We start from the raw sequence: 57,671 nt of genomic DNA on the forward strand, positions 1-57,671 counted from the left end.
TGCATTCTACACAGAGTAATGCTTTATATCTTAATACTGGTAACATGAAATTTAAAAATGTATCAAGAACATCTAACGCAGGAGGTGGGTATGGTTTCGGAACGGGTGTTACTCTAGTAGATATAAACAATGATGGCTTGATGGATATTTATTATGCTAAGTCAGGAAAAATTAAAGACCCAAATAAACGTAAAAATGAATTATTAGTAAATAAGGGGTGGAATGCTAGTGGGATACCTGTTTTTGAAAATCAGGCTCAAAAATATGGATTAGACATTCCAGATTTTACTACCCAAGCTACCTTTTTTGATTATGACAAAGATGGAGATTTAGATATGTTTTTGTTAAACCATGGTATAGAAGCTTATGATGAAAACAATTTAAAAAATTTACTCAAACAAAAATCGAAACATAGAGGAAATAGATTATATAAAAATGATAATGGGAAATTTGTAGATGTTTCTAAGCAGGCCAAAATAATAAACAACATGATTGGTTATGGTTTAGGGGTGTCTATTGCAGATTTAAATAATGATAATTGGCCAGACATTTATGTTGGCAATGATTTCTCTGAAAAAGATTTTTTATACATAAATAACAAAAATGGCACCTTTCGAGAATCTTCGTTAGAGGCCTTGGGCCACATGTCTAACTTTTCTATGGGAAATGATATTGCCGATATTAATAATGATGGCTATTTGGATATCATGGCTGTAGATATGATGGCAGAAGATAATTTTTCTCAAAAAACAAGTATGAGTGGTATGCGACCTGAAAAGTTTTATAAAAATACAAGTTTAGGGCTACATCATCAATACATGTATAATACTTTACAACTTAATAATGGTGTAAATAAAGAAACAAATATACCTATGTTTTCAGATATAGCTCAAATTTCAGGAGTTTCTAGTACGGACTGGAGTTGGGCACCACTATTTTTTGATATGAATAATGATGGACATAAAGATCTATTTATATCTAATGGTATTAAAGGAGATTTTAGAAATAATGATTTTGTAAATTATAGAAAAACGAAGCAAGCTGAGGTTATTAAGAAGCAAAGGGTCGATTCTAAAAGTTATATTAATGATATTCTTTCTAAAATGCCGAGTAGAAAAAAAGAGAACTATTTTTATGTAAATAATGGTGACCTTACTTTTAAAAAGGAAACTATTAAGCAAAGTGCAACAAATTCTAATGGTGCTGCTTATGCTGATTTTGATAACGACGGAGATATAGATATTGTGGTTAATAATTCAGCAGGCATTTCTTATATCTATAAAAACAATACGACAGCAAATAATTATATAAAACTAAAACTAAAAGGACCAAAAACTAATGTAAATGCCATAGGAGCCAGAGTAGAATTATATTCTAAATCTGCTAACCAGACTATTGAAAATCATTATACCAGAGGTTTTCAATCTGCCATGGCAGATGCCATTCACTTTGGTTTAAACCGAGATAAAATAATTGATAGTATTAAGGTTGTTTGGAATGATCATACAAGTCACATGGTTAAAAATATTAAGCCTAATCAAACCATAACAATTTCACATCAAGATGAAAATACTTCCCCAAATAATACCGTAGAGCCTTATGAAGGTTTGTTTACAGATATCACTAATCAATCAGGAGTAAATTTTAGGCATAAAGAAAATAATTTTGATGATTTTAAAAACGAAACATTATTACCACATCGCATGTCTCAATTGGGGCCTGCTCTTGCTGTGGCTGATATAAACGGAGATGGTTTAGAAGATTTTTTTATAGGGGGCGCTAAAGGGTATTCAAGTGCTTTGTATTTGCAAAATGCATCAGGTAAATTCTCAAAAAGTAGTAAAACATTTATTTCAGATAAGAACTATGAAGATGTAGGCGCTGTATTTTTTGATGCTGATAATGATGGAGATCAGGACCTATATGTTATTAGCGGCGGTAGTGAAAATGAACCAAATAATAATTATTATGCTGATAGATTATACGAAAATAAAGGTTCGGGGAATTTTATAAAAAATACAAAAGCCTTACCAAAAATAACATCAAGTGGTTTGCGAGTATCTCCTGCAGATTTTGATAATGATGGTGATATAGACCTCTTTATAGGAGGGAGAGTAACCCCCGGTTTTTATGGACGCCCAACTAAAAGCTATTTACTTGAAAATACATCTTCCAACGGTTCTATAAGTTTTAATGATGTTACTAAAACCATAATCCCTGAGATGTTAGAGCATACAATGATTACAGCTTCTGTTTGGACAGATATGGATAAAGATGGGAATAGTGATTTACTAATTGCTAACGAATGGGGTTCCATAGAATTGTATATAAACGAGTCTGGGATTTTTAAAAATAAATCAAAAGCTTACGGTTTGTCTGAGCATATTGGTTGGTGGAGTTCTATTGAAGTAAACGATATTGATGATGATGGTGATTTGGATATAATTGCAGGAAATCTAGGTTTAAATTATAAATACAAAGCGACTTTTTATAAACCTTTTTATATGTATATCAATGATTTTGATGAAAATAACACAGACGATATTGTTTTAGGTTATAGTCAGGGAAATACAGTTTTTCCTGTAAGAGGGCGGGAATGTACTTCTGGACAAATGCCCTTTGTTAAAGAGAAGTTTAAAACATATAATGGTTTTGGTTCAGCTAGTATTAATGATATTTATGGCGACAAACTGAATGAAGGAATCGTATACAAAGCGACCTATTTTGCCTCAGCAATATTAAAAAATAAAAAGGGCATATTTCAATTTGAACCTTTTGAAAACAAAGCCCAATTATCTTCAGTAAATAAAATACTTATTGATGATTTTAATAAGGATGAGACAAAGGATATTCTTTTATTAGGAAATCTTTACGGTTCAGAAGTAGAAACACCACGAAATGATGCTAATTATGGTACTTTGCTTATAGGAAATAGTCTTAATGATTATAAGATTCTTGCTAATTCTAAAACAAATTTATGGGCTAATGGTGATATAAAAGACGCAGCTTTTATAACTATTGGGAATACAAAAGCCATTTTATTAGCAAGAAATAATGACAAACTTTCAATAATTAAAATACATTAAAGTTGCCCTAAAAAGAGAACTTTAATGTATTCATGGATAAAATGTATTTTATTCAAAATAACTAAACGTTTCACCGTCTTTTATATTAAGCAGTGTTTCATAAATTAGTTTAATAACATTTTCTACATCATCTTTATGTACCATTTCTACTGTGGTATGCATATAACGGAGTGGAAGTGAAATTAATGCAGAAGCTACACCACCATTGCTATAAGCAAAAGCATCTGTGTCTGTTCCTGTTGCACGAGATAGGGCAGAGCGTTGAAAAGGGATTTTCTTATCCTCTGCAGTTTCAGTAATTAAATCACGTAGTTTTTGCTGTACTGCAGGTGCATAAGCTATAACAGGGCCTTTACCAATTTCAAGATGTCCTTCTTTTTTTCTTTCTATCATGGGGGTCGTCGTATCGTGAGTGACATCGGTAACAATCGCCACATTTGGTTTAATGGTGTGTGTAATCATTTCTGCGCCACGTAAGCCTATTTCTTCTTGTACCGAATTTGTAATATAGAGGCCAAAGGGAAGTTCTTTTTTATTCTCTTTTAATAAACGTGCTACTTCGGCAATCATGAAACCACCCATACGGTTATCTAAAGCACGACAAACAAATTTATCATCATTTAAAATATGAAATTCATCAGGGTAGGTGATAACACATCCCACATGAATTCCCATTTTCTCGACTTCTTCTTTGTCTTTTGCACCAACATCAATAGTAATATTATCTGGTTTTGGAGCTTCTTCTTTGGCTTTATTACGTGTATGGATAGCAGGCCATCCAAAAACACCTTTTATAATACCCTTTTTTGTATGTACATTAACTATTTTACTTGGTGCAATTTGATGATCGCTACCACCATTTCTAATTACATAAATTAATCCGTTGTCCGAAATATAGTTTACATACCATGAAATTTCATCGGCATGTCCTTCAATAACTACTTTATATTTTGCTTTAGGATTTATAACGCCAACGGCAGTACCATAAGTATCCGTTATAAATTCATCTACATACGGTTTTAAATAATCCATCCACAATTTTTGCCCGGTCCACTCATAACCTGTAGGAGCTGCATTGTTTAGGTATTTTTCTAAAAAGTCCATAGACTTCCCATTTAGAATGCTTTTCTTCGTCATTTATAAAAAAATTTGCACTAAAATAGTAATATAAATAGAAAAAAAATGTTTTAAACGGTGTAAATTAGTAAATTTGAAATATCGAAGCTCCGGTATATTGATGAACTGTTTTAAATATTTATTCTTAGTATTCCCAATTTTACTCTTTGCACAGGAGGATCATGTTGTACAAGATTCTCTGGCTGTTAAGTATCTTATCATTGAAGGCGATTCTATTCCAAGAACATCTATCGACTTAAAAGAGGTGAGGCTTTTACATAAGCTTAGTTTTGATACTAAAAAAGAACGTATTGGATATTTAATTCTTAGAAGGAAAACAATGAAAGTATATCCATATGCAAAAATGGCTGCTGAACGTTTAGATTCTATGAATAAACATTTGGTAACACTTAAAAGAAATCGTGAAAAAAAACGGTATACTAAGCGTATTCAAAAATATATAGAAGGTGAGTTTTCTGAGGAATTAAAAAAACTGACTCGTACTGAGGGACAAATACTGATTAAATTAATTCACAGGCAAACAGGTACTACAGCATTCAATTTAATAAAGGAACTGCGTAGTGGTTGGCGGGCATTTTGGTATAATACTACCGCGAGCATGTTCGATATTTCATTAAAGAGGGAATTTGACCCTGTACATGTAAAAGAAGATTATTTAATTGAAGATATCTTACTACGCAACTTTCAAAATGGTCGTTTAGAACGTCAAAAATCTGCTATTGAATTTGATTTTTATGACTTAACCGATAAATGGTTGCCTGTTAAGGATCCATAAATTAATGCGTATTCAAACTCTTTTTGAAGAAAAACTAAATGCTGCCACGCATGCTGTAGGCGTATTATTTGGTATTGTAGCATTAATACTTCTAATTGTTTTTGATAACCAAAAAACCAATTGGAGCCTCTTTAGTATTATCGTTTATGGTATTTCAATTATTATATTATTCTCTGCATCTACACTATATCATGCTGTAAAAAAAAAGCGTCGAAAGCATTATTTTAGAATTATAGACCATATTAGTATCTACTTACTTATTGCAGGTACATATACCCCCGTTTTATTAATTGCGCTACATAAGAGTTTTGGATGGGAGCTCTTTTGGATTGTTTGGGGGATTGCAGCGTTTGGGATTGTTTTAAAATTGTTTTTTACAGGACGTTTCGAGGTTTTTTCTACAGGTCTTTATTTGATAATGGGATGGCTTATTATATTCGATTTTCCAAATTTGTCTGATAATATAGGTAGTGACGGTGTATTATTCCTGTTTTTAGGGGGACTATCCTATACGGTTGGGATTGTTTTCTATGCGATTCAAAAAATACCATTCAATCATGTTATTTGGCACCTATTTGTTTTAGCAGGTGCTGTTTTTCATTTTTTTATGATCTACTTTTATGTGATTTAGTCGAACTTGGGTAGCAGTATTCAGCTGTAGTAAGCAGTTATTTGCTTTTTATAATTTTGAAAGCGCGTTTATTTTTATTTTGCTCCACATTTATAATATACATACCTACAGATAGCGCATTGCCATTTATTGGTAACTCATAAATTTCGGTGTCTTCAATAATAGTTATACTGCCATAGTTTATAGGTCTTCCTAGCATATCATATAATGTATAATTTATGGGATTAGTTTGATCAATAGATGCAATTCTAAGGCTTATCTTATTAACAAAAGGATTAGGGTATGCTAAGGCGTTAAATCCGTTTTCTTCAGCAATGAGATCGAAAGGATCTGTAATATTGATTTTCATTTCACTTAATGCATAACAATCTCCTCCAAAATTGGAAGTGGGGGTAATGAGTACATATCGCGCTTTAGTCGTATCAAAGTCAGGACCTTCGCTGCCTTCATAAGTAGATAAACCAGACCCTTGTTCCATTTTAAAAGCCCCTAAATTTGTCCACGTAACACCATCTAATGAATAATCTAGATTATAATCATCGATCCCGTAATTAAGATTCTTTGGCTCGTTAGCATTCCAGAATTTAGATTCTTTTAATTCGTACTCATATCCAAAATCATACATAATCCAATGTGTTTGTCCGTATATTGAATTTGGATTTTGCGATTTTTCACAAGATACCCAACCGTCAAACCAGCTTGTGCTATGCCTGTCCTGATGGCATTGTGCGCTTATTGTTGGTGAAATAAGTATAAAAATAATTAGTATGTGTATGTATTGTTTTTTCATCATATCATGTTCATAAAGCCAATTGGAGGCGTACCGGAGTTAGTATCGTAAAAATTAGATAAGTTTGGGAAAATAGTTGTAAGATCTGAAGGAGAAACTCCGAACCACAATGCTAATTCTGCCATATAGAGATCTGCCGGAGTTGTTGGTATCATAACCCCACTTTTTCGAAGATCAACATCACTGCCTAATGCTAAAACGGGATAATCTCCATATATTTCTTTTCCTTGTACAGCACCGCCCATCATAAAAGCATTACCTCCCCAGGCATGATCTGTTCCATTTCCATTTGATGTAAGCGTTCTTGCAAAATCTGAGATACTAAATAATGTTACACAATCATTAGCATTTAATTCAGTCATAACACTATTAAAATATTTTAATGCGGCATCTACTTCAGCTAACCTATTTGCTTGATTTACCAGTAATTCATCATGATGGTCCCAACCGCCAGCATCAACAAAAAATGTTTGTCTGGAAAAGCCTAAAAGGTCTCTGCTTGCAATGGTTTTTGCAACCATTCTTAATTTCTCTGCTAAATTGTTATCCTCAGGAATTATGGTGCTAAATTCAGGAACTCCATCTACAGCTTCCTGAAACTGTATACTAGAATCATTAGAAGATTTTATAGTGTTTTTATAGGTGTTTTTAAAAATATCTTGATAATCCCGCTCTAACATAGAATTTAAAGCTTGCGTTTTTAGTTGATCGAAACCGTTTTCTCTTCCATAACCATTAATTCCAATACTTCCACTAGTTCTTATGGCATAAGGTATTATTTCATCACCTCTTTGAAATGTATTGCTTCCTCCTAATGACACATTCATTGATATATTTTCATTGGAGTTCATGGATTGCACTAAATCCGCAATTCGACCACCCCATCCTATATTAGTTCTTTCATGAGGTCTTCCTGTTTGCCACTGTTGAGTTTGATCTGAATGAGAAAATAAACCTAAAGGGGTTGTAACAACCTTGTCCTTAATATCTAATTTCGTTGAAGGTTCTATAAGGGTTCCTACGTTAGAAAGAAATGCCAGATTATTATTATCGAATAATTGCTGCATATTTGGCATTGATGGATGGAGGCCAAAAGCTCTGCCATCTGATGTATTTGGATTGATTGGTAGGATTTGATTTTGTGGTATGGCTAAGTTTGATCGGGTAGTGGTATATTCACTATACTCATTATTTCCTCTTGGAATGAGCATGTTAAAAGAATCGTTACCACCACCTAGGTTTAAACAAACCAAAGCTTTATAATCGCCGCCTACAGAAATAACAGATGAATTATTCATAGCCGTAGCGGCCATGGCTTTTAAATTAATTAATGATGAAAACATGGTTGTGTAACCAAGTGCAGCACATGATTGTCCTAAAAATTTTCGTCTTGATATATTGTTTTTATGTTTTGCCATTTGTGTTATTTTAGTATAACATAATCCGGGCTTGTTAAAATTAAAAACAGTCCCATTCTTACTCGGTTATGCATATAATCGGTATTTTCATTTTGCCCTTTTATAGGTTCAATGGCGTCGACTATTATTCGTTTCGTTTCATCAGAAAGTTGTCCACGAGTAAATAGTTTATCCAACATATTTACAAGTACCTCTCCGTCTTGTGCATAATACTTCAATTTTTCAAAATCTAAAGGCGTGTCTTTAAGACCTAAATTCCGGGTTTGTAGTATTGAGCGATTCGTATTTGTCCAAGAGTTTACTTCGTTTAGATAAGCTAAACTTGAGGCAGAAGTATGTATTTCGAATTCCGGACCTTTTAAATTTGCATTTGTAAATTCAGAGTTGGGAACATATTCTGGTAAATAAAAATTGAAAACACTTGGAGACCCCAGTGGTAATTGACCAGTAGATCTAAAAAAACTTCTTCCTAAATTCCAGTTTAGACCATTTTTGTTATCCAAATCTATTTGCCTGATTACATTAAAATATCTAATCATTGGTGCAATCAATTTGCCATTACTAGGATCGTCAACCCAACTACAACTCCTTGCTTCTTCATCTAATAAAATAGCTTTAATGACAGCCTTCATATCACCTCTAACGCCATTGTAATTGTTAAAAACACTACTAATTCTTGATATATAAGCAGATGATGGATTAGATTTTACAAGTTGTTGAATTAATCGTAAAGCAATAAAAGGCCCTGTATTTTTATGATTAAATAGGTTATCTACAGCATCTTCAATGTCTTTCATTCCAGATTGTCCGCTAGGAACTATTTGCCCATTTAATAACTTCTTCTCTCCGGGTTCATGCCATTCGTCATACATAACCATAGGGATGTTTTTTCTGGCATATTGAAAACCAGCTCCAAAATCTGCAACCACATCATATTCATTTTGCTCAACTTCTGCAGTCCCAAGCCCAGTAAATATTTTGGCGAATTCTTTTATATTGTCATTGTCGTAAGTTGGAATTCTATCACCATTTCCATCCAGCTCATAGCTACCATCCGGATTAAGTTCGTATAACCCAATTGTGAATAATTGCATAATTTCTCTTGCAAAATTCTCGTCCGGATGAATGTTTCTATCTACATCACTTTTTGGGTTGTTGTAATGGCTCAAGTACCCTCCCATCATTGGATGTAAAGTGACTTCTAATAGTAGGTCTCTAAAATTTCCAAAGGCGTTATCTTTTAAAACATCATAATAGTCTCCCAATCCTACACCGTAGTCATTCAGATTAGAATCCCATGAAATTACGAGTATTTCACTTAATGCTAAAGCTATTCTTTGTCTTAATAAATCATTATTTCCAATATTAGATTGCCACCATGCGTAATTAAAATGATGATCATCTGGACCATTGTAATCTTTATGATTGCCACCATTGGCAATAAAAATGACAAGTGCCTGATTATAAATATCAGTGGTCATTTGTCCCATGGATGGACTATTAATGTCAAATTGAGAATCAATCCAGTCTTCAAACGGATTTTTTGCAACAGATTTAATATAATCTAAATTAGTTCCAAAAGTTGCTTGTGCTAAGAATCTGGATGTTTCTAATAAGCGTGCATCTAAACCATGACCGTTAACGGTATTGACGCCGTTGGCAGTTTCTCTCCAATTTGTACGACTTTGTTCGCTGCTGGAAGTTACGGTAATGCCGTTACTATGTCCTGCACCCAAATAGTTTGAATATTGTTGAGAAAAAAAGTAATATGGAAAGCATAGAAAAAAGAAAAGTAAGTGTTTTTTCATATTGGAGGCTGGTGTTTTATTTTTAGTTACGTTAATTTTTAAAAATTAGACTTTAAATATATTCAAATAGATAGATAAAATACTTTATTTTTCGATGAACGGTGTTTTTAAAGCGTATCGAAATGCTATTATCTCATCTTTTATTGTTTAATTTGAATTACTAATTCAAAGATTTATATGGTAGAGATTATTATTGCTAATACAAAGAATCATTATTCGCAAATAGCAAAACTTGCAGATGTTATTTGGAGAGAACATTATATTCCGATAGTAGGGAAACAGCAGATCGATTATATGCTCAGTAAGTATCAATCTGCAATAGCCATTGAAGAGCAGGTAGCAAATGGATTTGAATATTTTTTAATGACTTTTGATAAAACCCCTGTTGGTTACATTTCGGTTAAAAAGGAAGTAGAATCATTATTTTTAAGTAAAATTTATATTTTAAGCGTTTATAGAGGCAAGAAGATAGGTAAAGCTGCTATGGCATTTATTGAAGAAAAAGCAGAAGACTATGAATTAAAAAGTATCAGACTTACTGTAAATATAAATAATACCAATTCTATTAAAGCTTATGAGAAATTGGGATTTGCCAATATAGGCCCTTTAGTTACAGATATTGGTAATGGGTTTGTGATGGATGATTATCAAATGGTAAAAACGATATAATCATCCCTCAATGACATCTTTATATTCTTCAAAAAAGGCTTCAAAAGCGTTCATGTTTTTATTGAAAAATTCCATAACATCACGCCATGTATTTTTATTATGAATAGATACTTTCTGTTCTAAAGGTACATAAATTCTAGAAATTTCTTTTTCATTATCTAAAAAGTACGCCTCGCTAAAAATAGCATTAGGAAGAAATTCGTCTAAAAGAATGGATTTTAAGGCTTGAAGTTTTTCCCAATATTTAATTCGGTTTTCAAGATCGTCTTCTAAATCTAAAGCCACCAAAGCATTTTTGTTGTCAAAATGAAATTTGAAGCTTAAACCTTTTAGTTTTGTATTGTATAAAACCCATTTCCTTGGAAACGATTTTCCAAAACTAGTCCAAAACTCTTGTCGTAATTGTCGTGATTCTTCTTTACTAAACAAATTTGAATAGATAAAAATTAAAAAAATGAATAATTAAAAATGTTGCCATGAATTCACGAATATTTATTTTACCTAACACCTAACACCTAACACCTAACACCTAACACCCAAAACTCATATCAAATAAGCAATACCAACACCTAGAATAATAGCAATAAATTTCGATAAATTAAATTTATGTCCGTCACTACTTTCAAATAGAATCGTTGTAGAAATATGAAAAAAGATACCAATAACAATGGCGTTAATAACATGTGCAAAGCTAGCGACCGTTTCAGAAGTATGAGAAATAACAGTTCCTAAAGGCGTCATACAAGCAAAAATAATTAGAAAGATCCCAATCTGTATTTTACTGTAATTAGACTGAAATAAAAACATACTAATCAAGGTAGCAATTGGTATTTTATGTATTAATACACCATAAACCATATCGTTGTGTTCGTGGATTGCAAAACCTTCTAAAAAACTATGAATACATAAACTAATAAATAGTAACCAGGGAAAAGCTGTTCCGTCCTTATGTATATGTACATGCCCATGTTCGGCACCTTTAGAGAATAATTCTAAAATGATTTGCAGTAAAATACCACACATGATATAAAGACCAGTTAGTTTGGTCTCTAAATGATTATAAACCTCAGGTAACAGTTCGAAAAGTGTCAAGGCTAGTAAAAATGCACCACTGAAAGAGAGTAGAAGCTTAGTATTCCAAGATTTCTTTGTTTTGGTAAGGCTAGCTATTAGTACGCCTAAAATAACAGCATAAAAAGGTAAAAGATAATTATTCATGTATATAAATACTCAAAAAGTGTTTTAATGCCAATTGTAGGCTATTTAAAAATCATTACTAAACGTTCTGATGTTTTCGCATTAAACTTACGCAATTTATAATCACCAAAAACATCTAGCAAATGTACATTAGCTTTTTTAAATAATTTTTCAAAATCATCAAGCGTAAATGCTCTTACACGCTCCTGAAAATTATAATCTTCATTATTAACAGAAAAAGAAATATCTTTTACTATATAACCGTCTTCTACATAACGTTTTAAATTAAAATCAATAGCATCAACCGTTTTAATTTCTTCAGGCACTAAATTATCAATTATAAATTCACTATTCATAAAATCAATCACTCCAAAACCAAAATTATTTAAATCAGCTTTTATCGCTTTAATGGTGTTTAGGTTATCTTCATCTTTATCAAAATACCCAAAGCTTGTAAACAAATTAAAAACCGCATCAAATTGCTTATTGTAAGGCTTACACATATCATGAACCTCAAAATGCAACGTATCGTTTTCAAATTGTTTAGCGTGTCTAATACTATTTTCACTTAAATCTACACCTGTTACATGGTACCCTAAAGTGTTTAAGTAAACCGCGTGTCTCCCTTTTCCACAAGCCAAATCTAAAATAGTTCCGAGCTCAGGAATATTTAAATAACTAGTAAGGGTATCCATAAATGCATGTGCTTCGGTATCATCCCTATCTTTATATAAAATATGGTAAAATGGTGTGTCAAACCAAGAAGTAAACCAATTCGTTGTATTTGTTATCATATTCTTTTTTGGTGGTTGGTTTCCTTGTATTGTTTAGCAACACAAGTTCAGGTTTTTATTTGCGGTTTCATATTTATATCTGAGAACTCATGAATATAAATATTTCGCCTTATCTTTTTCTTTAAAAAGATGTCTCTGTATCCCTTAACCTAATCCATATTAACATTAATTTAACACAAAATTACGCTATTTTTGCAAGCAAATAAATTGAACTCGTTTAAACTTTTATAATTGGCTAAAAAATGGCCCTTTTGCACCCACTTTTTGTTTTTTAGTAGTTCCATAGCGATGCTATGCAACAAATAAAAGCCTTCAATTGGTCACAAAATGTCTAATTTTCGCTTTAACCTTAAAAGTTTAAACCAGTTCAGGTATATAGCAAGTAGTAGGAAAAAATGGAAGAAAATTTCACAATGGTCGCCAAAACTTTATTTGGTTTCGAAGAATTATTAGCAAACGAACTGACACAATTGGGCGCACAAGATGTAAAGAAAGGTGTTCGAAATGTTAGCTTTTCAGGAGATAAGGGGTTTATGTACAAGGCTAATTTAGGTTTACGTACGGCCATTAAAATTTTAAAACCTATTCATTCATTTACCGTAAATAGCGAAAAAGATTTATACGATAAAATTTATGCTATGCAGTGGGATAATTATTTGAAACCCACAGGGACTTTGGCGGTTGATGCCACTATTCATTCCGATTTGTTTTCACATTCTTTGTATATAGCTCAAAAAACGAAGGATGCTATTGTAGATAAGTTTCGCGACACTACAGGGCAACGTCCAAATGTTGATTTAAAATTTCCTGATTTAAAAATTAACGTACATATAGATAGACGTCAATGTACCATATCTTTAGATTCTTCGGGAGATTCCTTACATAAACGAGGTTATAAGACAGCTACTAATATAGCACCAATAAATGAAGTGTTAGCAGCAGGGTTGATTATGTTGTCGGGTTGGGATGGACAAACTGATTTTATGGACCCTATGTGTGGTAGCGGTACGATGCTCATTGAAGCGGCCATGATAGCTTGTAATATTCCACCTAATTTGATGCGTAAAGAATTTGCTTTCGAGCGTTGGCAGGATTGGGATGTGGAATTATTTGAAAAAATAGAAGAATCGCTTCTTAAAAAAACTCGAGACTTTCATCATAAAATAATTGGATATGATAAAGCACCAAGTGCGGTTGCAAAAACTAAGGACAATGTAAAGAACGCGCAATTAGAAGATTTTATAGAAGTTAAACACGAAGATTTCTTTAAAACCCAAAAAGGCGGAGAAGAGAAATTGCATATGGTATTTAATCCACCATATGGTGAGCGTTTAAACATAGACATGCAGGAGTTTTATAGTCATATAGGAGACACGCTTAAACAAAACTATCCAGGTACTGATGCTTGGTTTATTACTTCTAATTTGGATGCTTTAAAGCATGTTGGGTTAAGACCCTCACGAAAAATACAGTTATTTAATGCCAAACTTGAGGCTCGTTTGGTTAAATATGTGATGTATGAAGGTAGTAAGAAAGGGAAATATATGAAATAGTATTCCTGTCTTTCGTTTTCGCTCAAGATAAACTACAGCAGGAATCTTATTTTGTTTTAGTAGGTGTTAGGAATTAGGGGTTAAGAAAAATAGGTATTGAATTTGTAGCAGCATTTTTAATTATCCATTATCTATTGTCCATTATTCATTTTTAATTAAACATCAAGAACGTCCACAATATCTTTGATGAATTTCATTGTTTCGGTTTCGATATGTTGATTCAAAGTACTAAAATTATTGAAATCGGGATTTTCCATTAATATGTGTTCAACAATTGAAAAACCTTCCATATTGGGAGGGATATGATATTTATTCCAATCACTGTCTTTAAATATATTCCAATATTTTTTTTGAATTTGTCTGTTTTGTCCAGCTAAACAAATTTCAAATCGCATTTTCACATGATTAAAAATGATCACGATTTTTAATTTTTGACTTTTCAATGAAAGTGGCGTAAAAGGAAAGTATGAAAAATCCATATGGCCTTGATAAATGCTACCTACTTTATAATCTATAGGATATTCTTTTATAAAATGAGTTCTCAACCTTTTTATATACGATAGTAATTTTTTATAGTCTTTTTGTAGATCCCCCCTTTCAATTTGTTTTCTATAATGTATTAAGTTGTCACTATCGGGTCGGGGGTGTTCTGCTTTTTTATGGGAATGCTTATTGACAGATTGGGGTTTTTTAATAGGGATACAAATGTCAGCTATAAATCTATGTTCGGGGTGTGTTCTATGATCATTGTGATATAACTCAAAATAATGACCATCTTCAAATTCATAGCCATTTTCTACTACCCACACGCACATACTATCCCAAGCCTTTGAAAAAAACTCTGGTGCTATTTCAAAATGACCTACGGCATAATATCCTTTTTTAATGTCAACCTGTTTTATAGGGCTTTCTATATTAACATCTCCATTTGTAGTAAAACAAATGCTCAGTCTCACTTTTGAAGGATCGGTAATTCTAGGATTGTCGTGGTATACGGTTACGGCTTTTAGATTTGGAACATTTAGAATGTCTTTTGTTGCCATCCATTTTGCCAACTTTTCATAAGTATCTCCGATCTTATCAAATTCACCAATATGAGTCATGCCAATAAGCGACATATCAGAAAGCTTTTTTATTTCTATTTGTCCATTCATTTTAATCCAATTTAAGGTATTATCAATTTGACAAATATATTTTTCAATCGACTTTGTATCTACACCAATCTTGCTAATTTTACCTTTAGATATAAACGATAGGGGGCTAACACCATAAAACTTTTTAAATGCTCTAGAAAAAGAATTACCACTACCAAAGCCGTACCTAAAAGCTAATTCGGTTATAGATTCATTGGTTCCGACTAGCAGAATGGCTGCGACTTTTTCAACTCTTTTTCTGCTAATAAATGCATTAATAGTTTCGCCAGTTATAAACTTGAAAAGTCTATGAAAATGAAATGGGGAATAACAAGCCTTTTTTGATAATAGTTCTAGCGATAATTCTTTAGCTAAATTATTTTCAATATACTCAATGGCAATATTTATTCTTTTTATATATGTTTTCTGTGTGTCGTCATTCATTCTCAATTTATTACTGGTAAAACTGAATACAGTCTAAATGCAAAACAACGCCTTAGCGTGGTGTAGGGCTAGCCGCAGGTGGAGATACTCAAAAATATTCCAGAAGGTTTTCACACTAGGGATGAATTAAGTAGTAGAAAATAATTTAAGAAGAAAGTTCTTTATATCAACCCTATTTCTTAAAAAGAGGAATACGGTAAGATAGTGTATAACTGTACCCTGTACCAATACCACTACTGTCATAGGTTTTGTTAAATCCTGGGATGTAAACGTTTTCAAAATTATCTGGAACCGTTTCACTAGCTAATATTTTAAGTTGTGCGTTTAGCCCTAGATATAAATTATTAAATAATTCCACTTTTATTCCTAAAATAATTTCTACCCACAATGCAGTGAGGCCACTAAATTCTTGTTTTTCAACCGAAGAAAATTGCTCTCCCCAATATTGATTTGTACTGTAAACATTGAAACTGTTTAAATCATGACTAAAAGAACTTGCTCCTATGCGAAAACCAGAATAAATCATGTTATCCATATTTAACCAGTTTTGGTACATATTATAGTCTATACCTCCTTTAATATAAGAGCCTTTACTTGTAATGTCTAAATATTCGTTAACAGTATTTTTTTCTTCTATTCCAATTTCACCTGCAATATATAGGCGTTTTTTTAGCCTGTAATCTGCAGAAATTTCAAATCCACTATATTCATCGTCTACAAACGAACGAATTAGTTTCCCAATATCGCCACCTACGCGAAGTCCATATTTCAATTTTACTTTTATGGAGTCGTTAGGTGTGCTAATAATGCTATCGTTTTGTGCGTTTACAGACACACAGAAAAGGAGTATACATACAAAACTACTAATGAGACATTGTAAAGTGCGCTGCTGCTTCATCTTCTACAGATTGGTTATCGGTTACGGGTTGTCTAGATATTATCCAAGGGTCTGTGTCACTTGCGTCCAGATTAAGTGTCACATTTTTAAAAATAGTTTTATAGCCACAAGCTCTTGATACATAAACTTCTTCGCGGCTATAATTGATAGTAATAAGATCATAATTGCCATCAATAAAATCATCACTTGTATCATCAGGTGTACCAGCATCATTTACTGTGGCTTCTTTTATAAGCCTATATTGCGTGGTATTTTCATTTGTTTTTAATGGAAGTACGAGATTGTCTGTGTCGTCAAAATTGTAATCGGCTAAAATGGCATCATCGGCAACACCAACACCAACGACAACTAGATCAAAAACACGCTTTTTATTATCAGCATTATTGACGTCTAGAAGATCAATGATTAATCTTGGAGTAGTAGGCGTACTACTTGGACAGATATCGTCACGCTCACAACTAATATAACATATAGTTATGATGACGAATAGTACTAGGCTTCTTTTTCTCATTAATTTTTTTGTATACGTTTATTTACTTATCCCTTAATTTTAGAGTTAGCGTTCCTCAAGGGATTTAACATATGCATTGTTTTCAATTATATTTCTGACTAATATATAATCATTTTTAGAAATTATTAATCGATTCAACAACATATTTATCGCTTTTCAAGTAGTACCACATTTTCAACATGAAATGTCTGTGGAAACATATCTACTGCTTGCGTTTTTATTACTTTATACGTCGCATCCATTAATGCTAAATCTCTAGCCTGAGTAGCACTATTACAACTTACATAAACTACTTTTTTAGGCGCGATGTTTAATATTTGTTGCACCACATCTTTATGCATCCCATCACGAGGTGGATCGGTTATGATAACATCTGGTTGACCATGTGTTTCTATAAATACATCATTAAAAACCTGTTTCATATCTCCAACATAGAATTCAACGTTATTTATATTATTTAATTGTGCATTTTCTTTTGCTGCAGTTATAGCATCTGGAACAGATTCTACACCAATAACTTTACTTGCTTTTTTTGCAACGAATTGAGCTATAGTGCCAGTACCTGTATATAAATCGTAAACCAGTTCGTTCCCGGTCAATTCAGCAAAATCTCTTGTGATTTTATATAACTCAAAAGCTTGATCTGAATTAGTTTGATAAAATGACTTGGCATTAATTTTAAATTTTAATCCCTCCATTTCTTCAAAAATATGATCCGTACCTTTATAGCAAATCACGTCTTGGTCGTAAATAGTATCGTTTGCCTTTCCATTAATAACATACTGTAATGAGGTTATCTGCGGAAATGTATCAGCAATAAAATCTAATAATAATTTGCGTTTTGCTATGTCTTCTTTAAAAAACTGAACCATTACCATAATATTACCCGTACTGGATGTACGAATCATCATGGTTCTTAACAACCCTGTTTGATTTCGTGTATTGAAGAACTCTAATTCATTTTCAATAGAAAATTGTTTAACCGCATTTCTAATGGCGTTAGAAGGATCTGCTTGTAAATGACACTTGTTTAAATCTAGGATTTTATCCCACATGCCTGGAATATGAAATCCTAGAGCATTTCTATCACCTAAATCTTCATCAGATTGTACTTCTTCTATGGTTAGCCATCGGCTATCACTAAAAGAAAATTCCATTTTATTTCTATAGAAATATTGATTTGAAGCCCCTAAGATAGGTGTAATTTCGGGGAGTTCAATATGCCCTATACGCGTTAAGTTATTAGTAACTTCTTTTTGTTTGTAAAACAATTGATGCTCGTAGGCCATATTTTGCCATTTACATCCGCCACAGGTACCGAAATGTTCGCACTCAGGTTCCGTTCTTTTATCTGATAATTTATGAAACGCAATAGCTTTGCCTTCATAGTAGGCCTTACGTTTTTTAAAAGTTTGTACATCGATGACATCACCAGGAACAGCATTTGGTAGAAAGATTACTTTCCCATCTGGTGCTTTGGCTATCGTTTTTCCTTTAGCTCCAGCATCAATAACTTCTACTTGTTCAAAAACTTGTTTTTTTGCTTTTCTTCTAGACATGCTGCAAAAATAATAATAGCAACAAATAAATGTCGCTTTATTTCTATTAACTTTAAAGGAAATTTATTTCTCCTTAAAATAAAATGAACCTTTTATGATTTTTACTGTCTTTATAGTATGAAGGTTTTAAATATACATAAGCGAATCATTAATCAGTCAAAGCAAGAAGTCTATAAATTACTTGATAGTTTATCAACCAAAGATGATAAAATTTGGCCTTATGAAAAATGGCCAGCTATTCGTTTTAAAAGCGGATTAAAAATGGGATCAAAAGGAGGGCATGGACCTATAAGATATACTGTTGTTAGTGCCAATTATACTGACGGAATTGTATTTAAATTTATTAATAAAGGTTTTAATGGAACTCATGAGTTTAAAATTAATGAATTAAATAATTCAAAGGTTGAGATAATTCATATTATTAAAATGAAAACTTCTGGAGTTGTTACTTATTATTGGTTATTTATAATAAGGTGGTTGCATGATGCTTTAATTGAAGATGCTTTTGATAAATTAGAAAATCAATTTTCAGCAGAAAAAAAAGAAATAACTTATAATTTTTGGGTTAAGTTTCTAAGAATGATTAAGTACAAGAAAAGTAAAAAGCTTCATAAACGATATCTAATTGAGGAAAGATAAAACAATAGATGCGTTGCTGGTAAAGCAATACCTTTCTGGAAATGCTAATGCACTTACAGAGTTGGTTAAAAGGTGGCATAAATCATTTTGCGAAAAAGCTTATTGGTTGGTAAAAGATGCTGATGTAGCTAAAGATATCGCGCAAGATTGTTGGAAAACGATTATAGATAAAATAGATAGTTTGCAAGATCCAGAAAGTTTTGGAGCCTGGAGTTTACGGATTGTATATATTAAATCTGTAGACAGACTTAATGCTAATAAGCGGATAAGAGAGTCTTTAGAAGATTATAAATATGAGCAGGAAACTATAATTGATATTGATGATAGAGATGAATCATTAAAGAAAACACTTTTAAAAGCTATTAAACAATTACCAGAACATCAACAAACGGTTATTCAATTGTTTTATATTTATGACTATTCGTTAAAAGATATTAGTGCCGCTTTAAATATATCTGTTGGAACAGCTAAATCAAGATTATTTCATGCCAGAGAAAAATTAAAAGAAAAATTAAAAGAAAGATTAAAAAGATAAGAATTATAAAGAAGTCAAAATGGATACTAAACTTAGTCATTAAGATTAAGAATGAATAACATTTGACATTAATTAACAATAAAAAACAAATAGATTTCCATCTTCATGGAAATGAAAAAACAAATTATTTATGAAAACAAATATGGAAGACATAGACAAATTAATAAAAGAAACATTAACTCAAGAAGAAGCTAAGTTTTATGATAAATTAGATGAGCAAAACGTGCTTCAAATGTTGGGCGGATTATTTCAAGGAAAAAACAAATGGATTATGTATTTTATGAATATTATAACCTTAATTTTCTTTTTTCTATTCGTGTATTGTACTGTTCAGTTTTTTAACACAGACGCTACAAACGAAATGATTAAATGGGGATTGGGAAGTGTGGTATTTCTACTAGGAGTAAGTATGTTAAAGGTTTTTGCTTGGATGCAAATGGATAAAAATGCTATAATTAGAGAGATTAAACGTTTGGAATTACAGATATCATCACTTTCAAGTAGAATATCTGAATAATACCAATTGAATTTCAAAATTAAAATTATAGAATTGAAACAGCTTTTTTTTATGGTAATTTCAAAATAGAAATGGCTGTAAGGTTTTATAATACAATTAATATTTGCTAACTTGCACCCCTATCCGGGGATGATTTCTCTCCCACGCTGAATTTTCGTTTCTTCGAAAGAATAAAGGTACAGTAGGAATTGCATATTTTTTATATTTAAATTTTTTTAAAATGGCAATTTTAGAACAACAAACATCGCAACAATTAATTGAATTAGAAAACAAGTATGGCGCCCATAATTACCATCCATTACCTGTCGTATTGAACAGAGGAGAAGGTGTGTACGTGTGGGATGTAGATGGAAAACAATATTATGATTTTCTTTCTGCATACTCTGCTGTAAATCAAGGGCACTGTCACCCAAAAATTGTTAATGCTATGGTGCAACAAGCACAAACATTGACTTTAACTTCAAGAGCATTTCATAACGATATGCTTGGTAAATATGAGAAATTTGCTTGCGAATTTTTTGGGTTTGATAAGTTATTACCAATGAACACAGGAGCAGAGGCTGTAGAGACGGCTTTAAAGCTATGTAGAAAATGGGCTTACGAAGTAAAAGGTATTGATGAAGATAAAGCAGAAATTATAGTCTGTGAGAATAATTTCCATGGACGTACAACGACCATCATTTCATTTTCGAACGATCCTGTTGCACGTCAAAACTTTGGGCCATTTACCAATGGATTTATTAAAATTGAATACGATAACCTTAAGGCTTTAGAATCTGCTTTGCAAAATAACCCAAATGTTGGCGGTTTTTTAGTAGAGCCTATACAAGGAGAAGCTGGGGTTTATGTTCCCAGTGAGGGGTATTTAACTAAAGCAAAAGCACTTTGTGAACAATATAATGTTTTGTTTATTGCTGATGAGGTACAAACAGGTATTGCCAGAACAGGAAAGCTATTAGCTGTAAATCATGAAAATGTTACACCTGATATTTTAATTCTGGGTAAAGCTATAAGTGGAGGTGTATATCCTGTATCTGCCGTTTTAGCTAATGATGCTATTATGAATGTTATTAAACCTGGTAGTCACGGAAGTACTTTTGGAGGAAACCCGGTAGCAGCAGCAGTAGCTATAGCTGCTCTTGAAGTGGTAAGAGATGAAGAATTAGCTAAAAATGCCGAGATATTAGGAAATGTATTTAGAAGTGAGCTAAATAAATATATCGAAACCAGTAATATAGTTAGTTTAGTTAGGGGAAAAGGCTTGCTTAACGCTATTCTTATAAATGAAGAAGAAGATAGTGATACCGCTTGGAATATTTGCCTGGCATTAAGGGATAATGGGTTATTGGCAAAACCTACGCATGGGAATATTATACGTTTTGCACCGCCTTTAGTAATGAATGAAGAACAATTACTGGATTGTGCGAATATTATTGTAAAAACACTTAAAGGATTTGAGAAATAGAAATTCTTTATTCAAGAAAACTTATCTATTTAAAAGCGCCCAAAAGGGCGCTTTTTTATATTATAAAAATAGTATGCTACTGATTTTGTTGCCACTGCTCCATCATTTCTTGAGACTGTTGCATAAGTTCATCCCAACCTATAGTATATATTCTATATATTGTCATTATAAAATACAAAAGGTTTATTATTAATATGACTAAAGCTACAATTTTAGCTGTATTCATAGCTTTAATACTGTTTGGATCGTAGTTTTCCGGGTTAAGCTTTACAGCGTTTAATTTACTGGTAGCAATTATAAATGCAATACCTGCAAGAATAAATCCTAATCCACCGATACAGCAGCATAAAAATCCTAAAATAGCTAATACGTAAACAATTGTTGGGTTGAGTTTTTGTTGTTCCATTTGTAAATTTTAATTGATTATTTTAATGATATAACTTATTATAATTGTCGCTACTGTTACTATAGCCAATGCACCAATAATTTTATTGGAATGTTTAAATTTAAAGAAAATATTTAGTCCTATGCATAGAAAGAGGATAATTAAACTATAAACTGCAGGGTACATATAAAAAGCATCTACAAAATGCCCCTTAAAAATTAAAGAAATAGACCTTTGTAAACCGCAACCCATGCATTCAACCCCAAAAAGTTTTTTATTTAAACAAGGTAACATGTAATCGTCTAAAGCCCGCATGTGTCGTTTATAGTTTTATGGAGCTAAAATAGTAAAAGGATATAAATTGATGTTTCTTAATATCCAAAATAAAATAATTATTATTAATATAGTATAAGTGGTTTTTGAGGCATGTAAAAGGTTTATAAAAGCTCTATTAAAAACTATTTTGATGAGTTTAATTGAAGCATCATATAATAAAACAACTACTAATAGAATAATTAAAAAGTTGTGTTTAATACCATCAAGAATATGCCCCTGAAGGAATTGATGTGTTGCTCTTTGACTTCCACAACCCGGACAATATATTCCAGTTAAAGAATAAAGAGGACACTTCGGGAAAATGTTATATATCGAAGGGTTGTAATTATAATATAAATATGGAATAAAGATTAATGCTACTATAATTAATATAATAGTGAAGTACTTTATTTTATTGAGCACTTCCAATCGCTCCTAAAAATGCTACTCCAAAAATAAGTATATAGATTATCCACCCAAAAAGAGCAATTCCAACAGAAATGAGACCCCATATTTTTGCATTTTTTGAAGCTTTATTTGCTTCGTCATATTTTCCATCTTCGTAGGTACTATTAACTTTGGTAGCATAAATAATACTAACAATTCCAGTGGGTAAGCAACATAAAATAGTACTTATAATGGCTAGGGCTAAATAACTGCTAGGTCTTGGTGGTTTGTTTTCCATAATATTTAAAAATTTATAAAATAAAATTAAATATATGAAAAATGATTAGATATATACCAAACAATCAGGTAAGTAAGGTGGTTCTAATTTTTATTAGCAATTATAATCTTTTTGTTAAACACCTGATTATTGTCTAAGTTTATTTGTACAATATACATACCATCGCTAAGTGATTTTGTGGAATGGGTATATGCTTTTTTAGAATCAAGAACTCTTTTGTTGAGGACCTGCTTACCAGCAACATCAAATAAGCTAAAGGCTTTTATGTTTAGGGCATTCGGGTTTGAAATTTTTAATTGAGCAATAGCGTTGTTTTGGAATACCCTTAAGTCCTCCAGATTAGCCTCAGTAGTGCTTAAACTATTTTTCTCAAAAACAATCTTAAACCGATCCGTGTAATTACCGGTATCAAGATTGATATTAAAATCCTGAGATTTTAAATCTACAAATGTGTTGTTTTCTATGTCATGTACATAAATAGCTTGATCACTTTCAAAATTCTGAATATCTGCAATTCTAATTCTAATAGGAGTTTCTTTATTTACTTTAATAGTCAAAGGAATTCTTAGCGTAGGGTCAAAAGGCAATGCCTCAGCCAGATAAGGTTTTCCATCAATTGACCAAAGAGCATCCGAAGCCAAGATCTCTCCTTCATTTATTTTAGATTCCAATCCGTAATCAAAACCATCGGTAGCCGAACCATGAAAAGTTTCGACCAGCTGTCTTGTATAGGTATCATTAAAGTCAACATTTAACCTAAAACGCTTATAATCGCTGGGGACCTTTGAAAAACCATCGGTGGTTTTTTTTGCTTTGTTTTTAGGATCCGAATTTTTAAAGAACTCGCTGTCAACATGTGTTTCCTTTATATATATTCTATGGCTGTTTTTTGCCCTAACCACACCTAAAGCTGTGCCTTCGACCATAAACCCTTGTCCGATGGGTATATAGCGTCTAGGGGTTTTACTACCGGTTCCGGTTCCGGCAACATTAATACTGCCATCATTATTATAGGTATTAAATACAGCAGATATAGAAGTTTCTACAGTACCCGCTGCATTAATGGTATAAGTGGCGTATCCACCCTCATAGTTATTAAGGTGGTGAGAATTCACACTAGGATCTTGTTCCCAATATTGTAAAGTACCAGTAATTACGGCGGCATTTTGTGGATCATGTATATAAGCCAAGGCATCCAAGGCAGAGGGATATGGATTGCCGACCAATGAAAGCTGGTTATTATCAACACTCACACTGATGGTACCATTATTGGGTTTTCCTCTAAAGTCGTATCGTTGTGCATCACCAGATCCAACAGTACCTTTCATGGTAAAGCCTTCCCCAGGATTTAAGCTGGTCGCACCCCGTACATGTTGCCATTCAGAATATTCATCAGAAGCAATATACTTCCAGATCCAGTAATCTTCAATGACCAATGGGCTGGACGTGCCATTATATCCAGGTAAATGGGTAACGGTAGCAGGTGTTGAGGTTATAAGGCCGGTCACATCATTAAGAAACGTCACACCAAAGGGGTTATTTACATTATTACTGGTTTTACTGCCAATAGGAGAGCACCAATAATTGTATTCGTATTCGCCTACATTGCCTTCCTGATAAACACTTAGTTCACCAACACCGGAGTTTCCGGTCACACCGGTACCTTGAATCACTTGTGCCTCATTGCGCAGATACATGCTGCTGTTAGTTTCATTTAGATTAATATCATCTTCAACAAAGACAACTTCATCATTTATAAAAACATAAGCATCATTTCTTACTGATAATTGTGAGAATGAAAAATTGCTTATTAATAGAAGAAAAAAAACAGATCTACTAAACATGGCTTAAATAGGTTATGTACATTTGGGATAGCAAATATATATATTTTTTTATAAAAATTGTTATTTCATCGATATAAAACGCTTTTAAGCGGAATAATCTTTAAATAATCACGATGAAATGATTATTTAAAATCTAATTTTTAATGTAATTTGCAGACTGTAAAAAGACATATTACTAATGAAGTATTTTAATTATATATTAATCATTTTAGGAGCTATTGTTGCCATATATGCAAAATCTGATACGGAGCAAAATGAATATATTTTAATAGGAGGTATTGTTATACTTATGATTGGAGTTTATAGAATATCTAGAGGCATACCAAGTAAGCAGGATAGAGAAGAAGAAGTTGATAATTCTGAAAACGACTAGTTATGTCTTTTAAATTAGGTGACTTTGTTTTGGTTATAGATGAAGATTTGTCTGGGGTTATAAAACAAATTTCAGGGAACACCATCTCAGTTGAAACAACAGACGGTTTTTTATTGGATTTTGAAAGTGATGAACTAGTTACAAATAAAGAAAGTAATACATTTAAAAAAGAACTGTTTTCGCAAAAAACGATTAGTGATATTGTTTCAGAAAAAGAACAGCTCTCAAAAAGGAAGCAAATTAAAACGAGAGCAAAAGATAGATATGAGCCTACTATGGAGGTTGATTTACATATTAATCAATTAGTTAGGTCACCAAAAAGCATGTCTAAATTCGATATATTGACACTGCAATTAGATACGGCTAAGCGTCAATTAGATTTTGCCATAGCTAAGCGTATTCAAAAGATGGTGTTTATTCACGGTGTCGGTGAAGGCGTTTTAAAAGTAGAATTAGAATATTTATTTGGACGCTATAATAATGTGAAATTCTATGAGGCCAATTACCAGAAATATGGATTAGGAGCTACTGAGGTATATATTTACCAGAATGTAGCGCCTAATTAAAAACGGGTGTTCCTTTTCTTGTTTTCTTGTCACTGGGTATTAAGCTACTATCCAAAATGCCAAAATCAAATACATCTAAAGATATTAATGTTAAATCAAAATTAGAAATAGTAAGCGTTACCGTATAAGTTTGAGAAATATTATGATCTCTGTATTCCGTAGCTGTTACAGTACTAGCCACATCTGGATTTAAATAATCAGCACCCACATCACTATTGGTAATATCGTTAGCAGGATTTTTATCTTGAGAGTCATTTTCTTCATCACGGGTATCAACACCATCACCATCATCGTCTTTATCTAAATAATCGGGAGTACCATTCCCATCGGTGTCTTGTGCATCACTTAGATCACCATCATCATTTGGGTCTGGAGCTTCATCCTTTGTTAAAATGTTATCACCATCATCGTCAGCGTCAATATAATTGGGTATACCGTCATTATCTGTATCATCATCTTCTAAATTTCCATTACTATTTATGTCCTCTAATTCGGCAGGAATACCATCATTGTCATCCTCCATTAAGGTCGTTTTAATTAAAGCATTACCACTAGTACTTTCAATATCTTGAATAATAGTTATATCAGAAAGAGGAACGTCGCTACAAAACAAACCGCTATTAGGTAAACTGGTGTTACTATAAGTTCTATAATTGAATGGATTGGTGCTGCTTAGATCGACCTCTTTTTCATAAATTTTAGTGACTTCATCAACTTCAAGAATTTCATTAAGAGTAAGCCCAGCAACTTTTAAAGATAAAGATTCAGACGGATCATCTTTAGTTTTATAAAAGACTAAATCTGTCGTTCCGCAAGCTTTAAAAGTTTCTCCAAAGTCCAATTCAACAGTAATAACATCACCATCGTCACAAGAGAATACATTTAATAAACATATAGATATTAAAACTAAAAATAATTTACGCATTGATTTTGGGTTTTAGGACAAAAATAAACGAATTGTTATTTATAACGTAGCTTATTGATAATAATTTTATTTCAAGTATTTTTGAACCTTGAAAGTTTATTAGTGAAACTCCATTTTGAAAAATTGCGTAGTAATGTCTTCAAAATTGGTAGTTGACTAATCCCGCTTCATGTGCTGAACTTGTTTCAGTATCTAGCGGGATCTTTGGATCTAGTCCCTGAAGCAAGCTTCAGAATTTTAAAAATTATTGGCTAACAGATTTTGTTAAGGCTTTTGTATTGAATTAATAAAATATCTTTATTTATGAAGCATGTATATTTTGATAATGCTGCGACCACTCAAATAAGAGACGAGGTGATAACTTCTATTACAGAAGTTATGAGGGAAAACTATGGAAATGCTTCGTCATCGCATAGTTTTGGAAGATCTTCTAAGTCATTAATTGAACAATCAAGAAAAACAATTGCGAGTTATTTAAATGTGTCTGCTGGAGAAATAGTGTTTACTTCTGGCGGTACTGAAGCAGATAATTTAGTATTGAGAAGTGCCGTTAGAGATTTAGGAGTTAAACATATTGTTACTTCAAAAATTGAGCATCATGCAGTTTTGCATACCATAGAACAACTTAAAAATGAGTATGGTATATCGGTTAGTTATGTTAATCTTGAAACTAATGGTCATATTGATTATTTGCATTTAGAAGCTTTGTTACAAACAGAAAGTAAAACACTTGTCAGTTTGATGCATATAAATAACGAAATAGGTAATATTTTGGATATTGAGCGCGTTGCCAATTTGTGTAAGGCTAATCATGTTTTATTTCATAGCGATGCTGTGCAATCTGTCGGGCATTATAAAATAGATTTACAAGAGGTACAAGTTGATTTTTTAGCAGCAAGTGCTCATAAGTTTCATGGACCAAAGGGAGTGGGGTTTGCATTTATTAGGAAGAACTCGGGTTTGCAACCTCTAATTTTAGGAGGGGAACAGGAGCGAGGACTTAGAGCAGGAACGGAAAGTGTACATAATATTACTGGTATAGAGGTAGCATTAAAAAGCACCCTTAACAATTTAAACAAAGAAGCTGACTATATTAAGAGCTTAAAACAATATTTTATTGATAAGATAGCAAAAGATATACCTAAAGCAATCTTTAACGGTTGCTCCGGGGATTTAGATATGAGCACCTATACACTTGTTAATATTTGCTTACCGATACCCCCAAAAAAGGCTGCTATTTTATTATTTCAATTAGATTTAAAGGGAATAGCATGTTCTAAAGGTAGTGCTTGTCAAAGTGGTAGCTCCCAAAATTCGCATGTCCTGACTGAAATTTTAAGTGATGCAGATTTACTTAAACCCTCCATTCGTTTTTCGTTTAGTATATATAATACAATGGAAGAAGTAGATTACGTGGTTGAAGTTTTAAAAGAATTTGTTGAATAGGACCAATTTGAGTGTAAAATGTCGCATGTCACCTCGTTCTTTTTAAAACTTCATGGTCGTCCTTACATTAAAAACCCTAGGTGTTAAATAATTAGGTATGGCATATTGACGTTTAGTGTATACATCTCTTACCCAGGTATTGGTAATAGAGTTTTGTACATCAAACATATTGTAAATTTCAAATCCGAAAGACAGCTCTTTAAAAGGTTTTTTCCAACCATTGTTAAATTGCTTTTTTGCATCAACAAGTACAAACTGTAAACCTAAATCGGCACGTTTGTATGCAGGTAATCTGTTTTGGTATTCGTAAGGATCTGCATAACTGGGAGATCCTCCTGGTAAACCCGTATTATAAACCAGGTTCAAATACATTTTCATGCTTGGCACGTTTGGTACATAATCTTGAAATAAGGCAGCAAATTTTAAACGTTGGTCTGTTGGTCTCGATATATATCCTCTATTATCTATATTTTCTTCTGTTTTTAAATATCCAAAACTAAACCATGATTCAGTGCCTGGAACAAACTCACCATTTAATCGCATATCCAATCCATAAGCATAAGCTTTGGCATTGTTACTTGCTCTATAGCGGATACGCACATTTTCTACAGTATAAGGGTTTACATCTGTCAAATTTTTATAATAAGCCTCAGTAGTTAGTTTAAAGGGTCTATCCCACATTTTAAAACTATAGTCGTTACCTAATACTAAATGAAATGATTGCTGTGCCTTTACATTAGACTGTACATTACCACTAGCATCACGAAGCTCTCTATAAAAAGGTGGTTGATAATACAAACCACCTGCAACTCTAAAAAGCATATCTTTTTCCCAATATGGTTTGATAGCAAATTGTGCTCTAGGGCTAAATACTGTTTGATTTGATGATGAAACACCATGATCTTTAACACGCCAGTTGTGCACTCTAACTCCTGCATTGTACCAAACGTCATTTGTTCCTATTTTTGAACGTTTGCTCCATTGCGCGTAAGCCTGTAATCTATTTATCTGTGTGTTGTTAGTAGTTCTTACGTTTTGAAATGCTTCTAGTGGACCATTATAAGGTATATATGGTTGTTCGTTTGTAGGGATTGTTTTAGGGGGTCTAATTGAGAATCCTGCAGAATCAATAATCTCCCATTCAATTAAGCGATCACGAATATCTTCATTTGTATATTTTACAGACCATTCAATTCTATGATCATTAATATTAAAATCACCTTTATGTTCTATGTTTGTTATTAGAGCATCTAAATCATTCCGTCCATGATTAAGCTGACCGCCAATACCTTGACTAAATTCAACTTCGCCTAGGTTTTCGTCACCGATATTTGTGTTTACTTCTCCTAATCTGTATTGTGCTAAAATATCAAAATACTCTTCTTCTGTGGTATGATAAGTAGAGGCAATTAGCTTAAGAGTTACATGGTCATTTGCAAAATAAGTTCCTTTAAAAGCACCAAAATAAGTTTGGTAGCGATCTTTTTCCTGGCCTTCGTAAAATACTAATAGGGCAATGGGATCACTTAAGGTTCCAAAATTAGTTTGTCTTGTTTGTGGCTCATAATTGTATTTGTTTATTGAAGCATTTCCTAAAAAACTTAAATGAAATTTATTTGAAAACTTATAAGTAAAATAGGCTTGAGCGTCTGCAAAAGTAGGATTGAAATTGGTTTCAGTTTCTTTCGCATTTACCAATAAACTATTATCACGATAACGAATTCCCGTAATTCCAGTAAATTTTGAATCTTTACTTATATTTTCAACAGAAAGGCTGCCCCCTAATAAACTTAAATCTGTATTTACTTCAAATTGATATGGTGTTTTGTACGTAATATCAAGTACAGAAGAAAGCTTGTCTCCATATTTCGCCTGAAATCCTCCAGCAGAAAAATCGACGTTTTGCACTAAATCTGTATTTACAAAACTCAAACCTTCTTGTTGCCCTGAACGCACTAAAAAGGGACGATAAACTTCTATATCGTTAACGTATACTAAGTTTTCGTCGTAATTACCACCACGTACTGAGTATTGTGTGCTTAATTCGTTATTATTACTTACTCCCGGGAGTGTTAATAATAAATTTTCTACTCCAGCGTTGGCCCCGGGAATTTTTCTAATGGTTTCGGGCTTTAAAGTAACAATACCTTCAACTTCTTTGCGTCTGTTGTTTGTTACAATAACAGTCGCTATTTGCTCAATAGAGGTGCTCATCACTGGGTTGAACTCGTATTCTTCTCCGCTTTTTAAATGAAAGGTACTGACAATTTTTTTATGTGAAAGATGCGTAAACTCTATAATAACATCTTGGTTTGCTTTGATTTTAAAAATATAAAAACCATTTGAGTTCGTTATGGCGCCACTAGTACCTGCATTAATGTTTACTTTTTCAACAGGACGATTATTTTCATCTAATATCACTCCTTTAATTGTTGCTGTTTGCGAGTAACTAATCGTAATTATGAAAAAAAATAAAATAGAGGTTCGTAATAGTTTTGCTTTCAAAAGAGTTTAAAGTTTATTTTCTGTAAAATAACGTTTCAAAAGTAGAATTATTTCCTACATTATCGGTAACTATTACTTTTAAATTATTCTTTGTGTCTGTAATTATACCATCATTAAAATCATGAGTAAGTATTTTTGTTTTATAATCGTACTCCATTAAAATCCATTTACCATTTATCGTGGCTCTATATTTAGAAATTCCGGACTGTTTATCATCAATTTTAATTTTTAAGTAACGATATTTACTTAACCATTGACCGCTTTTAAAATTAACAGGGGTAATAGTAGGTTTTATTGTATCTGAAGCAAGAGTGAAAGTACCAAGAGTTTTTGTTCTTGCTATTAAAAGATCTCCTTCTCTTTTAGTAGATGTATAAGCAGGTTGTTTTTTATAACCCAATAAACGTGCTATGTATAATTTAGATTTATCTTCATTAGTGTATGAGCTTACATCATAAGTTATATTGAATCTTTTCTTAGCAGCTATAACATTTTTATGTAAAGTAAGTGTATCGTTTTTCACTTCAAAGTCCATATAAAAATCATCATAAAAAGTGTCCTTGTAAAAATCAACAGAAACTTTTTCCTCTTTTAAACTAGTCGCTTTATTAGCTTTTATATGATAAGGTGTTGTTTGTTTTTTTTGTGGTTCAGAAATGCCATTTTTAGACCCTTTTATATTTATAGTGACCCATGCTTCATTGTTTTTATAATCGGCAACTCTAATTTTATAAACTGAATATGTGCTATCTTGTATAGGTAAATAGCCATTATTTATTATAGATTTATATAAACTTAATGGGGTATTTTTTTTAAATAATTTTTGAATCCGTTTTTTTTTTGTAGCATAATGCTCATAATCAATAAGCTGGTTGATGTGCTTAGTTTCACCAAATGAAAACTTTCTAAAATCTAATTCAAAGTTTCTTCTACCATTTAAAAAGGTTTGAATGTTGTATACGCCATTAGAGTTCGCTGCCAGATCCTGCCTGTCTATGGTTTCAATACCAAAACCAATATTTCCATAAGCTTCAATATTTTTTATTGTATAATCGCCATTTTTTAGTGGAATTAAGTGTAGTTTTTGTTTGGTATTAGATTTGTTTATAAACGAATTCTTATCCAAAGGATATGCATAAATCGATTTTATTATAGGGTTTGTAGAATCTTTTATATCAATACCAAAAAGCATAGGGTTGATGGGATGTTCCATTTTGTCGCGAATTTCATAATGTAAATGTGGACCTCCTGAACCTCCCGAATTTCCGCTATAAGCTATAAGACTATTTTTTGTTATTGGTAAAATTTCTGCACTAGGAAATAATTCAACCTCATACGTTTCTTTTTCATATTGATGTTTTTTAATATACGCTTGAATATCCGGGGCGAATTTCTGTAAATGTGCATAAACAGTTGTGTAGCCATTTGGGTGTGTTATGTACAATGCTTTTCCGTAACCATAATGAGAAACTTTTATTCGGCTTACATAGCCATTAGCAGATGCTTTTACTTTTAAACCAGTGCGTTGTTGTGTTTTTATATCTAAACCAGAATGAAAATGATTGGAACGTAATTCGGCAAACGTACCGGATAATATTAAAGGAACCTCTAAAGGACTATCAAAATAATCTTGTGGGTAATTATTTTGAGCATTTAAAAAAAAAGTGGATATAAAAAAAAGGGACAGTATGAATCGCATATAAAAGTATAATGGCTAAAATATTAATTTGAAATGAATATGCAAAGAATAAAACAATAATCGAACCATTGTTGAATCCATTCTTCTGATTTATGAGTAATATCAATAGATTTTAAAATTTTATGAGAAAACAATTGTAATTTATGGACAGGTATGTTAACTTTGTGTTATAAGTATTGAAATTTGTAAATGAGTAATATTGAAGATATTGTAGATTCTTTAGAAAACAAAATTAGTAAAGTATTACACAAATTAGAGCTTTTAAAACTTGCTAATTCCAAATTAAACGAAGAATTGGAAGTTTCGAAAAAAGAAATTCAAAACCAAAAATTGCATATTGCAAGTTGGGAAGAGAAATTTGAGGCTTTAAAATTAGCAAATACAATACTTGGTAGTGACGATAATAAAAGAGAAACTAAGCTTAAAATAAACGCACTAATAAGAGAAATAGACTATTGTATTGCTCAACTCTCAGATTAGTGTAACATAAATTCAATGCCAGAAAAGCTTAAAATAAAGCTATCTATAGCTAATAGAGTATATCCTTTAACGATTGAAGCAAATCAAGAAGAAGGATTGCGTAAAGCGGCTAAGAACATTGAAGCGATGATAAAGCAATTTGAGCAAAGTTATTCTGTTAGAGATAAACAAGATGTATTGGCCATGTGCGCGTTACAATTTGCATCTCAAGTAGAACAGGATTCAATTAATAAAGATAATGTAAATGAGCATGTAGAAGATAAGCTAAATGCGCTTAATGATTTATTACATTCTTATTTGATCTCTTAAACGTTCTTTAAAATAAACTAAAAAGTTACTGCCTACATTGGTTATTTTTTTTGATAAACTCAACGTTAATTCTTTAAAAAGGGTGAGTTTAAGTTGTAAAAGCATGCTGCTAGTACTGATTTATTTTAGATACTTGAGCAGACCCTTGATCAGCTTGTTAGCCCTAAACTTGTTTTTAAGGGGTTTATACAAAACTTTATACCAGTGTAGGCTTTTTTATATACAAAAACTAACTAAATACAATGGACAACTCAATTATATATGCAGTAGGAGGTGTTATTTTAGGACTCATCATAGGTTTTATTATAACAAAGAGGCTTGAAAAAAATAATGCTTCTAAACTTGTAAAAGAAGCAAAGAAAAATGCAGATCTAATTCTAAAAGAGGCTAAAAGTGAAGGAGAAAGGCTTAAAAAAGATAAAATTCTTCAAGCCAAAGAAAAATTTATAGAGCTCAAGTCTGAGCATGAAAAAGTTATCTTATCTAGAGATAAGAAAATGGCCGAAGCCGAAAAACGTACACGTGATAAAGAATCGCAAATATCAAACGAACTTTCAAAAGGGAAAAAACTTAATGAAAGTTTAGACGGTAAAATAAAGGGCTATAATCATAGACTTGATGTTCTTGAAAAAAGACAAGAGGAACTTGATAAGCTTCATAAAAATCAAGTGCAACAATTAGAGGTCATTTCGAGCCTTTCTGCAGAAGAAGCTAAAGAACAATTAGTAGAGTCTTTAAAAGGTGAAGCTAAAAATGATGCCATGGCTTACATTCAAAGCTCTTTAGAAGAGGCTAAATTAACGGCAGAACAAGAAGCAAAAAAAGTTATTATAAATACCATACAACGTATAGGAACAGAAGAAGCTGTTGATAACTGTGTGTCTGTATTCAATATAGAATCGGATGATGTTAAAGGGCGTATTATTGGTAGAGAAGGTCGGAACATTCGTGCTATTGAAGCTGCAACAGGTGTTGAGATTATAGTTGACGATACACCAGAAGCTATTATACTATCATGCTTTGATTCTGTAAGAAGAGAAATTGCACGTTTGTCATTACATAAATTAGTCACTGACGGTAGAATTCACCCTGCACGTATTGAAGAGATTGTAAAGAAAACTCAAAAACAAATAGAACAAGAAATTATTGAAGTTGGAAAACGTACAGTAATTGATCTTGGGATACATAATTTGAACCCAGAGCTTATTAAGATGGTGGGACGTATGAAATACCGTTCCTCTTATGGCCAAAACTTGTTACAGCACTCACGTGAAGTTGCAAAACTTTGTGGTGTTATGGCAGCAGAATTAGGACTCAACCCAAAACTTGCTAAACGCGCTGGATTATTACATGATATCGGAAAAGTGCCAGATGCGGAAGCAGATATGGAAACACCACACGCTATTCTTGGGATGCAATGGGCTGAAAAATTTGGTGAAAAAGCAGATGTATGTAACGCTATTGGAGCGCATCATGATGAAATTGAAATGAAATCTTTATTAGCTCCAATTATACAAGTTTGTGATGCCATTTCTGGAGCGCGTCCTGGAGCACGTCGTCAAGTACTCGATAGTTATATTCAACGTTTAAAAGATTTAGAAGATATTGCTTTTGGTTTTACAGGAGTTAAAAAAGCTTATGCTATTCAAGCAGGTAGAGAATTGAGGGTTATTGTTGAAAGTGAAAAAGTAGATGATCAAAAAGCAGCAGATTTATCGTTCAGTATATCACAAAAGGTGCAAACAGATATGACCTATCCAGGTCAAGTTAAAGTAACTGTAATTAGAGAAACCAGAGCAGTTAATATTGCTAAGTAATGTATTCCTGTGAAAACAGGAATCTCATGAACAATACCTAAATAGATTATAATAGTACATTATATTTAAGAATAAAAAATCCAGCAGAAGCTGGGTTTTTTATTCTTGCCAACAGCTAACAGCCAACAACTATTTCCTAGGATGATACTTTTCTACCACCTCGGTTAAGTGACTTTTATCTAAATGTACATATATTTCGGTAGTGGTTATACTTTCATGGCCAAGCATTAATTGTATAGACCTGAGATCTGCATCATTTTGTAATAAATGAGTAGCAAACGAATGTCTGAAAGTATGTGGAGAGATATTTTTTTTGAGTCCGATTTTCTCTGCCAAACGCTTAATAATGGTAAAAATCATTGCTCTGGTAAGTTGTTTGCCTCTTCTGTTTAAAAAGAGTGTGTCTTCGTAGCCAGCTTGAATATTTAAATGATTTCGGATTTCTTTTCTATATATGTTAATATATTTTTGAGTGATATCTATAATTGGCACAAAGCGTTGTTTGTCACCTTTACCAGTAACTTTTATAAAGCCTTCATCAAAAAACAAATCAGAAATCTTAAGATTAATGAGCTCGCTGACTCGCAACCCACACCCATAAAGTGTTTCTAACATAGCACGATTGCGTTCTCCTTCAGGTTTACTTAAATCTATAGCATTTATAATAATATCAATTTCTTCTTCACTTAACGTATCAGGTAACTTTCTACCAATTTTTGGTGATTCAATAAGTTCTAAGGGGTTAGAAGTCATATAATCCTCAAAGATTAAATAGCTAAAAAAACTGCGTAAACCAGAAATTAAGCGCGATTGTGAACGAGCATTGACGCTTTTAGCTACTTCATATATAAACCCCTGAACTACTTCTTTAGTAATCGTAATTGGAGATTCACTGATCTCATGATTTTCTAAATAGTTAATTAGCTTTTTAACATCACGTGAATAGTTTTCTATGGAATTTTCTGATAGACCTCTCTCAATTTTTAGATACAATTTATAGTCTTTAAGTGCGTGCTCCCATTTCATATTTTGTAAAAATAAAGTAAATCTTTGGATTTCTACTTTTGTAAATTGAATAAAGAATTACATGCATTTTTGTTTAATCATATCATTATCAGTCTTTTTGATGGATGTTAAATAAATTTATTATTTTGTTGACAGTGTAAATTGTCAAAAACCATTTTAAAGCAATTATCAATGAAGGTATTCCTATTGGTAATGTTGGAGATTTGATCACTTTTGCAATAACTGTTGATTTGGGATATATATTAGAGATGTTTGATGTAGGTGTCTAAACAGGTCACACTAATTATTTTAATTTTAGATTAAATACTAATGAGTAATAAAGAAGGAACTAAACATTTCCTTTTTATTTTGTTTGCCTAAAAAAGCATATTTATAGATGATTTTTCTTTTTCTTATACCCGAATCATAGTAATTTCGTAAGTTTATTACTTCATAATTTGTAAAAATAAAAATACGCATATTCTTGTAAATCCGATAAAAAGCATATTAAATCGTCTAAACACTGTTTTTTTACAAATTTCTTTTTACGATAAATAAAAATGAGTTTTATTTGTCCCAATCAAAAATTAAAAACAATTTTATCTTATGAAGAAATTACTACTTTGTGCTGCTGTTGCAGTATTTGGATTATCAAGCATGAATGCTCAAGAAACAAAATTTGGTGTTAAAGCAGGTATTGATGCTGCATCACAAAAATTAAAAGGAGGAATAGTCAGTGTTACCGTTTCTGAGACGGGATTTTATGTAGGTGCTTTTGCTGAAATTGGAATTTCAGATGCTTTTAGTTTTCAACCAGAAGTTCTTTATGTTGCAGTAGACAATTTAGATCAAATAGCTATTCCACTTATGGCGAAATTTGGAGTCTCTGAAAAATTAGATGTACTTGCCGGACCAGCTTTAGGTATTTTACTTGATACTGCTGATGGAGTAAAGTCTTTTAATTACGGTATTGAAGCAGGAGCTGCTTATGATATTACTGAAGAACTATTTGTTGAAGCCAGATACAATATTGGTTTAGCTAATTTAATTGAAAATGCGCCTAGCGGAACTTCTACTAAATTAAGCGGATTTTTTGTTGGTTTAGGATATAGATTCTAATTAGAAAATAAACTATATATTATTTAAAGGAAGCCCTAAACGGCTTCCTTTTTTATGCTATAAATTATAGAAATAACTAAGTAATATAAAACTTAATTAAAATATCTACGTTAGTTATATTCAAATTAAAAATCAATTAAACCAAATTTATTATGAAAAGAACATTATTATGTACTGTTATTGTATTATTTGGGCTGTTAAACATAAATGCTCAAGAAATTCAATTTGGAGGAAAAGCAGGCGTAAGTTTTGCGTCATTAAAAGTTAAAAATCAAACGTTCAGTATAACAAATTCTGAAACCGGATTTTATGTAGGTGGGTTTGCAGAGATTGGAGTTTTTGATGGGCTTACTTTTAGACCTGAACTACTTTATATTGCAGTAGAAGACTTAAATCAGATAAGTATTCCACTTATGGTTAAATATGAAGTGTCTGATGTGTTTAATATACTTGCAGGCCCAAGTTTTGGTTACTTACTTGATGTTAATGATGGATTTAAGTCTTTTAATTACGGAATTGAAATAGGTGCTGCTTACGATATTTATATTAATAGGAGTGTGGATGGGCTATTTGTAGAAGCTAGATATAATTTTGGTTTAGCTAATTTAATTGAAGATGCACCTAGTGGAATTACCAGAAAATTAAGTAGTCTTTTTGTTGGTTTAGGATATAGGTTTAAATAGAACTTACTGCATATTGTTTATTAAGGAGCCAATAGGCTTCTTTTTTTTTAGGTTATAAATCTGGCAATCAATTGGTAAGAAAAAAACACTTAATATCTTATGTTTTATTTAACATTTGTGGCACCAATTTTGATTTCAACCTGCAAATCAATAAAACTAAAATCTATTATGAAAAAATTATTATTATGTGCTGCTATTGCAGTATTTACATTATCAAACGTTAATGCTCAGGAGAATGTAATCAAAGTGAACCCTTTAGCTGTTTTAGGAGGTACGGACCTGGTCTCTTATGAGAGAGTTTTAGGTGAACACACTTCTGGTATCATTAGTGCCGCTATTGGAGGTTTTAAACTTGGAGATATAAAATATTCTTCATTTGGAGCTGGGCTTCAGTACAGATATTATTTTGACGATGTACTTGATGGATGGTATGGAGGCGCTGTTGTTTCATATCAAAATGGTAAAACAGAAATTGAAGATGGTTTCTTTGGTGGTGGTTCTAATGATGAAGAGTTTGACTTTACTGCCATTGGTGGTGGTTTAAAAGTTGGACACCAATGGGTTTGGGATAGTGGATTCTCTTTAGATTTAAATATCGGAGCTAGTTATAAGTCATTTGACTATGATTTTACAGATGGTACATCAACATCAACACAAGATTTATTTAAAGCTAGTGGAACGTTACCAACTTTTGGGTTTGGTTTGGGTTATGCCTGGTAGTAAACAAAATGAGTATAAAAAACCGAAGCTTAATACTTCGGTTTTTTTATGCCCAATTTTTTAATCGAAAAGAATTCCCTGAGGCGGAGCCTCGAGCCTGCCTGCCGGCAAAGGCAGGGTTTCCGTAGAAATTGTCATTCCCGTCATGAATTCATTATTCTAAAATAGAAAGCAATGAATAAAACGGGAAATGCAAAGCATTCACGATTTTCTATTTAATGAAATAAAATGCATGAGTAATCTAAATAAAAGAATTTCGATTTTTTGACCAGAAAAATAAAAACCTGTGCTCAACTTGATTGGGTATAAAACAAGCGAAATACCTCTATAACCTTGCTTTGAGGATAGTTCGTTTCAAGAAATTTTTTATTATTTTTACTTCATGAAGAAATTGATAATAATTAACGGTCCAAATCTAAACTTGCTAGGAAAAAGAGAACCTAATATTTATGGAAGTTTATCATTTACTGAGTTTTTGGAACAAGTTAAACAAAAATATACTCATGTAGAGATTGATTATTTTCAATCTAATATTGAAGGAGAGCTCATTGATAAATTACATGAAGTTGGTTTTAACCATGATGGCATTATTTTAAATGCCGCTGCTTATACACATACATCTGTCGGCATTGGTGATGCGATTAAAGCCATAGACACTCCTGTGGTAGAAGTACACATCTCAAATACTTTTAATAGAGAAGAGTTTAGACATCAATCCTATATTTCTCCTAATGCCAGAGGCGTTATTCTTGGTTTTGGCTTACAAAGTTATGAATTAGCTATTCAGAGTTTTTAGAAAGCCCCACCTAGCCTCCCCGAAGGGGAGGAACGCTTACTCAAAACTATAATAATAAAAATGCGATTCTTAAATGTTTAAGAATCGCATTTTTATTATTTTACACTATAATTATAATCGTGCCCTATTCAACCGAGTGAAAGTTCCTCCCCCTTTGGGGAGGCTAGGTGGGGCATTATAAATGAATCACTTCATCATAAGCATCTGCAACCGCCTCCATAACAGCTTCACTCATAGTTGGGTGTGGATGTACTGCTTTTAACACTTCGTGCCCAGTAGTTTCTAGTTTTCTACCTAAAACAGCTTCGGCAATCATGTCGGTAACACCAGCGCCAATCATATGGCAACCTAGCCATTCTCCATATTTTGCATCAAAAATCACTTTTACAAAGCCATCTTTATTTCCACCTGCACTGGCTTTACCAGAAGCTGAGAATGGGAATTTTCCAACTTTAATATCTAAGCCTTTTTCTTTAGCTTGTTTCTCGGTTAAACCTACACTGGCAATTTCTGGTGAACAATAGGTACAACCAGGAATATTTCCATAATCTAAAGCCTCTACATGTTGTCCCGCTAATTTTTCAACACATAATATACCCTCAGCAGAAGCGACATGTGCCAAAGCTTGGCCAGGAGTCACATCACCAATGGCATAATAGCCTGGGATATTAGTTTGATAAAAATCGTTAACAATAATCTTGTCTCTATCTATAACGATACCTACATCTTCTAGTCCAATATTTTCAATATTTGATTTTATACCAACAGCAGATAGAATAATGTCAGCTTCAAGAACTTCTTCTCCTTTTTTAGTCTTTACCGTAGCTTTGACACCTTTTCCAGAAGTATCAACAGAAGTCACTTCGGCAGAAGTCATAATTTTTATACCACTTTTCTTAAACGAACGTTCTAATTGCTTAGAAACCTCCTCGTCTTCAACAGGTACTACATTAGGTAAATATTCAACAACGGTCACCTCAGTTCCCATAGAATTATAAAAATATGCAAACTCAACACCAATAGCACCAGAACCAACAACGATCATCTTCTTTGGCTGTTTTGGTAAACTCATAGCTTCTCTATAACCAATTACCTTTTTCCCGTCTTGTGGTAAACTTGGTAATTCGCGAGATCGAGCGCCTGTTGCAATAATTATATTATCAGCGCTATATTCTGTTCCGTCAACATCAACCTTTTTCCCAGGTTTAAGTTTTCCAAAACCATTAATAACGTCAATTTTATTTTTTTTCATTAAAAACTCAATACCCTTACTCATGCCATCTGCAACACCACGACTACGTTTTATAACGGCATCAAAATCTTTATCGAAATCTTTAACAGTAAGCCCATAATCTCCTGCATGCTTAAGATATTCAAATACCTGGGCAGATTTTAATAACGCTTTTGTTGGGATACAACCCCAATTTAAGCATATACCACCAAGATTTTCTTTTTCAATAATAGCAGTTTTAAAACCTAATTGTGACGCTCTAATAGCAGTAACATAGCCCCCTGGGCCGCTACCAAGAACAATAATATCGTATTTACTCATGTGTGATTTTTTAGGCTACAAATTTACAAAATCGAATTCGAATAAAGAATTTAGAAAGCTTTAAAATTTACATCTTTGTATTACCTTTGCATTACAAGCATTTATATACAAAATAAGCATAACCAATGTTTTAATAATGGCTTGGTTTTTTTATTACGAATTTGATAAAACTTATTAAAAGACTAAGAGTCTGCTTATGAACATAACAAGAACAAGTTTTCCTCGAATTGTTATTATTGGAGGTGGCTTTGCGGGGGTTGCTTTGGCTAAGAAATTGTCGAAGCAAGATCTTCAGGTCGTTTTATTAGATAAGAATAACTATCACACATTTCAGCCTTTATTATATCAGGTTTCTACTGGTGGACTGGAACCAGATTCTATAGCTTATCCAATTAGAAAAATATTGAAAGACTTCCCTAATTTTCATTTTAGATTGGCGGATGTTGAGGAAGTCGATCTTATAAAAAATAAGGTCATTACTAATATAGGAAAACTTAAGTTTGATTATTTAGTGGTAGCTTCTGGTTCTAAAACTAATTATTTTGGGAATACAGACATAGAAAAATATAGTATGGCCATGAAAACCATACCGCAATCTCTTAACTTGAGAAGTTTAATTCTAGAGAATTTTGAAGATGCTTTGCTAACTTCAGATTTAAACGAAAGAAATGCACTTATGAATTTTGTGATTGTGGGAGGTGGTCCTACAGGTGTTGAGTTAGCAGGTGCTTTGGCTGAAATAAAAAAAGGCATTTTACCAAAGGATTACCCAGATTTGGATACACGGTTAGCGCAAATTCATGTGGTTCAATCTGGCAATTGTATTTTAAAGGGCATGAGTGCCAATGCTTCACGAAAAGCTGAAGATTTTTTAGAGAAATTGGGGGTTAATGTTTGGAAGAATGTAAGGGTAAGTAACTATGATGGAAAAACTGTAACCACCAATACCGATTTAACTTTTGAAACTGCAACTTTAATTTGGGCAGCTGGTGTAAAAGGTGCTACTATAAAAGGGTTGGATGGCGAAAAGTTTGTAACTAGAGGCAATAGGTTTTTAGTCAATGAATTTAACCAATTAAAAGGATTCGATCATATTTTTGCCATCGGAGACGTGGCATGTATGATAAGTGATGAATACCCAATAGGCTTACCAATGATGGCACAACCTGCTATTCAACAAGGGGATCAGCTAGGGGAGAATATTCTACGATTCATTGAAAAACAGCCTATGAAACCATTCGCTTATAAAAATAAAGGTGTTATGGCAACCATAGGAAGAAATAAAGCAGTGGTAGATTTAAAGCGTTTTAAGTTTCAAGGTGTTTTTGCCTGGTATGTTTGGATGTTTGTCCACCTCTTTTTTCTGATAGGTTTTAGAAATAGGATGGTGGTTTTTATTAATTGGGTATATAATTATGTGCGATTTGATAGGGAAGCCCGTTTAATCATCAGACCTTTTAAGAAAAGGTCTAAAAATTAAACCTTAAAAACTGTTATATTTACTGAATAATCTTACCTATTATGATTTTTTATAAAAATTTCTTTGCTTTACTTTTTGTGCTTTCTTTTGAAATGCTTTTTGCTCAAAATGAAACTACCATTAAAACCTCAATATATGGAGAAGTAATCGATAGACCTAATAGCAAAAATTTATTATTAGTTAAAGCTTTTGATGATGCACGTCATGATAAAATAGCTACGATCCCTATCATAGATGGGGAATTTGAATACATCCTTAATTCTGATGAAATTTTAGCTTTTGAATTAATCTTTGAAGAAGAATTTTATAAAGGAGCAATGATGCCCATAACTTTTTTTTCTGAAAATGGTACCTTGAAATTGAAGCTTAACGATTCAGAAAAGTTTTTGGAGAATAAAATTGAAGGCGGAAAATTGAATCATAAATTAAATCATTTCAATACTACAATCAAGGAGGAATTTTATGATAAATATAAATCTATAGAAGAAGAGTATAAGGATATTCCAAGAGAGCAATTTTTTTCTGAAGCTTATCACGAAGTTATAACAAAGTTAAAAAACGCTAAAACTCAAGAAGAAAAAGTTCCAGTTTATAAAGAAATGGAAAGCTTACGAAAAAGCGGTTTAGATAAAAGCGAATTAGGCAAAGAGAAGTATGCAAAGGATAAAATATTATTTGATGCTTATTTGAAAGATAAATATGACTACATTATTAATAACCTTGATGAGGTATCATTTCACATGGTGATTGAAGATTTGATGGGGATTAAATATAATAATGTTGATGAAGCCTTAATAAGAAATGCTTTTAAGGTTTTAAAGGAAAAGTTTTCAAACCACTCTTACACTAAACTGGGAGTTAATCTACTACACGCTTTAAAAGGTTTAAAACCAGGTGGACAATATGTAAATTTTACCGCTACAGATGTTAATGGAAATACATTTGAATTTAAATCTGTTTTAGAAAAAAATAAAGTGGTGCTTCTAGATTTATGGGCTACATGGTGCGGACCATGTATTGCTAAAACACGATTAGTTAAACCCATTTACGAAAAATATAAAAATAAAGGCTTTACCATTTTAGGAGTAGCTGGTGAATTTAAAAGCTTAGATAGATATCATAAATTTATGAAAAAAGAGCAATGGGAATGGCAACAACTTATTGAGCTTGATAAACAAAATGGTATTTGGGAAAAATATAATGTTATGAATGGCGGCGGCGGGATGTTTCTTATCGCAGGTTCTGGTGAGGTATTAGCAGTTAACCCAAGTGCTGAAGAAGTCGATGCTATTTTGAAGAAACGTTTATAAATCATCTGTAAAATGACGCCTTCCTTTTTCTTTACTAAACTTTTTAGCATTGTATTTGGAAGAATCTCCTTTTGGAATGGATAAAGATTTCCAGTTTTTACCCTTTACCAGTTTTCCAAGAAAAACAATTTGACCAATATGATAGGAATAGTGCGCTAATTGTCTATTAATAGCTTCTGTAACCGTATGGCCTTGATTTCGAATATAGATAATACGTTCCAAGTCGGTTTCGGATAATGACGTAATAGCATCAAATAAACAGTTCCAACCTTTGTTCCAATCTTTAACAAGGACCTCTTTTGAAGTGTAAGTATCTTCAAATTCTAAATCGCGCTGTCTCCATTCTTTTTCACCATCTTCGGTTAAAAAATGAGTCCATCTGCTTAACATATTGCCAGTAAGATGCTTGACGATAATAGCAATTGAATTAGAGTCTTCTGCAAATTCTTTTTGAAGTTCTTCTATACTAAGTTGATTAAAAACTTTATCACCTAAACTTTTATAATATTCAAATTGTTTAATAATACTGGATAGATAGGATGTTTGCATGTTTTAAAAATACTCTATCTATTTTTAAAACCCAAATTTGCAATTTTTTTTAACAATTTTATGATTTATTCTTTAGGAATAAACTTTAAAGCCACACCGTTAATACAATGACGTTTCCCAGTAGTATTTATTGGTCCATCATTAAAAACATGCCCTAAATGACCACCACAAGTCGCACAATGTTCTTCATCACGCGAATACCCTAATTTATTATCTGAGCCAAAAGCTACATGACCTTTAATTTCTCTGTCAAAACTTGGCCAGCCCGTACCAGAATCAAATTTATGTTCACTTTTAAATAGAGGTGTATTGCATGCGGCGCATACATAAGTACCCGCTTTGTAATTTTTATTTAAAGGACTTGAAAAGGGGCGTTCTGTTCCAGCTTTTCTTAGTACATAATATTCCATTTTAGATAACTGTGCTTTCCATTCGCTGTCAGTTTTGGAAACTTTATAGGCTTTTTGCTCTGTTTTCTGTGCTGTTTTTTGAGCATTACCATTACAGTTATACAGCACAATCGTTAAACATAATAGGATTATCTTTTTCATATGGTTTGAGTTCTTTACTCTAAATATGTCGTATCTATTTAAGGGACATGACATTTCTGATTGAATATTTTTATTCTGTATAATGTGACCAATAAAAACCAATGGTGTCTAAAATATTAAGATACAAATTTTGTATTTTTATAAAAATTATAAACCTTATATGATGAAATTAAAAAAAGCACTTTTAGTATTTGGGATGGTAGTATTCATATTATCATGTGCTACAAATCCATTTACAGGTAAAAAGACTATGGCTTTGGTACCTAATTCTCAATTATTTCCAACAGCTTTTGCTCAATATGACCAGTTTTTAACAGAGAATAAAGTTGTTACTGGAACAAAAGATGCTGCGATGATAACCAGAGTAGGGCAGCGCATTGCCGTAGCTGCAGAACGTTGGTTAAATGCTAATGGATATCAAGGCTATTTAAAAGACTATAAATGGGAATATAATTTAGTTGATGATAAAACGGTTAATGCCTGGTGCATGCCTGGAGGTAAAATAGTATTTTATACAGGTATTTTACCTATAGCAAAAGGGGAAACAGGAGTGGCAGCTATTATGGGGCATGAGGTAGCACATGCACTGGCAAATCATGGACAACAACGTATGAGTGCTGCTTATGTACAACAAGGTCTGGCAGTTGCTGGAAATGTTGCTATTAAAGATGAAAAATCTAGGAATGCATTTAATCAATATTATGGTGTTGGAACGCAAGTAGGTGTGATGCTGCCTTTTAGTAGAAGTCATGAAACTGAAGCAGATAAAATTGGTTTGTACTTAATGGCGATTGCTGGTTATAACCCAGATGAAGCTTCAGAATTATGGAAGCGTATGAAGGCAAATAGTGGTGGAAAGGCACCACCAGAAATATTAAGTACACACCCATCAAACGATTCTCGTATTGCTAACCTTAAAGCATTAGCACCTACAGCTAAAGCGGAAGCTAAAAAGTTTGGGGTTACTTCGTTTAAATAATAATTTCGTTTGTTATGACTAATTTCTTAGCGTAGAAATAAAAATATTTATTTATTTTAGTGGGCTGCTCATAAAAGGGCAGCTTTTTTATTATGGCAGTACTAGAAAAAGGGAGTAAAAAACTCTTAAACGCCTGGGCGTTTTACGATTGGGCAAATTCGGTTTATACCTTAACCATAGCCTCATCCATATTTCCTATATTTTATTCGACATTGTTCCTTTCAGAAATAAAAAAAGTTTCGGCTTTTGGGTTTGAATTTAAAAGTACGGCATTAATTACTTTTGTTACTGCATTTACTTTTCTTGTAGTCGCTTTTACGTCACCTATCCTCTCGGGTATTGCAGATTATGTTGGTAATAAGAAAAATTTCATGAAATTTTTCTGCTACGTTGGCGGACTAGGTTGTATAGGGTTATATTGGTTTAATTTAGAGCATATCCATTTAAGTTTATTATTTTATTTTATGGGCTTAATAGGGTACTGGGGGAGTTTGGTTTTTTATAATTCTTATTTGCCAGATATAGCATTTCCTGAGCAACAAGATAGTATTAGTGCCAAAGGTTTTTCATTGGGGTATATTGGAAGTGTCATTTTATTACTTGTGAATTTAGCAATGGTGATGAGCCAGGATGATGGAGCAGATAAAATGCAAATGATGAGATACTCTTTTCTAACAGTTGGTTTATGGTGGATTTTATTCAGTCAATATTCATTTTATTTTTTACCAAAAGGAACATCTTCAGGGCACAAAGTGACTAGGGCTATTGTTTTTAATGGCCTAAAGGAATTGCGACTCGTATGGAAACAGTTAAAACAAGATTTAAGATTGAAACGTTATTTATATGCCTTTTTTGTCTTTAGTATGGCAGTGCAAACCATTATGTTGATTGCGGTTTATTTTGGGGAAGAAGAAATTGCATGGGGAGGAGATAGCGAAAAAACAATGGGTTTGATTGTGAGTATTTTAGTTATACAAATCGTAGCTGTTTTTGGAGCAGTTCTAACATCAAAAGCTTCTTCTAAATATGGGAATATTAAAACGTTAATTGCTATTAATTTTATTTGGATGGCATTATGTTTTTATGCTTTTTTTATGGAAACACCTCTTCAGTTTTATATTGCAGCATCCATAGTTGGTTTAGTAATGGGAGGAATACAATCTTTAGCACGATCTACGTATTCTAAATTTTTACCAGAAACAGAAGATACCACATCTTATTTTAGTTTTTATGATGTAGCAGAGAAAATAGGCATTGTTATTGGTATGGGAATCTTCGCGACCATAGACCAGATAACTGGAAGTATGCGAAATGCCATTCTGTTTTTATTTGTATTCTTTTTAGCAGGCATTTTGATGCTTTTTAGAGTGCCTAAAGAAAGAGTCGAAAATTGATTAAAAGAAGAAAGGTCTGAAAATCGTTTGGATGTCCGTTCGAATGCAGTCGAGAACTTTTAATGTCTTTATTTTTAAGACATCTCGACTGCGCTCGATGTGACAGCTTTTAGTTTTAATTTATATTTTAGTAAACAAGTTTTGTTTATTGGCTAATGCTCCCAGAACCTGCAACTTTGGAATCTACTGTTGGGTTTCCTCTATAAACAATATCACCAGATCCAGCTACCCTTGCTTTTAAAGTCTCGTTGCTAACAACTTTAGCATCTCCAGATCCAGCAACAGAAACTTCTGTATTGTTTGCTTGTAAATCGAAACCGTGAAAATCACCAGATCCCGCTACTTTAGCTACTAAATTATTCGTGTCACCTTTTAACTTAAGATCACCCGAACCAGATATAGATGCTTTTGTAGATGATGCTTTAATGTCAAGAATAACGTCTCCAGAGCCAGCTAATGAAACATCTAAATGAGTTGTAGTTATAGTGTCTTCGTTCCATAAATCTCCAGAACCTGAAAGAGAGACTTTACTTATGTCTTTAAATGGAATAGTAATTTTTATAGTTTTGTTTCTGCTAGATTTTAAGTTGGTGCCTTTTCTTGTTTTTACAATTAAATTATTGTTTTTAACCTCAGTGACTATATGTTCTAATAAGTTTTCTTCTCCTTCAATTTTAATATTTCCTTCAGTACCACTTACAATAACAAAATCCATGTTTCCGGCGCATTTTATACCATCATATTCAGAGGTTGTTCTGGTTATGATTTTCACATTACCGTTTCCTTTTATAGATTTTCCCCATTGGGCATACGATGTAGAAGCAAAAAATAACATCGCTATAATTAAGACTGTTTGTTTTTTGATTAATTTTTTCATGTGTTTATATTTATTGTTTTTAATTGGTCACATGCGACCTTTGATGAATAAAATAATTATTCCCTAGAGAGTTTAATAATTATTTTAATCATATCGGTTTCATGTGTTTAAAGATTTATTATTGATGAATTAATTTTTATAAAGAGACACACTTCCGTATTCAGATTCTATATTAATAGTATTTCCCGATGTTTTGTTACCATAATAACCTGCATAGAGTTTATCTGTAGATTTTATAATTTTCTTTGTGAATTCTAAGCCATCACTATTTAAGGATCCGTATTCTAAATCAATATTAAAATTAAAATGGTATGCAGGTGCGTAACCTATTTTTATACCGACATAATCAGATTTTATTGTAACATTTCCAGCATTCTCAGCCATCCTTTTTATCTTTATAGAGCCATAATCAGCTTTAAGGCTTACGTTTTTATATACATCACCAATAATAGTTGTTAAATAATCGCCATTTCCAGTAATGTTATTTGCTTTTTCAATGTTTATATTACCATAATCACAATTGTAATTAACATCTTCTGCTATTTCAACTTTGGAGTTGGTATAGTCTGCATTAATATTTAATGCATTTGTTTTAGAAACCGTAAAACCACTATAATCAGCATTTATTTTTCCACTTTTTATATATTCAAAATGGCAGTTATTGGTATAATCAAAATTAATATCGTTGTCATCGGCCAACAATTCTTTGGTCGTTATTTTACCGTAGTCGCAGTTAATTTTTGCAACACCTTTAAGTTTGTCTACATTGATTGTTCCGTAGTCATTATTTAAATCAATACTATTTGTAATTGGTATTTTTACTATATAGTTAATTTTCATATGTACTTTATTTCTTTTCCCCCAATTCCACCAAGAATCAGATTTTTTCGGAAATTTTGTTTTTGCAGAAACAAAGCTTGATGAGGTATCAAAGTCTACAGTAATGCCATCTAATTTATCTTGTACTTTTTCTTCATCATTCCCTGTAGTGGTAATGGTGATCTCAAAAACCACTCTATTTTCATTCCATGTAACAATATCAATATTTCCATAGCTATTATCTATACTTAACATAGCATTCGATGTTACAGGGTATTCCTTGTTGATTGTTTTCTTTTTTGTGTATTTGCCTTTTGCATCTATTGATGCTGTGGCAAACAGTGGTACTGTAAGAAGTAAGATTAATATTTTAAATTGTAGTGCTCGTTTCATGTGATGAGTTATTTAATTGTTTAATGTTTTCAATTTGCTCTAAAGCATTTTTTAATATGTCTATTCTATTTTGAAAGTTGGAAATCATAGCATAGATAACACGACTATCATCTCCGCTTTCTGTTAAATCTATTTTTAAAGATTCATAATCCTCTTCCAATATCTTCATACGTGCCATAGTGTCTTGAATTAGGGCTTGAGTTTTAGGAGAATCTTCATTCTTGATTTTACTTAATTCTTCTGCTATAGTTAATGTAAAGAAGTCTTCTGTTTCTGCCATTTTAGGTGATACACTGGCTAATTCTCTATAGCTTGAATCTTGCTGAGAACCTATAAAAAGTGTCACTAACAAAATTACAGAAGCGGCTACACCAATTAATGGTTTCCATAAACGACGCCTTTGTTTACCAACTTTAATTAGTTGTAGCTCGCCTTGTTTATTTAATTTGTTTAAAAAGCGTTCCCTATGATTTGATCCCGGATTTTCTATATCGAAATCATTTTCATGTTTTTTAAACAGTTGTTCTATAGTATTTTTATTCATAAACCATTTGTAATTTTGTTCTTAAGCTTTCTTTAGCTCTAGAAATCGTTGCTCTACAATTAGTATTGGTAATGTTTAAAATATTACTTATTTCTTCGTAATCGTAACCTTCAATTAAATTTAAGGTTAAAGCAATTCTATAATTATCTTTTAAGGACTTCATAGTGTTTAAAATTTGCTTCACTTTTATATTTGCAAATTCGTAATTGCTTTCTATACCATTATTGTCATCTTCTATCTTATATAAAATATCATCTAAAGGAACTTCGTTGTTTTTGTTATTCTTTTTATAATGATAAATGCTATTATTTATAACAATTCGTTTTAACCAGGCTCCAAATATTTTTGATTCTTTAAGACTCTTTAGTTTTGTAAAAGCCATTAAAAATGAATCTTGCATAATATCTTCTGCTTCAAAACTATCTTTTACAATTCTAAAAGAAGCATTGTACATGGCTTTATAATATCTGTTATATATTTCCAATTGTGCAGATTGGTTTCCAGATTTACAAAGCTCAACAAGCTGTTCGATATTTAATTTAGTTGGCGTCAAAAAAACAAATTGTTATAATATAGATTACTGTTATTCTATTTTGTTACAGTTTCTCAAAAAAAAATCCTATACTCTTGTAGAATATAGGATTTTAATATTGAACTCACCTTGACTTTTTATGATTTGCTACAAAATCATCCCCTTTCTGCAACGGGGTAGGCTATTTTATTCCTATATCTTTTCTTTTTATTACACCGTAGCGATGTTATGATGTGCAAAAAAGACCTCATCTAGAAACAAAAGCATGACTTTTCGCTTAAATAAAAAAAAGTCAAGGTGAGTTCATGATTATAATGAATGATTTTTAAAATTTCATTGATATCAAATAAAGTTAAACGACTTCCATTTCCTTTTCTCTTAGTTGTTTTGCTGCCTTTACAAGATTTTTTAAGGCAGCTGTTGTTTCAGGCCAGCCTCTGGTTTTTAGTCCACAATCGGGATTTACCCAAATATGTTCTTTGGGTAAAACGTTTTTAGCCTTTATAAGCAAGTGTTCAATTTCTTTTACCGAGGGGATTCTAGGCGAGTGAATATCATAAACACCTGGGCCAATTTCATTTGGGTATTTAAAATCTACAAACGCATCTAATAATTCCATTTCAGATCGAGATGTTTCAATAGTAATAACATCTGCATCCATAGCAGCAATATTATTTATAATATCATTAAATTCAGAATAGCACATATGCGTATGAATTTGTGTTTCATCTTTTACGCCACTTGCAGAAATCCGGAATGCTTTTACAGCCCAATCTAAATACGCCTTCCACGCTTCTTTTCTTAATGGTAAACCTTCGCGAATGGCAGGTTCATCAATTTGAATAATTTTTATTCCGTTATGCTCTAAGTCTACGACCTCGTCTCTAATCGCTAATGCTATTTGATTGCATGTTACCTGTCTAGGTTGATCATTTCTAACAAATGACCATTGTAAAATGGTTACCGGCCCAGTAAGCATGCCTTTTACAGGTAGATCTGTTAAGGATTGCGCATAAGCAGACCATTTTACAGTCATGGGATGTTCACGAGATACATCACCAAACAGAATAGGAGGTTTTACACATCTACTTCCATAACTTTGTACCCAACCAGAGCTGCTAAATACAAATCCATTTAATTTTTCTCCAAAATATTCAACCATATCATTCCGTTCAAATTCTCCGTGAACTAAGACGTCGATACCAGTTTCTTCTTGAAAATGAATAGAATCTTTTGTTTCTCTTGCAATTAGTGAATCATATTCTGCTTGTGATAAAATTCCTTTTTTGAATTTTGACCTCCAACTTCTAACTTCTTTAGTTTGCGGAAATGACCCAATGGTTGTTGTTGGGAATAATGGTAAGTTTAATGCCGATTTTTGTTTTGCTTGTCTATTTTTAAATGTGCTTTTTCTTTGACTATCGGTATCGTTTAACGCAAGTACTCTATTTTTTACTTTTTCGTTATGAATTAATGTGGAGGCTTTTCTGTTTACATGTGCCATTTTATTGTCTTTAAATTCTTTTTCAAACTCATTATAGTTTGAAGAAGCTAAGCCTTTTAAAGTTCTAATTTCTTGTAATTTTTGTTTAGCAAATGCCAACCATTGCTTTATTTCTGTGGTTAAGTCATTTTCATTGGTTTCTAAGTCTAAATCATAAGGACAGTGGAGTAGAGAACATGATGAAGCTATCCAGATATTTTCTTCTCCAATTTTAGAAATGACAGATTCAATAGTTTGTAGAGAGTTATCGAAATTATTTTTCCAAATATTTCTTCCGTCAACTAAGCCTAAAGATAGTTTTGTGTTGGTGTTATAATGTTTAGATTCAAAAATATCATTTAATTGTAATTGACATCTTACTAAATCTAAATGTAAAGTGTCGATGGGTAGTTTTAGAACAGTGTCTAAATTATCACCATAACAATCAAAGTAGTTTGCTAAAAAGACTTTTAAATTAGGAAATTTGGTACTTATCTCTTCGTAAGTAAATTTAATCGCATCTCTTGCTTGTTCATTTAAATTTAGGGCTAAACAAGGCTCGTCAAATTGAATGTATTCAACATTTAATTGGGTTAGTTGAGTAATAATTTCGAAATAAACAGGTAATAGTTTTTCCAATAAACTTAGTCTATGAAAACCTTCTTCTTTTTCTTTTCCTAATAATAAAAATGTTACAGGTCCAATTAACACAGGTTTGGTTTTAATGCCTAATTCTAATGCTTCTTTGTATTCGTCAATTATTTTGGTTGAGAAAAACTCAAAAGTTTGTTCTTTTTCAAATTCTGGCACTATATAATGGTAGTTCGTGTCAAACCATTTGGTCATTTCCATGGCGGTACAGTCTATTTCTTTATTTTGTATGCCTCTGGCCATTGCAAAGTACAGATCTAATTGGTTTTTATGTTTTAGTTTGTCGTAACGCTTTGGAATACAGCCTACACTTAAGCAAGTATCTAGTACTTGGTCATAAAAAGAAAAATCATTTGAAGGCATACTATCGATTCCTGTATTTTTTTGAAGCTGCCAGTTTTCTTTTCTAATACGACTACCTAACTCTAAAAGCTCTTTTTGATTTGTTTTGCCTGTCCAATAAGCTTCGTTTGCTTTTTTTAGCTCTCTTTGATTTCCGATTCTTGGGTATCCTAAAATTGTAGTTTTCATAAAATTACATTGTTTTTTATATCCTTGCAAAATTAGTTTTATAGATTTTTTATATATAAAAATGCTATTCATTTGGATGTAATAACTATTTTTGAAGTTTATAATAGTTTTATAATCTTTTAGTGGTATCTAAAAATAAGTAAGACAGAAAATAATTCTATAATGCCATTAGATAAAATAGATTTTCGCATCTTAAACATACTTCAAAACAATTCTAATTTAACTACTAAGGAATTAGCGGCTAAGGTAAATTTGTCCACAACACCAGTATTTGAAAGGGTGAAAAAATTAGAAAAGGAGGGTTATATTAAAAAGTATAAAGCCATTTTAGATCCTGAAAAATTAGATAGGGGACTCACGGTGTTTTGTAATATAAGGCTTAAAGAGCATACTCGTAAAATTGGAAATCAATTTGTAAAGGATATTCTCTCTTTAGATGAGGTTATTGAATGTTATAACATTTCTGGAGATTATGATTTTTTATTGAAAGTTTTGGTAAAAGACATGAAAGATTACCAAAATTTTGTTCTAAATCATTTGGGAGAATTACAAAATATAGGAAGTGCTCACAGTACTTTTGTAATGGGGGAGATTAAAAATTCTTATTTAGTTCCTCTTTAGTCTAATTTAAAAGCAAAAAAAACTCGGAAATTAATTTCCGAGTTTTTTAAAGATTGTTTTATTAAGATTCCGTGGGTTTTTCAGCCTTTTCTATTGATATTTTCAATTCTTGAGTGGTTTTATCTAAATCAATTTTAATTTTATCGCCTTCTTCAAGATGAGAGGCTACAATTTCTTCAGCTAAAGCATCTTCAATATATTTTTGAATAGCTCTTTTTAAAGGTCTTGCACCATATTGTCTGTCGAAACCTTTTTCTGCAATATAATCTTTAGCACTTTTGCTAAGTTTTAAGATATATCCTAAGCCTTCAATTCTTGTTAAAAGTTTTTCTAATTCGATATCTATAATTTTGTTGATGTCTTCTTTCTCTAAAGCATTAAATACAACAACATCATCAATTCTATTTAAAAATTCAGGAGCAAAGGATTTTTTTAATGCATTTTCAATAACACTTCTGGCATTGGCATCTTCTTGAGCTTTTTGTGACGCAGTTCCAAACCCTATACCAGTACCAAAATCTTTAAGTTTTCTAGCACCAATATTAGATGTCATAATTATGATCGTGTTTCTGAAATCAATTTTTCTTCCCAAACTATCAGTTAAATAGCCATCATCAAGTACTTGAAGTAGCATATTAAAGACATCAGGATGTGCTTTTTCTATCTCATCTAACAATATAACGGCATACGGTTTACGTCTCACTTTTTCGGTTAATTGACCGCCTTCTTCATAACCAACATATCCTGGAGGAGCTCCAATTAATCTGGAAATAGCAAATTTTTCCATATACTCACTCATGTCAATTCTAACGAGCGATTCTTCACTATCAAATAGTTCTCTGGATAGTACTTTAGCTAACTGCGTTTTACCAACACCAGTTTGACCTAAAAAGATAAATGAACCAATGGGTTTATTTGGGTCTTTAAGTCCAGCACGGTTTCGCTGTATAGCTTTTACAACTTTAGCAACGGCACTGTCTTGCCCTATTACTTTCCCTTTAATAAGATTAGGTAATTCAGCCAGTTTATTGATTTCTGTCTGTGCAATTCTATTTACTGGCACTCCTGTCATCATGGAGACCACATCAGCAACATTATCTTCTGTTACGACTTCTCTGTGTTGTTTAGTGTCTTCTTCCCATTTTTCCTGAGCAATAACTAATTCTTTTTCAATGCGTTTTTCGTCATCCCTAAGTTTAGCAGCTTCTTCATATTTTTGTTTTCTTACAACCGCATTTTTAGTTTCTTTAATGCCTTCTAGTTGCTTTTCGAGTTCTAGAATTTGTTTAGGAACATCAATGTTGGTTATATGTACACGAGACCCCGCTTCATCTAAAGCATCAATAGCTTTATCAGGTAAAAAACGTTCTGTCATGTATCTATTTGTTAACTTAACACAAGCTTTAATGGCTTCTGGCGTATAGTCTACGTTATGATGTTCTTCGTACTTTCCTTTTATATTATTAAGGATTTCAATAGTTTCTTCAACTGTAGTAGGCTCAACAATCACTTTCTGAAAACGGCGTTCTAAAGCACCATCTTTTTCAATATACTGCCTGTATTCATCTAACGTTGTTGCGCCAATACATTGAATTTCTCCACGAGCTAAGGCGGGTTTAAACATGTTGGAAGCATCTAAACTTCCTGTTGCTCCGCCAGCACCAACTATGGTATGTATTTCATCAATAAAAAGGATAACATCGTCATTCTTTTCAAGTTCATTCATAACAGCTTTCATGCGCTCTTCAAACTGTCCGCGATATTTTGTCCCCGCGACTAAACTTGCTAAATCTAAAGTCACAACACGTTTATTAAATAAAATACGCGATACTTTTCGCTTAACAATTCTAAGCGCCAAACCTTCAGCAATGGCAGATTTACCAACACCAGGTTCACCAATTAAAAGCGGATTGTTTTTTTTACGTCTACTTAAAATCTGTGAGACACGTTGTATTTCCTTTTCACGACCAACAACAGGATCAAGCTTTCCTTCTTCCGCTAAAGCGGTTAAATCACGTCCAAAATTATCTAAAACAGGTGTTTTGGACTTCTTATTTGCTTTTCCAGCAGGCGTATTAAAAATATTTTCCTTTGAAGCATCACCTTCCGCATTCATGTCATCATCTTGAAATTCGGATTTAGGTTCTATATAATTATTGTCGTTTGTTATCATAAGTTTGAATTGTTCTTTAACATTATCATAGTCAACTTTTAGTTTGTTTAAAAGTTTTGTAGTAGGGTCATTTTCATTTCTCAAAATACATAACAGCAAATGCGCTGTATTTATAGAAGAGCTTTGAAATAGTTTAGCTTCTAAAAACGTGGTTTTTAAAGCGCGCTCTGCTTGCCTGGTAAGATGTAAGTTCTTTTTTTGATTAGAAGTTACGGCAATATTTGAGTTTGCAGGGCTTAATATTTCAACTTTACGTCTCAAATGGTTTAAATCAATATCTAAAGCATTCAATATATTAATGGCTTTACCACTGCCGTCACGCAAAAGCCCAAGCATTAAATGTTCAGTGCCAATAAAATCATGGCCTAACCTAAGTGCCTCTTCTTTGCTATATGCAATTACGTCTTTTACTCTTGGGGAAAAATTATCATCCATAATCGTGTCCTTTCTGCATTAAAAATACTAAAACATTTTACTAAAGGCAAAAACTATACCTTAAATTGTCTGTAAGTTGCTAATTGACGAAAAAAACTTTATAATATCAAAACTTTTATGAGCATACTTATTAACTAAAAAACAACCTTAAATTGTTAATAAAAAAAACATGAAAAAGTATGCTTAATAGTCTTACTATGACTGATGAAATTCTTATATTAGCACGTTTTGAAATACTTATAAAAACTAAACTAAATTTTATATGACAGAAGGAGAAAAATTGATTCCTATTAATATAGAAGATGAGATGAAATCGGCTTACATTGATTATTCAATGTCGGTCATTGTGTCACGTGCTTTACCAGATGTAAGAGATGGTTTAAAACCAGTTCACAGACGTGTGCTTTATGGGATGCATGAACTGGGTGTTAGGGCTAATACGGCACATAAAAAATCCGCAAGAATAGTTGGAGAAGTTTTAGGTAAATACCACCCACATGGTGATACGTCTGTTTATGATGCTATGGTTCGTATGGCTCAAGAATGGAGTTTACGTTATATGCTTGTTGACGGGCAAGGGAATTTTGGTTCTATAGATGGAGATAGTCCTGCGGCCATGCGTTATACGGAAGCACGTATGCGCAAAATATCTGAAGACATGTTGGCAGATATTGATAAAGAAACAGTTGATCACAAATTAAATTTTGACGATACTTTACAAGAACCTACTGTGTTGCCGACACGCATTCCAGGGCTTTTAGTTAATGGAGCGTCTGGGATTGCTGTAGGTATGGCTACTAACATGCCTCCGCACAACTTAACCGAAGTCGTTAACGGTACGATTGCTTATATAGAGAATAATGATATTGAAATCGATGAGTTGATTACGCATATTAAAGCTCCCGATTTTCCAACAGGCGGAACTATTTATGGTTACGATGGGGTTAAAGAAGCATTTCATACAGGTCGCGGCAGAATTATGATGCGAGCTAAAACCAATATAGAAGAGGTTAATGGGCGTGAGTGTATTATAGTTGATGAAATTCCTTATCAAGTGAATAAAGCAGACATGATTAAGAAAACTGCTGACTTGGTAAACGATAAAAAACTAGAAGGTATTTCTACTATTCGTGACGAATCTGATAGAAATGGCATGCGTATTGTGTACGTTTTAAAACGTGATGCTATTCCAAACATAGTATTAAATAAACTCTTTAAGTATACAGCTTTACAGTCTTCATTTAGTGTGAATAATATTGCTCTAGTAAATGGACGTCCACAGTTGTTAAACTTAAAAGAATTGATTCATTATTTCGTTGAGCATAGGCATGAAGTTGTTGTAAGACGAACCACTTATGAATTACGAAAAGCGGAAGAACGTGCTCATATTTTAGAAGGATTAATTATTGCTTCGGATAATATTGATGAAGTTATTGCAATTATCAGGGCATCTTCGAATGCTGATGAAGCACGTGAAAACTTAATTAAACGTTTCGAACTTTCAGAAATTCAAGCCAAAGCTATTGTTGAGATGCGTTTGCGTCAGTTGACAGGTTTAGAGCAAGA

Annotated in this window: 54 protein-coding genes and 1 other RNA gene (2 of these 55 running past the window's edge); 26 read left to right on the forward strand and 29 right to left on the reverse strand. The window is 32.3% G+C overall.

Annotation, left to right across the window (positions count from 1 at the left end):
* Positions 1-3,086, forward strand: the 3' portion of a protein-coding gene (locus tag Q4Q47_RS20510; protein WP_303308603.1) for a VCBS repeat-containing protein. It extends 268 nt beyond the left edge of the window; the window shows 3,086 of its 3,354 coding nt (coding positions 269-3,354); its start codon lies off the left edge, out of view; it ends in the stop codon at positions 3,084-3,086.
* Positions 3,087-3,134: 48 nt separating this feature from the next.
* Here Q4Q47_RS20510 and Q4Q47_RS20515 read toward each other — a convergent pair whose 3' ends face one another.
* Positions 3,135-4,223 (reverse strand): M42 family metallopeptidase, encoded by a 1,089-nt coding sequence (locus Q4Q47_RS20515; RefSeq protein WP_303308604.1) that lies wholly within the window; start codon positions 4,221-4,223, stop codon positions 3,135-3,137.
* Positions 4,224-4,323: 100 nt separating this feature from the next.
* Between Q4Q47_RS20515 and Q4Q47_RS20520 the strand changes: the two genes are divergently transcribed.
* Positions 4,324-4,998 (forward strand): DUF4294 domain-containing protein, encoded by a 675-nt coding sequence (locus Q4Q47_RS20520; RefSeq protein ID WP_303308605.1) that lies wholly within the window; start codon positions 4,324-4,326, stop codon positions 4,996-4,998.
* A 4-nt stretch (positions 4,999-5,002) separates the two neighbouring features.
* A complete protein-coding gene (gene trhA, locus Q4Q47_RS20525; RefSeq protein WP_303308606.1) occupies positions 5,003-5,629 on the forward strand; it encodes a PAQR family membrane homeostasis protein TrhA in 627 nt (208 codons plus the stop codon).
* A 37-nt stretch (positions 5,630-5,666) separates the two neighbouring features.
* Here the strand turns inward: trhA and Q4Q47_RS20530 are convergent, their stop codons facing one another.
* The 3 genes from Q4Q47_RS20530 to Q4Q47_RS20540 are packed head-to-tail and all read right to left on the reverse strand — an operon-like array spanning position 5,667 to position 9,645.
* On the reverse strand, positions 5,667-6,422 hold the full coding sequence (locus tag Q4Q47_RS20530) for a discoidin domain-containing protein (RefSeq protein WP_303308607.1): 756 nt from the start codon (positions 6,420-6,422) through the stop codon (positions 5,667-5,669).
* Entirely contained in the window at positions 6,419-7,837 is a 1,419-nt protein-coding gene (locus Q4Q47_RS20535) for a DUF1501 domain-containing protein (RefSeq protein ID WP_303308608.1), read from the reverse strand. Before Q4Q47_RS20535 ends, Q4Q47_RS20530 begins: the two co-directional genes overlap by 4 nt.
* Positions 7,838-7,842: 5 nt before the next feature.
* Positions 7,843-9,645, reverse strand: coding sequence for a DUF1800 domain-containing protein (locus Q4Q47_RS20540; protein ID WP_303308609.1), 1,803 nt, complete (start codon positions 9,643-9,645; stop codon positions 7,843-7,845).
* 177 nt (positions 9,646-9,822) lie between these two features.
* Between Q4Q47_RS20540 and Q4Q47_RS20545 the strand changes: the two genes are divergently transcribed.
* Positions 9,823-10,314, forward strand: a complete 492-nt coding sequence (locus Q4Q47_RS20545; protein WP_303308610.1) for a GNAT family N-acetyltransferase — start codon at positions 9,823-9,825, stop codon at positions 10,312-10,314.
* On the opposite strand, the gene Q4Q47_RS20550 is transcribed toward Q4Q47_RS20545, so the two are convergent.
* The 3 genes from Q4Q47_RS20550 to Q4Q47_RS20560 form a co-directional block, all read right to left on the reverse strand.
* Positions 10,315-10,743, reverse strand: coding sequence for a DUF4268 domain-containing protein (locus Q4Q47_RS20550; RefSeq protein ID WP_303308611.1), 429 nt, complete (start codon positions 10,741-10,743; stop codon positions 10,315-10,317).
* A gap of 114 nt (positions 10,744-10,857) precedes the next feature.
* On the reverse strand, positions 10,858-11,532 hold the full coding sequence (locus Q4Q47_RS20555; protein WP_303308612.1) for a ZIP family metal transporter: 675 nt from the start codon (positions 11,530-11,532) through the stop codon (positions 10,858-10,860).
* A 41-nt stretch (positions 11,533-11,573) separates the two neighbouring features.
* A complete protein-coding gene (locus Q4Q47_RS20560) occupies positions 11,574-12,305 on the reverse strand; it encodes a class I SAM-dependent methyltransferase (RefSeq protein ID WP_303308613.1) in 732 nt (243 codons plus the stop codon).
* 395 nt (positions 12,306-12,700) lie between these two features.
* Here Q4Q47_RS20560 and Q4Q47_RS20565 point away from each other — a divergent pair, with 395 nt between their 5' ends.
* A complete protein-coding gene (locus tag Q4Q47_RS20565; protein ID WP_303308614.1) occupies positions 12,701-13,858 on the forward strand; it encodes a THUMP domain-containing class I SAM-dependent RNA methyltransferase in 1,158 nt (385 codons plus the stop codon).
* 155 nt (positions 13,859-14,013) lie between these two features.
* On the opposite strand, the gene Q4Q47_RS20570 is transcribed toward Q4Q47_RS20565, so the two are convergent.
* The 4 genes from Q4Q47_RS20570 to rlmD all read right to left on the reverse strand — a co-directional run bounded on the left by Q4Q47_RS20570 (position 14,014) and on the right by rlmD (position 18,403).
* Positions 14,014-15,435 carry an AraC family transcriptional regulator gene (locus tag Q4Q47_RS20570; protein ID WP_303308615.1) on the reverse strand — a complete coding sequence of 474 codons (1,422 nt, stop codon included), beginning with the start codon at positions 15,433-15,435 and terminating at the stop codon, positions 14,014-14,016.
* 172 nt (positions 15,436-15,607) lie between these two features.
* Positions 15,608-16,270, reverse strand: coding sequence for a DUF6048 family protein (locus tag Q4Q47_RS20575; protein WP_331497776.1), 663 nt, complete (start codon positions 16,268-16,270; stop codon positions 15,608-15,610).
* A gap of 28 nt (positions 16,271-16,298) precedes the next feature.
* Positions 16,299-16,844 carry a DUF6452 family protein gene (locus Q4Q47_RS20580; RefSeq protein ID WP_303308617.1) on the reverse strand — a complete coding sequence of 182 codons (546 nt, stop codon included), beginning with the start codon at positions 16,842-16,844 and terminating at the stop codon, positions 16,299-16,301.
* 146 nt (positions 16,845-16,990) lie between these two features.
* Entirely contained in the window at positions 16,991-18,403 is a 1,413-nt protein-coding gene (gene rlmD, locus Q4Q47_RS20585) for a 23S rRNA (uracil(1939)-C(5))-methyltransferase RlmD (protein WP_303308618.1), read from the reverse strand.
* Positions 18,404-18,520: 117 nt separating this feature from the next.
* Between rlmD and Q4Q47_RS20590 the strand changes: the two genes are divergently transcribed.
* The 4 genes from Q4Q47_RS20590 to rocD all read left to right on the forward strand — a co-directional run bounded on the left by Q4Q47_RS20590 (position 18,521) and on the right by rocD (position 21,559).
* On the forward strand, positions 18,521-19,042 hold the full coding sequence (locus tag Q4Q47_RS20590) for a hypothetical protein (protein ID WP_303308619.1): 522 nt from the start codon (positions 18,521-18,523) through the stop codon (positions 19,040-19,042).
* A complete protein-coding gene (locus tag Q4Q47_RS20595) occupies positions 19,029-19,577 on the forward strand; it encodes an RNA polymerase sigma factor (protein ID WP_303308620.1) in 549 nt (182 codons plus the stop codon). The genes Q4Q47_RS20590 and Q4Q47_RS20595 overlap by 14 nt, the downstream gene beginning before the upstream one ends.
* A 130-nt stretch (positions 19,578-19,707) precedes the next feature.
* Complete coding sequence (locus Q4Q47_RS20600) at positions 19,708-20,094, forward strand: DUF6768 family protein (protein ID WP_303308621.1); 387 nt, start codon at positions 19,708-19,710, stop codon at positions 20,092-20,094.
* A gap of 220 nt (positions 20,095-20,314) precedes the next feature.
* The gene (rocD, locus tag Q4Q47_RS20605; RefSeq protein ID WP_303308622.1) at positions 20,315-21,559 is read left to right on the forward strand and encodes an ornithine--oxo-acid transaminase; all 1,245 of its coding nucleotides are present in this window, start codon (positions 20,315-20,317) and stop codon (positions 21,557-21,559) included.
* A gap of 76 nt (positions 21,560-21,635) precedes the next feature.
* Here the strand turns inward: rocD and Q4Q47_RS20610 are convergent, their stop codons facing one another.
* The 5 genes from Q4Q47_RS20610 to Q4Q47_RS20625 all read right to left on the reverse strand — a co-directional run bounded on the left by Q4Q47_RS20610 (position 21,636) and on the right by Q4Q47_RS20625 (position 24,788).
* Positions 21,636-21,965, reverse strand: coding sequence for a CCC motif membrane protein (locus Q4Q47_RS20610; RefSeq protein WP_303308623.1), 330 nt, complete (start codon positions 21,963-21,965; stop codon positions 21,636-21,638).
* A gap of 9 nt (positions 21,966-21,974) precedes the next feature.
* Positions 21,975-22,259 (reverse strand): DUF2752 domain-containing protein, encoded by a 285-nt coding sequence (locus Q4Q47_RS23885; protein ID WP_303308624.1) that lies wholly within the window; start codon positions 22,257-22,259, stop codon positions 21,975-21,977.
* 15 nt (positions 22,260-22,274) lie between these two features.
* Positions 22,275-22,682, reverse strand: coding sequence for a DUF2752 domain-containing protein (locus tag Q4Q47_RS23890; RefSeq protein ID WP_408612159.1), 408 nt, complete (start codon positions 22,680-22,682; stop codon positions 22,275-22,277).
* On the reverse strand, positions 22,672-22,944 hold the full coding sequence (locus tag Q4Q47_RS20620; protein WP_303308625.1) for a CD225/dispanin family protein: 273 nt from the start codon (positions 22,942-22,944) through the stop codon (positions 22,672-22,674). Before Q4Q47_RS20620 ends, Q4Q47_RS23890 begins: the two co-directional genes overlap by 11 nt.
* A gap of 83 nt (positions 22,945-23,027) precedes the next feature.
* On the reverse strand, positions 23,028-24,788 hold the full coding sequence (locus tag Q4Q47_RS20625; protein ID WP_303308626.1) for a T9SS type A sorting domain-containing protein: 1,761 nt from the start codon (positions 24,786-24,788) through the stop codon (positions 23,028-23,030).
* A 178-nt stretch (positions 24,789-24,966) separates the two neighbouring features.
* Here Q4Q47_RS20625 and Q4Q47_RS20630 point away from each other — a divergent pair, with 178 nt between their 5' ends.
* The gene (locus Q4Q47_RS20630; protein WP_303308627.1) at positions 24,967-25,161 is read left to right on the forward strand and encodes a hypothetical protein; all 195 of its coding nucleotides are present in this window, start codon (positions 24,967-24,969) and stop codon (positions 25,159-25,161) included.
* Between the two features lie 2 nt (positions 25,162-25,163).
* Positions 25,164-25,727: a Smr/MutS family protein gene (locus Q4Q47_RS20635; protein WP_303308628.1), complete on the forward strand. Its 564-nt coding sequence runs from the start codon at positions 25,164-25,166 to the stop codon at positions 25,725-25,727.
* On the opposite strand, the gene Q4Q47_RS20640 is transcribed toward Q4Q47_RS20635, so the two are convergent.
* Entirely contained in the window at positions 25,720-26,652 is a 933-nt protein-coding gene (locus Q4Q47_RS20640) for a hypothetical protein (RefSeq protein WP_303308629.1), read from the reverse strand. The genes Q4Q47_RS20635 and Q4Q47_RS20640 overlap by 8 nt on opposite strands.
* Positions 26,653-26,955: 303 nt before the next feature.
* On the opposite strand from Q4Q47_RS20640, the gene Q4Q47_RS20645 reads away from it, so the two are divergent.
* The gene (locus Q4Q47_RS20645; protein ID WP_303308630.1) at positions 26,956-28,098 is read left to right on the forward strand and encodes a cysteine desulfurase family protein; all 1,143 of its coding nucleotides are present in this window, start codon (positions 26,956-26,958) and stop codon (positions 28,096-28,098) included.
* Between the two features lie 42 nt (positions 28,099-28,140).
* Here the strand turns inward: Q4Q47_RS20645 and Q4Q47_RS20650 are convergent, their stop codons facing one another.
* Both Q4Q47_RS20650 and Q4Q47_RS20655 read right to left on the reverse strand, forming a co-directional pair.
* A complete protein-coding gene (locus Q4Q47_RS20650) occupies positions 28,141-30,603 on the reverse strand; it encodes a TonB-dependent receptor (protein WP_303308631.1) in 2,463 nt (820 codons plus the stop codon).
* A 13-nt stretch (positions 30,604-30,616) separates the two neighbouring features.
* Positions 30,617-32,302, reverse strand: a complete 1,686-nt coding sequence (locus Q4Q47_RS20655; protein ID WP_303308632.1) for a M23 family metallopeptidase — start codon at positions 32,300-32,302, stop codon at positions 30,617-30,619.
* A gap of 189 nt (positions 32,303-32,491) precedes the next feature.
* Between Q4Q47_RS20655 and Q4Q47_RS20660 the strand changes: the two genes are divergently transcribed.
* The 4 genes from Q4Q47_RS20660 (at position 32,492) to rny (ending at position 34,908) form a co-directional block, all read left to right on the forward strand.
* On the forward strand, positions 32,492-32,782 hold the full coding sequence (locus Q4Q47_RS20660) for a hypothetical protein (RefSeq protein ID WP_303308633.1): 291 nt from the start codon (positions 32,492-32,494) through the stop codon (positions 32,780-32,782).
* Positions 32,783-32,797: 15 nt separating this feature from the next.
* Positions 32,798-33,091 carry a cell division protein ZapA gene (locus Q4Q47_RS20665; RefSeq protein ID WP_303308634.1) on the forward strand — a complete coding sequence of 98 codons (294 nt, stop codon included), beginning with the start codon at positions 32,798-32,800 and terminating at the stop codon, positions 33,089-33,091.
* 57 nt (positions 33,092-33,148) lie between these two features.
* Positions 33,149-33,277, forward strand: a non-coding RNA gene (ssrS, locus tag Q4Q47_RS20670) — 6S RNA.
* A 56-nt stretch (positions 33,278-33,333) separates the two neighbouring features.
* Positions 33,334-34,908 (forward strand): ribonuclease Y, encoded by a 1,575-nt coding sequence (gene rny / locus Q4Q47_RS20675; RefSeq protein WP_303308635.1) that lies wholly within the window; start codon positions 33,334-33,336, stop codon positions 34,906-34,908.
* Positions 34,909-35,037: 129 nt separating this feature from the next.
* Here rny and xerD read toward each other — a convergent pair whose 3' ends face one another.
* Entirely contained in the window at positions 35,038-35,934 is an 897-nt protein-coding gene (xerD, locus tag Q4Q47_RS20680; RefSeq protein WP_303308636.1) for a site-specific tyrosine recombinase XerD, read from the reverse strand.
* 585 nt (positions 35,935-36,519) lie between these two features.
* Here xerD and Q4Q47_RS20685 point away from each other — a divergent pair.
* The 4 genes from Q4Q47_RS20685 to aroQ all read left to right on the forward strand — a co-directional run bounded on the left by Q4Q47_RS20685 (position 36,520) and on the right by aroQ (position 39,231).
* Positions 36,520-37,032 (forward strand): porin family protein, encoded by a 513-nt coding sequence (locus tag Q4Q47_RS20685; RefSeq protein WP_303308637.1) that lies wholly within the window; start codon positions 36,520-36,522, stop codon positions 37,030-37,032.
* A gap of 152 nt (positions 37,033-37,184) precedes the next feature.
* A complete protein-coding gene (locus Q4Q47_RS20690) occupies positions 37,185-37,715 on the forward strand; it encodes a porin family protein (protein WP_303308638.1) in 531 nt (176 codons plus the stop codon).
* Positions 37,716-37,883: 168 nt separating this feature from the next.
* Positions 37,884-38,435, forward strand: coding sequence for a DUF3575 domain-containing protein (locus tag Q4Q47_RS20695; protein WP_303308639.1), 552 nt, complete (start codon positions 37,884-37,886; stop codon positions 38,433-38,435).
* Positions 38,436-38,817: 382 nt separating this feature from the next.
* Complete coding sequence (aroQ, locus tag Q4Q47_RS20700; protein WP_303308640.1) at positions 38,818-39,231, forward strand: type II 3-dehydroquinate dehydratase; 414 nt, start codon at positions 38,818-38,820, stop codon at positions 39,229-39,231.
* A gap of 175 nt (positions 39,232-39,406) precedes the next feature.
* Here aroQ and lpdA read toward each other — a convergent pair whose 3' ends face one another.
* Entirely contained in the window at positions 39,407-40,783 is a 1,377-nt protein-coding gene (lpdA, locus tag Q4Q47_RS20705) for a dihydrolipoyl dehydrogenase (protein WP_303308641.1), read from the reverse strand.
* A gap of 196 nt (positions 40,784-40,979) precedes the next feature.
* On the opposite strand from lpdA, the gene Q4Q47_RS20710 reads away from it, so the two are divergent.
* Together Q4Q47_RS20710 and Q4Q47_RS20715 are read left to right on the forward strand one after the other, a co-directional pair.
* Positions 40,980-42,263 carry an NAD(P)/FAD-dependent oxidoreductase gene (locus Q4Q47_RS20710; RefSeq protein WP_303308642.1) on the forward strand — a complete coding sequence of 428 codons (1,284 nt, stop codon included), beginning with the start codon at positions 40,980-40,982 and terminating at the stop codon, positions 42,261-42,263.
* Positions 42,264-42,304: 41 nt separating this feature from the next.
* The gene (locus tag Q4Q47_RS20715; protein ID WP_303308643.1) at positions 42,305-43,573 is read left to right on the forward strand and encodes a redoxin domain-containing protein; all 1,269 of its coding nucleotides are present in this window, start codon (positions 42,305-42,307) and stop codon (positions 43,571-43,573) included.
* Here Q4Q47_RS20715 and Q4Q47_RS20720 read toward each other — a convergent pair.
* Complete coding sequence (locus Q4Q47_RS20720) at positions 43,568-44,122, reverse strand: DUF1572 family protein (RefSeq protein WP_303308644.1); 555 nt, start codon at positions 44,120-44,122, stop codon at positions 43,568-43,570. The genes Q4Q47_RS20715 and Q4Q47_RS20720 overlap by 6 nt on opposite strands.
* Before the next feature lie 65 nt (positions 44,123-44,187).
* Positions 44,188-44,673 (reverse strand): peptide-methionine (R)-S-oxide reductase MsrB, encoded by a 486-nt coding sequence (gene msrB / locus Q4Q47_RS20725; protein WP_303308645.1) that lies wholly within the window; start codon positions 44,671-44,673, stop codon positions 44,188-44,190.
* A gap of 163 nt (positions 44,674-44,836) precedes the next feature.
* Here msrB and Q4Q47_RS20730 point away from each other — a divergent pair, with 163 nt between their 5' ends.
* Positions 44,837-45,652, forward strand: coding sequence for a M48 family metallopeptidase (locus Q4Q47_RS20730; RefSeq protein ID WP_303309172.1), 816 nt, complete (start codon positions 44,837-44,839; stop codon positions 45,650-45,652).
* Between the two features lie 92 nt (positions 45,653-45,744).
* Positions 45,745-47,046, forward strand: a complete 1,302-nt coding sequence (locus Q4Q47_RS20735; RefSeq protein WP_303308646.1) for an MFS transporter — start codon at positions 45,745-45,747, stop codon at positions 47,044-47,046.
* A 145-nt stretch (positions 47,047-47,191) separates the two neighbouring features.
* On the opposite strand, the gene Q4Q47_RS20740 is transcribed toward Q4Q47_RS20735, so the two are convergent.
* From Q4Q47_RS20740 to metE, 5 genes are all read right to left on the reverse strand, one after another.
* Positions 47,192-47,923: a head GIN domain-containing protein gene (locus tag Q4Q47_RS20740; protein ID WP_303308647.1), complete on the reverse strand. Its 732-nt coding sequence runs from the start codon at positions 47,921-47,923 to the stop codon at positions 47,192-47,194.
* Between the two features lie 129 nt (positions 47,924-48,052).
* Positions 48,053-49,135 carry a DUF4097 family beta strand repeat-containing protein gene (locus tag Q4Q47_RS20745; protein ID WP_303308648.1) on the reverse strand — a complete coding sequence of 361 codons (1,083 nt, stop codon included), beginning with the start codon at positions 49,133-49,135 and terminating at the stop codon, positions 48,053-48,055.
* Positions 49,113-49,679 (reverse strand): hypothetical protein, encoded by a 567-nt coding sequence (locus Q4Q47_RS20750; protein WP_303308649.1) that lies wholly within the window; start codon positions 49,677-49,679, stop codon positions 49,113-49,115. The genes Q4Q47_RS20745 and Q4Q47_RS20750 overlap by 23 nt, the downstream gene beginning before the upstream one ends.
* Positions 49,672-50,232: an RNA polymerase sigma factor gene (locus Q4Q47_RS20755; RefSeq protein ID WP_303308650.1), complete on the reverse strand. Its 561-nt coding sequence runs from the start codon at positions 50,230-50,232 to the stop codon at positions 49,672-49,674. The genes Q4Q47_RS20750 and Q4Q47_RS20755 overlap by 8 nt, the downstream gene beginning before the upstream one ends.
* Positions 50,233-50,563: 331 nt before the next feature.
* The gene (metE, locus tag Q4Q47_RS20760) at positions 50,564-52,876 is read right to left on the reverse strand and encodes a 5-methyltetrahydropteroyltriglutamate--homocysteine S-methyltransferase (RefSeq protein ID WP_303308651.1); all 2,313 of its coding nucleotides are present in this window, start codon (positions 52,874-52,876) and stop codon (positions 50,564-50,566) included.
* A 162-nt stretch (positions 52,877-53,038) separates the two neighbouring features.
* Here metE and Q4Q47_RS20765 point away from each other — a divergent pair, with 162 nt between their 5' ends.
* Positions 53,039-53,497 carry an Lrp/AsnC family transcriptional regulator gene (locus tag Q4Q47_RS20765; RefSeq protein WP_331497778.1) on the forward strand — a complete coding sequence of 153 codons (459 nt, stop codon included), beginning with the start codon at positions 53,039-53,041 and terminating at the stop codon, positions 53,495-53,497.
* Between the two features lie 61 nt (positions 53,498-53,558).
* On the opposite strand, the gene Q4Q47_RS20770 is transcribed toward Q4Q47_RS20765, so the two are convergent.
* Complete coding sequence (locus Q4Q47_RS20770) at positions 53,559-56,105, reverse strand: ATP-dependent Clp protease ATP-binding subunit (RefSeq protein WP_303308652.1); 2,547 nt, start codon at positions 56,103-56,105, stop codon at positions 53,559-53,561.
* Between the two features lie 262 nt (positions 56,106-56,367).
* On the opposite strand from Q4Q47_RS20770, the gene gyrA reads away from it, so the two are divergent.
* Positions 56,368-57,671 carry the 5' portion of a DNA gyrase subunit A gene (gene gyrA / locus Q4Q47_RS20775; protein ID WP_303308653.1) on the forward strand. 1,264 nt of this gene lie beyond the right edge of the window, so only the first 1,304 of its 2,568 coding nucleotides appear in the window; the start codon lies at positions 56,368-56,370; its stop codon lies beyond the right edge, outside the window.

It is taken from the genome of Flavivirga spongiicola, from assembly GCF_030540825.1.
Taxonomy (GTDB): domain Bacteria; phylum Bacteroidota; class Bacteroidia; order Flavobacteriales; family Flavobacteriaceae; genus Flavivirga; species Flavivirga spongiicola.

Excerpts from the sequence above, each read along its gene's own strand:
- Q4Q47_RS20570 (WP_303308615.1), bottom strand. The coding sequence starts at position 15,435 with ATGAATGACGACACACAGAAAACATATATAAAAAGAATAAATATTGCC.
- Q4Q47_RS20590 (WP_303308619.1), top strand. The coding sequence starts at position 18,521 with ATGAAGGTTTTAAATATACATAAGCGAATCATTAATCAGTCAAAGCAA.
- rlmD (WP_303308618.1), bottom strand. The coding sequence starts at position 18,403 with ATGTCTAGAAGAAAAGCAAAAAAACAAGTTTTTGAACAAGTAGAAGTT.
- Q4Q47_RS20745 (WP_303308648.1), bottom strand. The coding sequence starts at position 49,135 with ATGAAACGAGCACTACAATTTAAAATATTAATCTTACTTCTTACAGTA.
- Q4Q47_RS20720 (WP_303308644.1), bottom strand. The coding sequence starts at position 44,122 with ATGCAAACATCCTATCTATCCAGTATTATTAAACAATTTGAATATTAT.
- Q4Q47_RS20540 (WP_303308609.1), bottom strand. The coding sequence starts at position 9,645 with ATGAAAAAACACTTACTTTTCTTTTTTCTATGCTTTCCATATTACTTT.
- Q4Q47_RS20665 (WP_303308634.1), top strand. The coding sequence starts at position 32,798 with ATGCCAGAAAAGCTTAAAATAAAGCTATCTATAGCTAATAGAGTATAT.
- Q4Q47_RS20740 (WP_303308647.1), bottom strand. The coding sequence starts at position 47,923 with ATGAAAAAATTAATCAAAAAACAAACAGTCTTAATTATAGCGATGTTA.
- Q4Q47_RS20555 (WP_303308612.1), bottom strand. The coding sequence starts at position 11,532 with ATGAATAATTATCTTTTACCTTTTTATGCTGTTATTTTAGGCGTACTA.
- Q4Q47_RS20600 (WP_303308621.1), top strand. The coding sequence starts at position 19,708 with ATGAAAACAAATATGGAAGACATAGACAAATTAATAAAAGAAACATTA.
- Q4Q47_RS20655 (WP_303308632.1), bottom strand. The coding sequence starts at position 32,302 with ATGCGATTCATACTGTCCCTTTTTTTTATATCCACTTTTTTTTTAAAT.
- Q4Q47_RS20715 (WP_303308643.1), top strand. The coding sequence starts at position 42,305 with ATGATTTTTTATAAAAATTTCTTTGCTTTACTTTTTGTGCTTTCTTTT.
- Q4Q47_RS20625 (WP_303308626.1), bottom strand. The coding sequence starts at position 24,788 with ATGTTTAGTAGATCTGTTTTTTTTCTTCTATTAATAAGCAATTTTTCA.
- Q4Q47_RS20765 (WP_331497778.1), top strand. The coding sequence starts at position 53,039 with ATGCCATTAGATAAAATAGATTTTCGCATCTTAAACATACTTCAAAAC.
- Q4Q47_RS20685 (WP_303308637.1), top strand. The coding sequence starts at position 36,520 with ATGAAGAAATTACTACTTTGTGCTGCTGTTGCAGTATTTGGATTATCA.
- Q4Q47_RS20630 (WP_303308627.1), top strand. The coding sequence starts at position 24,967 with ATGAAGTATTTTAATTATATATTAATCATTTTAGGAGCTATTGTTGCC.
- Q4Q47_RS20610 (WP_303308623.1), bottom strand. The coding sequence starts at position 21,965 with ATGGAACAACAAAAACTCAACCCAACAATTGTTTACGTATTAGCTATT.
- trhA (WP_303308606.1), top strand. The coding sequence starts at position 5,003 with ATGCGTATTCAAACTCTTTTTGAAGAAAAACTAAATGCTGCCACGCAT.
- msrB (WP_303308645.1), bottom strand. The coding sequence starts at position 44,673 with ATGAAAAAGATAATCCTATTATGTTTAACGATTGTGCTGTATAACTGT.
- Q4Q47_RS20535 (WP_303308608.1), bottom strand. The coding sequence starts at position 7,837 with ATGGCAAAACATAAAAACAATATATCAAGACGAAAATTTTTAGGACAA.
- Q4Q47_RS20750 (WP_303308649.1), bottom strand. The coding sequence starts at position 49,679 with ATGAATAAAAATACTATAGAACAACTGTTTAAAAAACATGAAAATGAT.
- Q4Q47_RS20640 (WP_303308629.1), bottom strand. The coding sequence starts at position 26,652 with ATGCGTAAATTATTTTTAGTTTTAATATCTATATGTTTATTAAATGTA.
- Q4Q47_RS20635 (WP_303308628.1), top strand. The coding sequence starts at position 25,164 with ATGTCTTTTAAATTAGGTGACTTTGTTTTGGTTATAGATGAAGATTTG.
- Q4Q47_RS20735 (WP_303308646.1), top strand. The coding sequence starts at position 45,745 with ATGGCAGTACTAGAAAAAGGGAGTAAAAAACTCTTAAACGCCTGGGCG.
- lpdA (WP_303308641.1), bottom strand. The coding sequence starts at position 40,783 with ATGAGTAAATACGATATTATTGTTCTTGGTAGCGGCCCAGGGGGCTAT.
- aroQ (WP_303308640.1), top strand. The coding sequence starts at position 38,818 with ATGAAGAAATTGATAATAATTAACGGTCCAAATCTAAACTTGCTAGGA.
- Q4Q47_RS20645 (WP_303308630.1), top strand. The coding sequence starts at position 26,956 with ATGAAGCATGTATATTTTGATAATGCTGCGACCACTCAAATAAGAGAC.
- xerD (WP_303308636.1), bottom strand. The coding sequence starts at position 35,934 with ATGAAATGGGAGCACGCACTTAAAGACTATAAATTGTATCTAAAAATT.
- Q4Q47_RS20730 (WP_303309172.1), top strand. The coding sequence starts at position 44,837 with ATGAAATTAAAAAAAGCACTTTTAGTATTTGGGATGGTAGTATTCATA.
- Q4Q47_RS20520 (WP_303308605.1), top strand. The coding sequence starts at position 4,324 with ATGAACTGTTTTAAATATTTATTCTTAGTATTCCCAATTTTACTCTTT.
- Q4Q47_RS20695 (WP_303308639.1), top strand. The coding sequence starts at position 37,884 with ATGAAAAAATTATTATTATGTGCTGCTATTGCAGTATTTACATTATCA.
- Q4Q47_RS20560 (WP_303308613.1), bottom strand. The coding sequence starts at position 12,305 with ATGATAACAAATACAACGAATTGGTTTACTTCTTGGTTTGACACACCA.
- metE (WP_303308651.1), bottom strand. The coding sequence starts at position 52,876 with ATGAAAACTACAATTTTAGGATACCCAAGAATCGGAAATCAAAGAGAG.
- Q4Q47_RS20565 (WP_303308614.1), top strand. The coding sequence starts at position 12,701 with ATGGAAGAAAATTTCACAATGGTCGCCAAAACTTTATTTGGTTTCGAA.
- Q4Q47_RS20515 (WP_303308604.1), bottom strand. The coding sequence starts at position 4,223 with ATGACGAAGAAAAGCATTCTAAATGGGAAGTCTATGGACTTTTTAGAA.
- Q4Q47_RS20545 (WP_303308610.1), top strand. The coding sequence starts at position 9,823 with ATGGTAGAGATTATTATTGCTAATACAAAGAATCATTATTCGCAAATA.
- rny (WP_303308635.1), top strand. The coding sequence starts at position 33,334 with ATGGACAACTCAATTATATATGCAGTAGGAGGTGTTATTTTAGGACTC.
- Q4Q47_RS20530 (WP_303308607.1), bottom strand. The coding sequence starts at position 6,422 with ATGATGAAAAAACAATACATACACATACTAATTATTTTTATACTTATT.
- Q4Q47_RS20770 (WP_303308652.1), bottom strand. The coding sequence starts at position 56,105 with ATGGATGATAATTTTTCCCCAAGAGTAAAAGACGTAATTGCATATAGC.
- rocD (WP_303308622.1), top strand. The coding sequence starts at position 20,315 with ATGGCAATTTTAGAACAACAAACATCGCAACAATTAATTGAATTAGAA.
- Q4Q47_RS20710 (WP_303308642.1), top strand. The coding sequence starts at position 40,980 with ATGAACATAACAAGAACAAGTTTTCCTCGAATTGTTATTATTGGAGGT.
- Q4Q47_RS20620 (WP_303308625.1), bottom strand. The coding sequence starts at position 22,944 with ATGGAAAACAAACCACCAAGACCTAGCAGTTATTTAGCCCTAGCCATT.
- Q4Q47_RS20580 (WP_303308617.1), bottom strand. The coding sequence starts at position 16,844 with ATGAGAAAAAGAAGCCTAGTACTATTCGTCATCATAACTATATGTTAT.
- Q4Q47_RS20660 (WP_303308633.1), top strand. The coding sequence starts at position 32,492 with ATGAGTAATATTGAAGATATTGTAGATTCTTTAGAAAACAAAATTAGT.
- Q4Q47_RS20690 (WP_303308638.1), top strand. The coding sequence starts at position 37,185 with ATGAAAAGAACATTATTATGTACTGTTATTGTATTATTTGGGCTGTTA.
- Q4Q47_RS23885 (WP_303308624.1), bottom strand. The coding sequence starts at position 22,259 with ATGCGGGCTTTAGACGATTACATGTTACCTTGTTTAAATAAAAAACTT.